49 protein-coding genes and 2 pseudogenes are annotated in these 57,671 nt (G+C 69.0%); 29 read left to right on the top strand and 22 right to left on the bottom strand.

All coding sequences use genetic code 11. From position 1 onward, the window contains the following. Positions 1-39: 39 nt before the first annotated feature. Both QJS31_RS03790 and QJS31_RS03785 read right to left on the bottom strand, forming a co-directional pair. Positions 40-267, bottom strand: coding sequence for a DUF3107 domain-containing protein (locus QJS31_RS03790; protein WP_282782505.1), 228 nt, complete (start codon positions 265-267; stop codon positions 40-42). Between the two features lie 268 nt (positions 268-535). After that, positions 536-1,438: a glycosyltransferase family 2 protein gene (locus tag QJS31_RS03785; RefSeq protein WP_282782493.1), complete on the bottom strand. Its 903-nt coding sequence runs from the start codon at positions 1,436-1,438 to the stop codon at positions 536-538. Positions 1,439-1,604: 166 nt separating this feature from the next. Between QJS31_RS03785 and QJS31_RS03780 the strand changes: the two genes are divergently transcribed. Beyond that, positions 1,605-2,471: a glycosyltransferase family A protein gene (locus QJS31_RS03780; RefSeq protein ID WP_306355930.1), complete on the top strand. Its 867-nt coding sequence runs from the start codon at positions 1,605-1,607 to the stop codon at positions 2,469-2,471. A gap of 13 nt (positions 2,472-2,484) precedes the next feature. On the opposite strand, the gene QJS31_RS03775 is transcribed toward QJS31_RS03780, so the two are convergent. Beyond that, the gene (locus tag QJS31_RS03775; RefSeq protein WP_282782497.1) at positions 2,485-3,180 is read right to left on the bottom strand and encodes a ferritin-like fold-containing protein; all 696 of its coding nucleotides are present in this window, start codon (positions 3,178-3,180) and stop codon (positions 2,485-2,487) included. A gap of 25 nt (positions 3,181-3,205) precedes the next feature. Continuing rightward, entirely contained in the window at positions 3,206-4,240 is a 1,035-nt protein-coding gene (locus QJS31_RS03770) for an alpha/beta fold hydrolase (protein WP_282782499.1), read from the bottom strand. 430 nt (positions 4,241-4,670) lie between these two features. On the opposite strand from QJS31_RS03770, the pseudogene QJS31_RS03765 reads away from it, so the two are divergent. The 6 genes and pseudogenes from QJS31_RS03765 to QJS31_RS03740 form a co-directional block, all read left to right on the top strand. Next, a pseudogene (locus QJS31_RS03765) lies at positions 4,671-6,293 on the top strand (DEAD/DEAH box helicase); the annotation flags it as partial. A 2,154-nt stretch (positions 6,294-8,447) separates the two neighbouring features. After that, positions 8,448-9,680, top strand: a complete 1,233-nt coding sequence (locus QJS31_RS03760; RefSeq protein WP_282785107.1) for a hypothetical protein — start codon at positions 8,448-8,450, stop codon at positions 9,678-9,680. A gap of 60 nt (positions 9,681-9,740) precedes the next feature. Beyond that, complete coding sequence (locus tag QJS31_RS03755) at positions 9,741-10,343, top strand: acid phosphatase (protein WP_306355929.1); 603 nt, start codon at positions 9,741-9,743, stop codon at positions 10,341-10,343. A 25-nt stretch (positions 10,344-10,368) separates the two neighbouring features. Further along, positions 10,369-10,842: a GNAT family N-acetyltransferase gene (locus tag QJS31_RS03750; protein WP_282785105.1), complete on the top strand. Its 474-nt coding sequence runs from the start codon at positions 10,369-10,371 to the stop codon at positions 10,840-10,842. Between the two features lie 170 nt (positions 10,843-11,012). After that, the gene (locus QJS31_RS03745) at positions 11,013-11,297 is read left to right on the top strand and encodes a YciI family protein (RefSeq protein ID WP_306355928.1); all 285 of its coding nucleotides are present in this window, start codon (positions 11,013-11,015) and stop codon (positions 11,295-11,297) included. 140 nt (positions 11,298-11,437) lie between these two features. After that, positions 11,438-12,970 (top strand): RNA polymerase sigma factor, encoded by a 1,533-nt coding sequence (locus tag QJS31_RS03740; RefSeq protein ID WP_306355927.1) that lies wholly within the window; start codon positions 11,438-11,440, stop codon positions 12,968-12,970. A gap of 146 nt (positions 12,971-13,116) precedes the next feature. Here QJS31_RS03740 and QJS31_RS03735 read toward each other — a convergent pair whose 3' ends face one another. After that, positions 13,117-13,548, bottom strand: a complete 432-nt coding sequence (locus QJS31_RS03735; protein ID WP_282785102.1) for a hypothetical protein — start codon at positions 13,546-13,548, stop codon at positions 13,117-13,119. Between the two features lie 83 nt (positions 13,549-13,631). Here QJS31_RS03735 and QJS31_RS03730 point away from each other — a divergent pair, with 83 nt between their 5' ends. Further along, on the top strand, positions 13,632-14,573 hold the full coding sequence (locus QJS31_RS03730) for a diacylglycerol kinase family protein (RefSeq protein WP_282785101.1): 942 nt from the start codon (positions 13,632-13,634) through the stop codon (positions 14,571-14,573). 258 nt (positions 14,574-14,831) lie between these two features. Continuing rightward, positions 14,832-15,086, top strand: a complete 255-nt coding sequence (locus QJS31_RS03725) for a WhiB family transcriptional regulator (protein ID WP_011211115.1) — start codon at positions 14,832-14,834, stop codon at positions 15,084-15,086. A 283-nt stretch (positions 15,087-15,369) separates the two neighbouring features. Here the strand turns inward: QJS31_RS03725 and QJS31_RS03720 are convergent, their stop codons facing one another. Continuing rightward, positions 15,370-16,884, bottom strand: a complete 1,515-nt coding sequence (locus tag QJS31_RS03720) for a sensor histidine kinase (RefSeq protein WP_039816657.1) — start codon at positions 16,882-16,884, stop codon at positions 15,370-15,372. Between the two features lie 81 nt (positions 16,885-16,965). Then, positions 16,966-17,181: a biotin/lipoyl-binding carrier protein gene (locus QJS31_RS03715; RefSeq protein ID WP_029931608.1), complete on the bottom strand. Its 216-nt coding sequence runs from the start codon at positions 17,179-17,181 to the stop codon at positions 16,966-16,968. A gap of 101 nt (positions 17,182-17,282) precedes the next feature. Here QJS31_RS03715 and QJS31_RS37290 point away from each other — a divergent pair, with 101 nt between their 5' ends. After that, entirely contained in the window at positions 17,283-17,357 is a 75-nt protein-coding gene (locus QJS31_RS37290) for a 50S ribosomal protein bL37 (protein WP_115061593.1), read from the top strand. A gap of 92 nt (positions 17,358-17,449) precedes the next feature. Here QJS31_RS37290 and rsrA read toward each other — a convergent pair whose 3' ends face one another. Both rsrA and QJS31_RS03705 read right to left on the bottom strand, forming a co-directional pair. Then, the gene (gene rsrA, locus QJS31_RS03710; RefSeq protein ID WP_282781008.1) at positions 17,450-17,719 is read right to left on the bottom strand and encodes a mycothiol system anti-sigma-R factor; all 270 of its coding nucleotides are present in this window, start codon (positions 17,717-17,719) and stop codon (positions 17,450-17,452) included. 8 nt (positions 17,720-17,727) lie between these two features. Beyond that, on the bottom strand, positions 17,728-18,453 hold the full coding sequence (locus QJS31_RS03705) for a sigma-70 family RNA polymerase sigma factor (RefSeq protein WP_282781011.1): 726 nt from the start codon (positions 18,451-18,453) through the stop codon (positions 17,728-17,730). Positions 18,454-18,745: 292 nt separating this feature from the next. Between QJS31_RS03705 and ybaK the strand changes: the two genes are divergently transcribed. From ybaK to QJS31_RS03685, 4 genes are all read left to right on the top strand, one after another. Further along, the gene (gene ybaK / locus QJS31_RS03700) at positions 18,746-19,237 is read left to right on the top strand and encodes a Cys-tRNA(Pro) deacylase (RefSeq protein ID WP_282780979.1); all 492 of its coding nucleotides are present in this window, start codon (positions 18,746-18,748) and stop codon (positions 19,235-19,237) included. A gap of 120 nt (positions 19,238-19,357) precedes the next feature. Then, positions 19,358-19,897, top strand: coding sequence for a MarR family winged helix-turn-helix transcriptional regulator (locus QJS31_RS03695; protein ID WP_282780981.1), 540 nt, complete (start codon positions 19,358-19,360; stop codon positions 19,895-19,897). Further along, entirely contained in the window at positions 19,894-21,591 is a 1,698-nt protein-coding gene (locus QJS31_RS03690) for an MDR family MFS transporter (protein ID WP_306355926.1), read from the top strand. The genes QJS31_RS03695 and QJS31_RS03690 overlap by 4 nt, the downstream gene beginning before the upstream one ends. A gap of 177 nt (positions 21,592-21,768) precedes the next feature. Continuing rightward, positions 21,769-22,080, top strand: coding sequence for a hypothetical protein (locus tag QJS31_RS03685; RefSeq protein ID WP_282780985.1), 312 nt, complete (start codon positions 21,769-21,771; stop codon positions 22,078-22,080). Positions 22,081-22,198: 118 nt separating this feature from the next. Here QJS31_RS03685 and QJS31_RS03680 read toward each other — a convergent pair whose 3' ends face one another. Beyond that, positions 22,199-22,960 (bottom strand): SOS response-associated peptidase, encoded by a 762-nt coding sequence (locus tag QJS31_RS03680; RefSeq protein WP_282780987.1) that lies wholly within the window; start codon positions 22,958-22,960, stop codon positions 22,199-22,201. Between the two features lie 210 nt (positions 22,961-23,170). Between QJS31_RS03680 and QJS31_RS03675 the strand changes: the two genes are divergently transcribed. The 3 genes from QJS31_RS03675 to rsgA all read left to right on the top strand — a co-directional run bounded on the left by QJS31_RS03675 (position 23,171) and on the right by rsgA (position 27,266). Next, complete coding sequence (locus tag QJS31_RS03675; RefSeq protein ID WP_282780989.1) at positions 23,171-24,679, top strand: aldehyde dehydrogenase family protein; 1,509 nt, start codon at positions 23,171-23,173, stop codon at positions 24,677-24,679. 302 nt (positions 24,680-24,981) lie between these two features. Beyond that, the gene (gene aroA / locus QJS31_RS03670) at positions 24,982-26,265 is read left to right on the top strand and encodes a 3-phosphoshikimate 1-carboxyvinyltransferase (protein WP_282780992.1); all 1,284 of its coding nucleotides are present in this window, start codon (positions 24,982-24,984) and stop codon (positions 26,263-26,265) included. Continuing rightward, the gene (gene rsgA, locus QJS31_RS03665) at positions 26,262-27,266 is read left to right on the top strand and encodes a ribosome small subunit-dependent GTPase A (RefSeq protein ID WP_282781013.1); all 1,005 of its coding nucleotides are present in this window, start codon (positions 26,262-26,264) and stop codon (positions 27,264-27,266) included. Before aroA ends, rsgA begins: the two co-directional genes overlap by 4 nt. Before the next feature lie 80 nt (positions 27,267-27,346). Here rsgA and QJS31_RS03660 read toward each other — a convergent pair whose 3' ends face one another. After that, positions 27,347-27,982, bottom strand: coding sequence for a TetR/AcrR family transcriptional regulator (locus QJS31_RS03660; RefSeq protein WP_282780994.1), 636 nt, complete (start codon positions 27,980-27,982; stop codon positions 27,347-27,349). Positions 27,983-28,032: 50 nt separating this feature from the next. Here QJS31_RS03660 and QJS31_RS03655 point away from each other — a divergent pair, with 50 nt between their 5' ends. The 3 genes from QJS31_RS03655 to QJS31_RS03645 all read left to right on the top strand — a co-directional run bounded on the left by QJS31_RS03655 (position 28,033) and on the right by QJS31_RS03645 (position 31,045). Beyond that, positions 28,033-29,574 (top strand): sulfatase-like hydrolase/transferase, encoded by a 1,542-nt coding sequence (locus QJS31_RS03655; RefSeq protein ID WP_282780996.1) that lies wholly within the window; start codon positions 28,033-28,035, stop codon positions 29,572-29,574. Positions 29,575-29,636: 62 nt separating this feature from the next. Beyond that, positions 29,637-30,455: a metalloregulator ArsR/SmtB family transcription factor gene (locus tag QJS31_RS03650; RefSeq protein ID WP_282780998.1), complete on the top strand. Its 819-nt coding sequence runs from the start codon at positions 29,637-29,639 to the stop codon at positions 30,453-30,455. Continuing rightward, entirely contained in the window at positions 30,452-31,045 is a 594-nt protein-coding gene (locus tag QJS31_RS03645; protein ID WP_282781000.1) for a dihydrofolate reductase family protein, read from the top strand. Before QJS31_RS03650 ends, QJS31_RS03645 begins: the two co-directional genes overlap by 4 nt. A gap of 10 nt (positions 31,046-31,055) precedes the next feature. Here the strand turns inward: QJS31_RS03645 and QJS31_RS03640 are convergent, their stop codons facing one another. Both QJS31_RS03640 and QJS31_RS03635 read right to left on the bottom strand, forming a co-directional pair. Further along, the gene (locus tag QJS31_RS03640; RefSeq protein ID WP_306355925.1) at positions 31,056-31,496 is read right to left on the bottom strand and encodes a hypothetical protein; all 441 of its coding nucleotides are present in this window, start codon (positions 31,494-31,496) and stop codon (positions 31,056-31,058) included. Positions 31,497-31,896: 400 nt separating this feature from the next. Continuing rightward, complete coding sequence (locus QJS31_RS03635; RefSeq protein WP_282781004.1) at positions 31,897-32,835, bottom strand: LysR family transcriptional regulator; 939 nt, start codon at positions 32,833-32,835, stop codon at positions 31,897-31,899. A 48-nt stretch (positions 32,836-32,883) separates the two neighbouring features. Here QJS31_RS03635 and QJS31_RS03630 point away from each other — a divergent pair, with 48 nt between their 5' ends. Further along, positions 32,884-34,143, top strand: a complete 1,260-nt coding sequence (locus QJS31_RS03630; protein WP_306355924.1) for an MFS transporter — start codon at positions 32,884-32,886, stop codon at positions 34,141-34,143. Between the two features lie 45 nt (positions 34,144-34,188). On the opposite strand, the gene QJS31_RS03625 is transcribed toward QJS31_RS03630, so the two are convergent. Beyond that, positions 34,189-35,598 (bottom strand): hypothetical protein, encoded by a 1,410-nt coding sequence (locus QJS31_RS03625; protein ID WP_282783065.1) that lies wholly within the window; start codon positions 35,596-35,598, stop codon positions 34,189-34,191. 335 nt (positions 35,599-35,933) lie between these two features. Further along, positions 35,934-38,762, bottom strand: coding sequence for a preprotein translocase subunit SecA (gene secA / locus QJS31_RS03620; RefSeq protein WP_282783066.1), 2,829 nt, complete (start codon positions 38,760-38,762; stop codon positions 35,934-35,936). Between the two features lie 448 nt (positions 38,763-39,210). On the opposite strand from secA, the gene QJS31_RS03615 reads away from it, so the two are divergent. From QJS31_RS03615 to QJS31_RS03585, 7 genes are all read left to right on the top strand, one after another. Further along, complete coding sequence (locus tag QJS31_RS03615; protein ID WP_282783068.1) at positions 39,211-40,632, top strand: wax ester/triacylglycerol synthase family O-acyltransferase; 1,422 nt, start codon at positions 39,211-39,213, stop codon at positions 40,630-40,632. After that, on the top strand, positions 40,616-41,347 hold the full coding sequence (locus QJS31_RS03610) for a hypothetical protein (RefSeq protein ID WP_372341504.1): 732 nt from the start codon (positions 40,616-40,618) through the stop codon (positions 41,345-41,347). The genes QJS31_RS03615 and QJS31_RS03610 overlap by 17 nt, the downstream gene beginning before the upstream one ends. Positions 41,348-41,618: 271 nt before the next feature. Further along, a complete protein-coding gene (locus QJS31_RS03605; protein ID WP_282783070.1) occupies positions 41,619-42,752 on the top strand; it encodes a ferredoxin reductase in 1,134 nt (377 codons plus the stop codon). Positions 42,753-42,958: 206 nt separating this feature from the next. Then, positions 42,959-44,380, top strand: coding sequence for a fatty acid desaturase (locus QJS31_RS03600; protein WP_306355923.1), 1,422 nt, complete (start codon positions 42,959-42,961; stop codon positions 44,378-44,380). Between the two features lie 95 nt (positions 44,381-44,475). Then, complete coding sequence (locus tag QJS31_RS03595) at positions 44,476-45,729, top strand: fatty acid desaturase (RefSeq protein ID WP_282783074.1); 1,254 nt, start codon at positions 44,476-44,478, stop codon at positions 45,727-45,729. 263 nt (positions 45,730-45,992) lie between these two features. Beyond that, positions 45,993-46,664, top strand: coding sequence for a 5,6-dimethylbenzimidazole synthase (bluB, locus tag QJS31_RS03590; RefSeq protein WP_306355922.1), 672 nt, complete (start codon positions 45,993-45,995; stop codon positions 46,662-46,664). Positions 46,665-46,778: 114 nt separating this feature from the next. Beyond that, positions 46,779-46,994, top strand: a complete 216-nt coding sequence (locus tag QJS31_RS03585) for a hypothetical protein (RefSeq protein WP_306355921.1) — start codon at positions 46,779-46,781, stop codon at positions 46,992-46,994. Positions 46,995-47,048: 54 nt separating this feature from the next. Here QJS31_RS03585 and QJS31_RS03580 read toward each other — a convergent pair whose 3' ends face one another. The 7 genes and pseudogenes from QJS31_RS03580 to QJS31_RS03550 form a co-directional block, all read right to left on the bottom strand. Continuing rightward, positions 47,049-48,341 carry an acetyl-CoA C-acyltransferase gene (locus tag QJS31_RS03580; RefSeq protein WP_306355920.1) on the bottom strand — a complete coding sequence of 431 codons (1,293 nt, stop codon included), beginning with the start codon at positions 48,339-48,341 and terminating at the stop codon, positions 47,049-47,051. 128 nt (positions 48,342-48,469) lie between these two features. Beyond that, complete coding sequence (gene hpf, locus QJS31_RS03575) at positions 48,470-49,108, bottom strand: ribosome hibernation-promoting factor, HPF/YfiA family (RefSeq protein WP_282779734.1); 639 nt, start codon at positions 49,106-49,108, stop codon at positions 48,470-48,472. A 267-nt stretch (positions 49,109-49,375) separates the two neighbouring features. After that, entirely contained in the window at positions 49,376-50,020 is a 645-nt protein-coding gene (locus QJS31_RS03570; protein ID WP_282779726.1) for a ComF family protein, read from the bottom strand. 436 nt (positions 50,021-50,456) lie between these two features. Continuing rightward, positions 50,457-52,271, bottom strand: a complete 1,815-nt coding sequence (gene lpqB, locus QJS31_RS03565) for an MtrAB system accessory lipoprotein LpqB (protein WP_282779724.1) — start codon at positions 52,269-52,271, stop codon at positions 50,457-50,459. Positions 52,272-53,353: 1,082 nt separating this feature from the next. Next, positions 53,354-54,949, bottom strand: a pseudogene (mtrB, locus tag QJS31_RS03560) (MtrAB system histidine kinase MtrB); the annotation flags it as partial. After that, entirely contained in the window at positions 54,946-55,623 is a 678-nt protein-coding gene (mtrA, locus tag QJS31_RS03555) for an MtrAB system response regulator MtrA (RefSeq protein ID WP_029931579.1), read from the bottom strand. The gene mtrA and the pseudogene mtrB, both read right to left, overlap by 4 nt. A gap of 79 nt (positions 55,624-55,702) precedes the next feature. Then, positions 55,703-56,350, bottom strand: coding sequence for a dTMP kinase (locus QJS31_RS03550; RefSeq protein ID WP_195121747.1), 648 nt, complete (start codon positions 56,348-56,350; stop codon positions 55,703-55,705). 102 nt (positions 56,351-56,452) lie between these two features. On the opposite strand from QJS31_RS03550, the gene QJS31_RS03545 reads away from it, so the two are divergent. Further along, positions 56,453-57,556: a glycerophosphodiester phosphodiesterase gene (locus QJS31_RS03545; RefSeq protein WP_306355919.1), complete on the top strand. Its 1,104-nt coding sequence runs from the start codon at positions 56,453-56,455 to the stop codon at positions 57,554-57,556. The last annotated feature ends 115 nt before the right edge of the window (positions 57,557-57,671 follow it).

Here is a 57,671-nt window from a genome sequence, read left to right as displayed (position 1 = left end):
GTTGAGCGATTCAACGGGGCACTCGTCGTTTCAGGGTTCTCACACGGCGGCGAAGCCGACACGGCCGCTGGTGGAGGTGCCGATCTCGACGTAGGCGACCTTCGCGGCCTGGATCAGGTACTTGCGGCCCTTCTCGTCGACCAGCGCGACCACACCGCCCTCGCCCTGCAGCGCACCGGTCACCAGCGCCTCGACCTCTTCGGGGGTCTGCGAGCTGGCGATCACCAGTTCACGCGGGCTATCCGAAATACCGATCTTGACCTCCACGGCCAACCTCCGAACGTAGTGTCCTGTGCTGTCTCCGATCAGGCTAATGCAGGCCGCGACGGGTCGGTCAGGGACCGCCCTGCGCTGTCAGCGAACAGTGCGCGCCCACCTCGGGAGACCGCTCGGCACGGACGACACCGCCCAGCATGGACGACACCGCTCGGCCGCGGCGGAGCCGCCCACCACGGGTTCCACTCGGCCGCGGCGGGTCCGCGCACCACGGGTTCCACTCGGCCGCGGCGGGTCCGCGCACCACGGCCGATCCCGCTCAGCCGGTATAAGTCCGGTAGCGCAGATTCGCGCGCAGCCGACCGACCAGACCGGCGGTGTGCATGATCCACAGCCCGGGCGGGACCAGACGGCGGGTGAACGGGTTCAGCGGATGGCACAGCACCGCCACCACAAGCGAGGTCAGGGCGGCGCGCATCGGAATCCGCGGACAGCCGAGGGGCCGGTGCTTGACGCACACCTCGGCGTAGCCGTATCCGTAGCCGACACACTGTCGCCACGCGGCCCGCCACTCCGTGCGCAGGCGGTAGGCGATCAGCGCGTCCGGCGCGTGCCCGAACGACAGCCCGGCCTGCTGCACCCGCCACGAGATGTCGACGTCGTCGCCACCGGTGATCAGAGCCTCGTCGTACCCGCCGATCTTCTCGAAGGCCGTGCGCCAGTAGGCCGTATTGTTCCCATTCGCGAATGGCAGCCAGTGGGTGGCGAAGCCCTCGGCGGGTGCGGGCACCGGCCGCCAGGTGGCGGACGCGCGGTCGTTGAGCGTATCCGACTCGATCGCCCCGCCCACCGCGTCGTACTCCGCGGCGGCCCGGACCAGTGCTCCGAGCCAATGGGGGTATACACGGTCGTCCTGGTCGATGAACACCAGGAAGTCGCCCGCGGCGACGGCCGCCGCGTTGTTGCGGGCGAACGGCGCACCCGGGGTGGCGGAGCTGTCGATATAGCGCACCGTGAGCCGTTCGTGCACCGGATGATTCGCGATGTGCGCGCGCAGGCCGTCGGTGGACCCGTTATCGCTGATCAGCACCTCGAACGGGCCGGAGTAGTCCTGCTCCGCCAGCCCGTTCAACTGTTCGTCGAGATCGGGCAGTCCGTTGTGAACCGGGATGATGATCGACACCAATTCTGGTGTGCGCGCGGTCGGTGGTGCATCGTTCATGAAATCCGCTCTCAGCGCTTCGGTCGCAGGTATGCACCACCCAACGGCGGTGCGACGCAATAATATTCGTCGAGCGCGAGGCCGGCCGGATTTCCCATTCCTGGGAATGCGGAATGGGGCGAAGACTGCGAGGATCGAGCGCCCAGTAGACACTTGGGATAGCGAAATGGACAGCCCGATGCCCCATCCCACTCCCCGACAGACGCTGTCGGTGGTCATTCCGGCCCTCAACGAGGCCACCTCGATCGCCCGGACGCTCGAACGCCTGCTGCCCCAAGCGGATATCGACGAGATAATCGTCGTCGACAACGGCAGCGACGACGCCACCGCCGAGATCGTGCACCGGATCGCCGAACACCACCCGAAACTCGCACTCGTGCACGAGCCGACCCGAGGTATCGCGGCGGCGCGCAACTGCGGCTTCGACAAGGCCCGCGGCGACGTGATCGCCCGCACCGACGCGGATACGCTGGTGGACCCGGATTGGGCCCGGACGATCCTCGATTTCCTCGCCGAACATTCCGAGACCGCCGCCGTCACCGGGCTGTGCACCTACCACGATTCGCCGATCGGATTCCTGCTGCGGTCGGGGCAGTGGCTGCTGTTGCGGCTCGGCGTGCTGGGTGGACAGGTGGGGAATCTGTACGGGCCGAATATGGCGATCCGACGGGACGCCTGGCACCAGGTCCGCGACGACACGCGCGTGCGCGTCGATGTGGTCGACGATCTGGATCTGGCGCTGTGCCTGGCCAAACGGGGGCTGCGCATCGACCAGCCGACCCGGCTGCGGGCGCGGACCTCCGCGCGCCGCAGACGCACCGGTCCCCTGCGCTGGTGGCGATATCAGCAACTCGGCCTGCGCACCATCTCCGAGCACGGGTTCATCGTGCGCCCGCTGCACCGATTCATGATCGTCACGGCGTGGCTGGGGCACACCGTGCAATGGCCGATCTACCGCTGGTGGGACTTCCGGCGACGGCGGTTCAGCCTGCGGCCCGGGTCGGAGCGGATCTCCCCGGTCGGCTCGCGCTGACCGCCGGTCGCGCTCAGCCCAATCCGAGTACGGTCATGCGCTCGGTGTGACTGTTCTGCATGCGCTCGAAGAGGGTTGCGATGCCGTTCAGGTCGCCGGTGGCGGTGAGCACGAGATCGGTGAGCTCGTCGCGCTGGGCCATGACGTACTGGGCCTGCGTGATGGCCTCGCCGAGCAGGCGACGGCCCCAGAGGGTGAGCCGGTCGCGCTCGGACCGGTTCTGGGCCACCGCGGTGCGGACCTCCTCCACCACGAACTCGGAATGGCTGGTCTCGGCGAGCACATCGCGGACCACCTCGGAGACCTCGGGAGCCAGCGCGTCGGCGATCTCGGTGTAGAAGTCGGCGGCGATGCCGTCACCCACGTAGAACTTGACCATCGACTCCAGCCAGGTGGAGGGGTCGGTGGAGGCGTGATACGCGTCCAGGGCGCGCACGAACGGGGCCATGGCGTCGAAGACGTCCACCCCACGCGCCGCGAGGGCCTGCTCCAGCGTTGTGAAGTGGTCCATCTCCGCGCCCGCCATCTTGGCGACGGCCACCTTGCCGCGCAGGGTCGGCGACAGCTTGGCCTCCTCGGCCAGACGGTAGAACGCGGAGATCTCGCCGTAGGCGAGCACCGCGAAGAGGTCGATCACCCCCGGATCGTCCGCGGCGACCTTTCCCGAAACCTCCGAAACACCCAGCGCGGCAGACGTGTCAGCTCCCATGCTCTACACCCTAGCTTCCGGCGCGTCAGGGCAGGTCGCGGAGGAACTTGTCGAGGTAGGTCCACGTGGTGTCGCGGGCGAGCAGGATGCCGAGGTGACTGCCGGGGGCCGTCTCGTAGCGCACCTCCGGCGAGCCGGTCAGGGTCTCGGTGCCGTGCCGCACGGCGGCGGCCGCGGTGATGGCGTCGTCGGGGCCGCCGACCAACAGCACCGGGACCGTGACATCGGCCAGCTCGATCCGGCGCTCACCCAGTCGCACCACGCCCTTGCCGATGTCGTTCGCCATCATGAAGCGCTTCCACAGCTGGTTGTAGAAGCGCGCCGGGTAGCCGGGCAGGGCGTTCTGGAAACGGTCGATGGTCTCCATGCGCGCCAGGGTGGCGGTGTCGGTGAGATTGCGGGCGATGAACCACGGACGCTTCACCTCGCGCTCCCACGCGGTGACGCGGTAAGCGATGCGGGTCAGCGGGGCGGGCACACCCCCGGCCAGGTGCACCGCGGCCACGGCGGCGCGGTCGCCGGTCACCTTGACGAGCTGGCGCAGCTGCGGCATGCCGACCATGTGGTCGTAGCTCAGCGGTGCGCCGACGGCGGTGGCGGACCGGATCGGCAGGGTCGGGTCCGCGGCGGCCGTCAGCAGTTCCAGCACCCCGCCGATGGACCAGCCCACCAGATCCACCGGTCGACCGCCCCGATCGGCCGAGACCCGGCGGATCGCCTCGGGCAGGATGTCGTCGATCCAGGTCTCGAAGCCCATGTCGCGGTCGGCGTATCCGATATCGCCGTAGTCGACCAGGTAGGGCGCGCGGCCGGAGTCGAGCAGGAAGCGCACCAGGCTCTGGTCCGGGCGCAGATCGAAGCAGAAGGCGGGCGCGGCCAGCGGCGGCACCAGCAGTACGGCCGGGGCGTCGGCGGCGGCGCCGTCGTAGCGGTGCAGCAGGCGGTGCGGCCGATCGTCGAGCACCGTCGACGGAGTGGGCTCGGGGGCTTCGATGCCCGCGCCGAAGGTCAGGGCCCACGCATTGCGCGCGGCGGTGGTCACGGTGTCTGCCAAACTCACCCGCTCAACTTCGCACATGCCGGTACAACGTGTATCACCTATGTGATGAACTCAACTGCCTAACGGCCGTACTCCACACGCTCGAAGATCGAATTATGCTGCGCCGCAGCACCTGCCACCGGGAATACGCGGACCTGGCGCATCGGTTGAAGCCGATAGGAACCATGCGGATACGGCAATAACCCGCGCAATTGCGGTGGCGGAAAAAGAGTGGACGACCGTATCACGCTACAATCTCCCCGGACAACGGAAATTTTCGCCCGACTCCGGTTTGCCCGCAGGCGTGAACCGCACGGGCAGGGGTCGCCGAAGTCCGAGAAAATGTGCGCGCACCGGATCCACGTCATCCCGAGCGCCGCGCCAGGTAGATGCCAGCAATCGGTCACCAACGACCGGCCTTGGGGTATCCCGCAGCGGCCGATGACAGCGAATGGATCAGTGGTCGTCGCGGGCCGCCCGGGCCCGCCCCACACCCTCGTGCGCGCGAGACGCGATATACGAGGAAGGCACGAACCTGAGCAAGATCACCGTAGAGCAGGAACCCGGCGTCGCCGACACCCTGCTGACAGCCGAACTGGACGACACCCACACCGCCCCGACTTTCGCGGAATTGGGCGTGCGCTCCGAAATCGTCCGCGCCCTCGACGAGATGGGCATCCAGCGGACATTCGCCATTCAGGAACTCACCCTGCCGCTGGCGCTGGCCGGTGAGGATCTCATCGGTCAGGCCCGCACCGGTATGGGCAAGACCTTCGGTTTCGGCGTGCCGCTGCTGCATCGCATCGCCACCACCGATTCCGGCACCACTCCCCTGGACGGCACCCCCCGTGCCCTGATCATCGTGCCGACGCGCGAACTGTGCGTCCAGGTCACCCAGGATCTGGAGAACGCCTCCAAGTACCTGCGCAATCAGAAGGGCCCGCTGAAGGTCACCTCGATCTACGGCGGCCGCCCCTACGAATCGCAGATCGCGGCGCTGCGCGACGGCGTCGACGTGGTCGTCGGCACCCCGGGCCGCCTGCAGGACCTCGCCGAACAGCAGCATCTGGTGCTCGGCAAGGTGGGCGTGCTGGTGCTGGACGAAGCCGACGAGATGCTCGACCTGGGCTTCCTGCCCGATATCGAGCGAATTCTGAACATGGTGCCGCAGCAGCGGCAGACCATGCTGTTCTCGGCCACCATGCCGGGGCCGATCATCACCCTGGCCCGCACCTTCCTGAACCGGCCCACCCATATCCGGGCCGAGGAAGCCAACGCCACCACCATCACCGAGCGCATCTCGCAGTTCGTCTACCGTGCGCACGCGCTGGACAAGAGCGAACTGGTCTCGCGCATCCTGCAGGCCGAGTCCCGCGGGGCCACCATGGTCTTCGCCCGCACCAAGCGCACCGCGCAGAAGGTGGCCGACGATCTGGCCGAGCGCGGGTTCGCGGTCGGCGCGGTGCACGGCGACCTGAACCAGGTGCAGCGCGAGAAGGCGTTGAAGAAGTTCCGCGAGGGCAAGATCGACGTGCTGGTCGCCACCGATGTGGCGGCGCGCGGCATCGATATCGACGATGTCACCCACGTGGTGAACTACCAGTGCCCGGAGGATGAGAAGACCTACGTGCACCGGATCGGCCGCACCGGCCGCGCGGGCCGCCACGGCGTCGCCATCACCCTGGTGGACTGGGATGAGCTGAACCGCTGGAGCGCCATCGATTCCGCGCTCCGACTCGGCATTCCCGAACCGGTGGAGACCTATTCGCGCTCCCCGCACCTCTACGCCGAACTCGGCATCCCCGAGGGCGTGACCGGTGTGATCCGCAAGCGCAAGCCCGAACGCGACGAGGACGCCGTGGTGGTGGAGCGCGAGGCGCGCGCCCCGCGCAAGCGCAACCGCCGTCGCACCCGGGGTGGGCAGCCGATGGACGATGCGGCGACCACCGGTTCCGACGCGACCACCGGATCCAGCGCCGACGGCGCGGGCGATGCGGAGGGCGACAAGCCCGGGCGTCGCCGTCGTCGCCGCCGGGGACGCGGCGGGTCCGACGAGGCAGCCGGTTCCGCGCGGACCACCGACGACGCGGCGAACACCGATGCCGCCGAAGCGATTTCGAGCGACAACGGATCGTCCGCGACCGAGTCCGATGAGGCGCGAGCGGACCGTCCCGGCCGCCGTCGCCGCCGTCGCCGCGGCGGTGCCGACCGCACCGACCGGGCCACCGGCACGGATACCGCCGACGCCTCCGCCCCGGTGAGCGCCGAAGGGGCGGCCGATCACCACGCCGACGCGGCCCAGGGTTCCGAGAACGCCGACTCCACGGTGCTCGCGGACGAGCCTCGTACCGCCCCGCACGGGAACACGGGCATCACCGCGCCGAACGCCGCGCTGACGGCTGCCTCCAAGCCCACCGCGGCCGAGGAAGGCGTCGCTCCGAAGCGCTCCCGTACACGGCGCACCAAGAGCACGGCCGCCGAATCGAGCGCGACCAACGGCGCAGCTGTCGCGGACGCCGCGAACACGGCCGCTGACGCCACCGTCCATGACGCCGAGAGTGCCTCGGCCGCAGCGGCTTCCGCGGCCGACGGTCAGAACGGCACGGTCATGCCGAGCGCTGACTCGACGGTCGTCCCGAACGCTGACCCGACGGTCACCCCGAACGCTGACGCAACGGTGACGAGGCCCAAGCGCACCCGTACCCGGCGCACCGCAGTCGATACCACCGGGGCCGGCGCGGACGCGGCTGTCCCGGCGGCCGAGGCGGCGACCGCAGCCGGTGCCGATGCGGCGGCGGCTGACATCGCCGCGGCTTCGCTTGGTCAAGCGGATTCCGCCGCAAAGGAATCGACCGCGACTTCGGCGGAGGGCGACACCGCGGCGGCAGCGCCGAAGCGCACCCGTCGCAAGGCCACGGCCGCAGCGGGCGCACCGACCCGGAACACTGCCGCCACCGCGGAAACGGATACAGCCGCACCCGCCGAGGCGGGCGCGGCGGCTGGAGCCGCTGCCGCGCAGGCCGGCGAGGCCGTGACGGCGGGCGATTCCGATACCGCGGCACCGCAGCGGACCCGTACCCCGCGGACCAAGGCTGCAACCGAAACCGGCACGGCCGCAACCGAACCGAGTTCGAATGGCACCGGCACGGAAGCTGAGCCGGAAGCCGGGGCACGCAAGCGCACCCGCCGCAAGTCCGCGGCCGACGCGAACGCCACGACGGCCCAGGGCTCCTCCGCCACCACGGGCACGAACACCGGCGCGGCCGACGTGAACGCGGCGGCCGTCTCCCCCGCAGGCTCCGCGACACCCGACGCGGGCACGGCGGCCGACGACACGACCGGCACGGTGGCTCCGAAGCGCGCACGGGCTCGTCGGACCAAGGCCGTAGCCGAGGCCGATTCCAGCGCAACCGAATCGGGCCGGAACGTCGAGAACGGATCGGACGCGGCGGGCACCGGTGCTGCGGGCGCAGTGGGCACCGCGACGAAGGGCGCGGCGGATGCTGCGGGCACGGACGCCGCGGAGGCGGCTGCGCCGAAGCGCACCCGCACGCGACGGACCAAGGCCGCGGCCGAAGCCGATTCCAGCGCAACCGAATCGAACCGGAGCGTCGAAGGGGGCTCGGACACGGCGGGTACCGGCGCTGCGGATGCAGCGGGCACGGGTGCAGCGGACGCGGCTGCGCCGAAGCGCACCCGCACGCGACGGACCAAGGCCGCGGCCGAAGCCGCCGCAACCGCATCGAACCGAACTGCCGACGGTGGATCGGACACGGCGGGCACCGGTGCGACGGGCGCTGCGGACGCAGCGGACTCCGCGGCGACAGGTGCTGCGGACGCAGCGGGCACCGATGCCGCGGAGGCGGCTGCGCCGAAGCGCACCCGCACGCGGCGGACCAAGGCGGCAGCCGAGGATGAAGCCGCCGCAACCGCATCGAACGCAACCGCATCGAGCCGGAGCGCCGACGACGCCTCGGACGCGACAACCGACGCGGCACCGAAACGCACCCGCGCTCGCCGCGCCAAGGCGGATACCGCCGCGGCCGATGCGGGTGCCACCGCGGGAGACACCACGTCCAACGGGTCGGCGGCCGGGATCGTGGAGGGGGCCGCGCCCGCGCAGCGGCGGCGTCGGCGGAAGGCGGAGGAGGGTGCGGTCGTGACGGCCGAGGCCGACACCGCTGTCGCCGCGACGGCCTAGTCGGGCGGATCGGATAGTCTCGCAGACGTGCTCGCACCAGAGCGGCGGACGCGCGCCGATATCGTCATCGCCGCCGCGATCGCCGCTCTGGTGGCGATCGCGGCGGTCGTGGTGTGGTGGACCAGCGACGCGCGGAGTACCGAATCGGTCACCGCGGACCGCACTCTCACCTCCCCGCCCACCCCGGATCACCTCCCCTCCGACCTGCGCGAACTCTGGCACGCCCCGGACGGGGCGGCACAGCGCGCGCTGACGGTCGGCGGGGTCGCGGTGACCGCCGACGGCAGCACCGTGACCGGCCGCGATCCGCGCACCGGCGAACAGGTGTGGATGTACCGCCGCGACCTGCCCCTGTGCGGGGTGGAGTCGCAGTTCGGCATGGTCGTGGCCACCTACCGCGACGATCGCGGGTGCAGCCAGACCACCCAGCTCTACGGTGAGACCGGGGCGCGGCAGACCGCCCGCTCCAGCTATATGGACGATCGCGTCGAACTGACGGTGGACGGCACCCATGTGCTGGCGCTCGGCCCGCGCCGGCTGGAGATGTGGCGCTCGGATCTGGTGCGCACCCTCGAGTACGGGTACGTCGACGCCCCGGTCAACCCGAACACGCAGCCCCGCAGCGGATGCCGATTCCTTTCCGCCGCTTCGAGTTCCAAGAATCTGGCGGTGCTGGAACGCTGCCCGGACGAGGACGCCGACCGGCTCACCGTGCAGAACTCGGCCCCCAAGGACGCCACTGTGCCGGATGTGCACAGCTCCCACGTGCTCACCGCGCCCGGCGGCGCGGACGAGAACGCCCGGGTGCTCGCGGTCTCCGACAGCCGGGTCGCGCTCTACCTACCCCGAAGCGGTTCCAGCGAACCACGATTGGCGCTGTACGACATCTCCGGCAACCCGGTCGCCAACTATCCGCTCCCGGCGGATCTCACCGACGGGGCGCGCACGGCCCGGATCGGCTCGACCGTCTACGCGTTCACCGGCAACAGCCTGATCGCCTTGAACTCCACCACGCTCGCACCGAGCTGGATTCTGGAAAGCGTGCTCGGCACCCCGGCGCTCATGTCGGGCCGCCTGCTGGTCCCGGTCGCCGACGGCCTCGCCGCCGTGGCCCCCGACACCGGTGCGACGAGTTCGCTGATTACCGTGCGGCGCAGCGACTATCACGGCGAACCGATCTCGGTGGCGGTGGTGGGGCCGACCGTGCTGGAGCGGCGCGGCGGACAGCTGTACGCCCTCGGCGGCGGGGACGCCCCGTAACGCACCACCGGCACGCCCGCGTCCCCCGCGCCCGAACGGTCGTCAGGCATGATCGGTTTCATGGCCGACAACGAACACCGCCTGGTCCTGCTGCGACACGGCGAGACCGAATGGTCACGGGCCCGCAAGCACACCGGCCGCACCGACCTGCCGCTGACCGCTGCCGGCGAAGCGCAGGCGCGCACGGCCGCCAAGATCCTGGAAGGGCTGGCGCTGCGCGACCCGCTGGTGATCAGCAGTCCCCGGCAGCGGGCCGTGCACACCGCCGAACTGGCCGGATTCCCCGCCGACCGCGTCGACGACGACCTGGCCGAATGGGATTACGGCGACTACGAGGGCATCACCACGCCGCAGATTCGGGAGCACGATCCGGATTGGACCATCTGGACCGGCACCGTTCCCGGTGGTGAGACGGCCCCGCAGGTGAGCGCGCGCGCCGACCGCGTGCTGGACCGGGTGGGGCCGGAGCTGCGCGACCAGGACGTGGTGCTGGTCGGCCACGGCCACTTCTCGCGCGCCCTCATCGCCCGCTGGCTGGACCTCGAGGTGCGGGAGGGCCGCCGGTTCTTCATGTCCACCGCCGGGGTGAGCGTGCTGGGCCACGATCACGACGCGCGTACGCTGCGGGCGCACAATCTGATCGCACATCTGGACGACCTGTAAAAGGGTTTTCTGTGAAAGGACTTGGATGATCCGCCGCGCCACGCCCGACGATATCCCCGCCCTCGTGGAACTGGTGTACGACCTGGCCGAATACGAGAAGGCGCGCGAGGAGTGCCACCTCACCGCCGAGCAACTGCGCACCGCGCTGTTCGGCCCCGCACCCGCGCTGTTCGCCCATGTGGCCGAGGGGCCGGAAGGCGTGGTCGGCTGCGCCATCTGGTTCCTGAACTTCTCCACCTGGCGGGGTGTGCACGGGATCTACCTGGAGGACCTGTACGTCAAGCCGGAGGCGCGCGGGCGCGGGCTGGGCCGGGCACTTCTGGTGGCGCTCGCGCGGGAGGCCGCCGCGCAGGGGTACGGGCGGGTGGACTGGTCGGTATTGACCTGGAATACGCCGTCCATCGAGTTCTACGAATCGCTGGGCGCGGTCGGCCAGAAGGAGTGGATCGGCTACCGGCTCGAGGGCGATGCGCTGACCGGACTGGCCGCCGAATCCTGAGAGATTCGCGATCCTGAGAGATTCGCGCCGACCCGTCGATTTCGCTTGCCCCCGCGCGTCGAAGAGGTGGATGGTCCGAACAGCGGACCGCACGACGCAGGAGGGACACCATGCCGAAGTACGTGGCACTCATCTTCGACGACGCGCGTTGGTAGAATCCGGAACCCAGCATGCTGGAGCCGGTGCTGCAGCAGCACTACGAGTTCGAGAAGCGCAACGGCGAGGCCGTGCTCGGCGGTGAGGCGCTGGCCTGGCACACCACCGCCACCAGTATCCGGCCCGACGGCAGCGGCGGCTTCCTGGTCACCGACGGCCCCTTCGTGGAGACCAAGGAGAACCTGGGCGGCTTCTACCTGCTCGAGGCCGCCGACCTGGACGCCGCCATCGAGATCGCCAAGCAGATCCCCATGCCGCCCGACTGCGGCGTGGAGGTCCGCCCGGTCCTCGACTACTGACCATGGCACCCGTCGACGCCGGGCGACCGGACCCGGGATCGGACGGCGGCGGGCATCGGCCCGGCCACGCGAGTCCACATGACCGGGACGGCACCGCGAATCTCAGCGGCGGAACGCGATCCGGACCAGGGGGTCGCCCGGTGGGCGTCGACACGGCCGTGGCCGCGGCGGTGGCGGATGCGCATCGGCGCGAGTGGGCGTTCGTGCTCGCGGCGACCTTGCGCGTCACCCGGGATCTGGATCTGGCCGAGGAGTGCGTGCAGGACGCGTACGCGCAGGCGCTGACGCGGTGGGCGGTCGACGGGGTACCCGCGAAACCGGGCGGCTGGCTGACCACCACCGCCCGGAACCGGGCGCTCGACCTGCTGCGCCGCCAATCCACGCTGCGGCGACGGCTGCCGCTGCTGGTGTCCGACGAGACCGGTGCGGACCCGGCCGACGCGGCGCTGGCGGTGGCGGAGATCCCCGACGACCGGCTGCGCCTCATCTGCACCTGCTGCCATCCGGCGTTGTCGATCGAGGCGCAGGTGGCGCTGACCCTGCGGCTGGTGTGCGGGCTCACCACCGCCGAGGTGGCGCGGGCCTTCCTGGTCAGCGAGCCGACCATGGCGGCCCGGATCACCCGGGCCAAGAAGAAGATCGCCGCGGCGCGCATCCCGTACCGGGTGCCCGCCCCCGCCGACCTGCCCGAACGCATCGACGCCGTGTTGACGGTCGTGCACCTGCTGTTCACCACAGGCCACACCGCACCGTCCGGGGACGCCCTGATCCGCCCCGACCTCGCCGACCGCGCCACCGACCTGGCCCGCATGCTCCGCCTGCTGCTGCCCGGCAACGCCGAGGTGACGGGCCTGCTCGCCCTCATCCTGCTCACCGACGCCCGCCGCGACACCCGGGTGGACGCATCCGGGGCCATGGTGCCGCTGGCCGACCAGGACCGCACCCGATGGGACCGCACCCGCATCGCCGAGGGCCTGGCCCTGGTCCGCGCGGCACTGTCGGGCTCGCCCCACGGGACCGGTCCCCGTACCCGCGACTCCCCCGATGACGCCCACCCTGAGCCCGGACCACCGCCCGCCCCCTCCGACAGACCACGACCGTTCGACACCACCCACCCCGACCACGCAGAATCCCCCACCGAACCGCACCCCGCACCACCCGACAGGCCACAACCGTCCGACACCACCCACCCCGACCACGCGGATCCCCCCACCGAACCGCACCCCGCACCCTCCGGCGGGGCGGTGGCCGGAGGCGGCAGCTCGCGCCACCGCGCCGGGTCGTATCCGACAGCGCCCGGCCGGTACGCGCTACAGGCCGCCATCGCCGCCGTACACGCCGAATCCCCCAGCCACGCGGCCACCGACTGGCACGACATCCTCGGCCTCTACGACATTCTGATCCAACGCTGGCCCTCCCCCGTGGTGGCGCTCAACCGCGCCGTCGCGCTCGGCATGGCCGAGGGCCCCGCGGCAGGACTCGCCGCCCTCGAACCCCTCACCGCGGAACCGCGATTGGCCGCCTACCCGTACCTGCCCGCGGCCCGCGCCCACTTCCTGGCCCAACTCGGCCGCACCGACGCGGCCCGCCTGGCCTACGAGGAGGCCATCCTGCTCGCCGACAACGCCCCGCAGCGCGGGTATCTCGCGGCCGAGCTGGCACGGCTGCGCTGAGCCCCGACGTCCGCACGGAGCACCGTCCCGCACAGCGGTGTGGAGCTCCCGGCGACGGCGGCTCGGGGTGATAGGCAAACTACTGGACAGGCGACCAAAAGCCGTCCGTGTGGCGATCAGGGGCCATTGCGGCCCATGCCGGAGCGCTACTTCGACAGGTCGTACCCGGCCGCCATCCAGCGCGTGGAGGCCGGGGCGAACAGGGCCACCAGGGCGGCGAGAGTGACCAGGGCCAGGGGAGCGCCGAGTTCGGGGCGGTCGGAGGTGAACATGTAGTAGGCGACGCCGAGCAGCAGTAACTGGGTGAGGACGGCGATGGCGCGGCCCCAGCGTTTGCCGCGCAGCAGGCCGACACCGGCCGCGAACACCGCACCGCCGACGATCGCGGCGTACGCGGCGGTCAGGTAGCTGTTGCCGGAGTTCTGCGCCGAGCCGTTGATGCCCGCCACCACCAGCGCAACCATGGCCACCAGGCCCGATGCGCCCTCCAGGGTCACCAGCGCGCCCGCCACGCGCACCGTCCTCGGCACGACGTCGGTCGCGCTCGCGTTCTCCGCACCGGAGTTCTGCTCAGCCACCCGCCCAGCCTATCGACCGGGATCAGCCCGGCACGAGGCATGCGGGCGGATCGCACATCGGTTCGCTCAGTAGGCTCCTCAGAGTGCGGACGCTGTTGATCGTGAACCCCAATGCCACCTCCACGACCCCCGAGACACGCGATCTGCTCGCCCACGCACTGGAGAGCCGCACCCAGCTGACCGTGGTACACACCGAGCACCGGGGGCATGCGGCGGAGTTGGCGCAGTGGGCCGCCGATATCGAGATGGACCTCATCGTGGTGCACGGCGGCGACGGCACGGTCAACGAGACGGTCAACGGATTCCTGCCGTTGCCGGGAGCCACCAACCAGCGCGAGCGGTTGCCACGTTTGGGGATCATTCCGGGCGGTTCCGCGAATGTCTTCGCCCGCGCCCTGGGGATCGATCCGGATCCGGTGCGCGCCACCAACCAGTTGATCGATCTGCTCAGCGTGGACAAGGACCGTCGCATCGGTCTCGGCGTCGCCGATGACCGCTGGTTCATTTTCAGCGCCGGTGTCGGACTCGACGCCGATGTCTGCGAGGCCATTGATGCCAAGCGCGCCAACGGACATGCCGCGACCCCGAGCCGCTATCTGCGAACCACCGTCAAACAGTTCTTCAAGGCCAAACGACGCGATCCCATGGTGCGCGTGGTGATTCCAGGTCACGAACCGGTCACGGAAGTGCATTACGCATTCGTGACCAATGCGAGCCCGTGGACCTACCTCGACAACACGCCGGTGCGGACCAACCCGGGCACCTCCTTCGAAACCGGTCTCGGGGTGTTTGCCATGCGCACCATGGCCCTGCTGCCCACCCTCCGCATCGCTCGACAGTTGCTGGCCCCCAATGGAAACCCCAAGGGGGACAAATTGTTTCGCGTGGACGACAGCCCGTCGGTGCGCGTCGAAGCGAGCGAGCCGATCGGTTTGCAAATCGACGGTGACTTCATCGGCCGACGCAACATGGTGAATTTCACAGCCGTACCCGATGTACTGGAAGTCGTCGCGCCGCAGCCGTAGTCGACCCGACACACCTGAGAAACATCGCCGTTGGGCTGCGAAAACCCGAACGAGCGAGTACAAATGATCAGGCAGACCCTCGATGTAGGGGTCTTACAGCGTGAGCTTCCCCACGGTGCACCACACATCTCTTGACATCTACGGTGTTCGTGAAAGCATTCACAAGCAACCGTGCGGAAACATTCGAGTCGCACAAGTGAACGGACCACAAACCCGAAGGGCAGCGTCATGCGCATGCCCTAGCAAAGGAGCAGAGGAATGGACTGGCGCCACAAGGCCATCTGTCGCGACGAGGACCCTGAGCTGTTTTTCCCGGTGGGTAACAGTGGTCCTGCGCTCGCGCAGATCGCCGATGCGAAGCTGGTCTGCGCGCGCTGCCCCGTTACCGCCGACTGCCTCTCCTGGGCTCTGAAGTCCGGGCAGGATGCCGGTGTCTGGGGCGGCATGAGCGAAGACGAGCGTCGCGCTCTGAAGCGTCGCAACGCGCGTACGCGCACCCGCACCGTCGTCTGATTCGGACGACCGGCGTCACCGCCGCAGCCCCCACGACGGCATAGACGCATTTCGGCCCGGCACCCTTCGGAGGTGCCGGGCTCATCCGCCTCTCCAGGACTTTTGCGCACGGCTGATAGCCGTTGACCATCCCACACGCGTGCCGGCGGTCGCCTGCCGAACCGATTTCGGGCGTTCGGCGATGAGTTACCCGTGTCGCAACGAAATCAGTTGTCACGATATCCATCGCAATTCGGCTGTCAGCCACTATGCGAATTCGTTTATGCGATATCGCACGTATTCTTCACCGCGCGGAGCGGCGGCCGAGGGGAACCCGCAGGACCGCGTCGGTGCCGACGTCCTTACCCGGATGCAGGCCGATGGAGCCGCCGAGCTCGGCCGTGACCAGTGTGCGGACGATTTGCAGGCCCAAGCGGTCGGAGCCCTCGAGGCTGAAGCCGTCCGGCAGGCCGCGGCCGTCGTCGCTGATGATCACGTCCAGCCAGCGCGCCGAACGCTCGGACCGAATCGTGACCACGCCGTCCTCCCCGGCGTCGAAGGCATGCTCGATGGCATTCTGCACCAGCTCGGTCAGCACCATGACCAGCGGTGTCGCCCGTTCGGCGGAGAACACGCCGAGCGATCCGGCGCGGCGCACCTTGATCCGCGCGGTGTGCACGGTGGCCACATCGGCCATGATCGGCAACAGCCGATCCACCACCTCGTCGAGATCGACCTCTTCATCCACCGACATGGACAGCATCTCGTGCACCGACGCGATGGAGGTCACCCGCCGCACCGACTCGGTGAGCGCCAACCGCGCCTCCTCGTTCTCGGTGCGGCGCGCCTGTAGTCGCAGCAGGGCCGCCACGGTCTGCAGATTGTTCTTCACCCGGTGGTGGATCTCGCGAATGGTGGCGTCCTTGGACAGCAGCGCCCGATCGCGCCGCTTCACCTCGGTGACATCGCGCACCAGCACCGCCGCCCCGGCGAGCTCCCCGTGCGGGCGCAGCACCAGGGTGCGCAGCAGTACGGTCGCGCCGCGCGCCTCGACTTCCATTCTGCGCCCGGCCTTTCCGGCCAGCGCCGCCTGGATGTCGCCCACCACCTCCTGCGCGTCGAAGGGGTCGGTGATGAGCGAGCGGGTGGTGAGCGCCAGATCCTGGCCGACCAGGTCGTTCTGCAAACCCATGCGGTGATAGGCCGAGAGCGCGTTGGGGCTGGCGTAGACGACGGTGCCCTCGGTGTCGAGCCGGATGAAGCCGTCGCCCGCGCGCGGGCTGGAGTGCGAGCCGGTGCGGTCCTCGAGCGTGGGGAAGGTGCCGTCGTTGACCATCTGGCACAGGTCGTCGGCGCACGACATGTACGCCACCTCGAGATTGGAGCGCATCTTGCGGCGCTGTACATCGGTGTCGCGGCCGAGCACGGCGATCACATCGTCGCCGACCCGCACCGGAATGGCCTCGCGGACGGCGTGCACCGGATGCGGGTGGTAGACGCCGGTGGCCTCGCTGTCGACGTCGACGCGCACGATATCGCCGCTGATCAGCGCGTCGAACACCTGATGGTGGTCATCGTGGGCGGCCAGGCCGCCGACCAGGTCCTCCGGGTGCACGGTGGGTGCGGTGGTCGGGCGGCACTGGGCGACGCATACCACATCCGCGCCGTCGGAGACCGGCCCGGCGCCGACCCAGAGCGTCAGGTCCGCGAACGACAGGTCGGCCAGCAATTGCCAGTCACCCACCACCCGCTGGAGATGATCGACGGCCGCACCCGGCAGATCCGTGTGCTCGGCCAGCAGCTCGCTCAGTGTCGACAATTTCAGCCACGCTCCTTCACCTGCGTCGGGAGTATGTTCCCACGCGGGCCCCGGGAAGGGATTGTCCGGGAAGGGGTTCGCTCAGGCGATGGTCGCGATGAGGTCGCCTTTCTGCAGCACCTGGCCGACCGTCACATCGATGGAGGCGACGGTGCCGTCGGACTCCACCACGACGGGGATCTCCATCTTCATGGACTCGAGCATGATGACCGGGTCGTTGACCTTCACCTTGTCGCCGACCGAGACCAGGATCTCCTGAACGGTCGACACCATCTCCGCGAGGACTTCCTCAGCCATGACACCCCTTGTCTCCGGTCGGCCTGTGATACCGCGGTACCGCTGCCGGTACAGCCAACCACACATGAAAGAATGGCCTTCAATCAGAAGGGAGACTACCGATGGGTAAGCGTGGACGTAAGAAGCGCAGCCGCCGCAAGAACGGCGCCAACCACGGCAAGCGGCCGAACGCCTGAGCCGGTAGGCTTGCGTTGAAAAGCATTGAGCGGCACAGTTTTCCAGCAGAGGAAAACGTGCCGCTCAGCTCTTTCCGGGGTCCGCGGGCGGGCTATTCGCCCGATTCGATCCGCCGCGTCTCCACCTGGGTGTAGGTCGTCCGGATCTCCATGGTGAGGCGCTGGCGCAGGGTGTCGGGGGCCTTGTCGCCGCCGCACTTGCGGTTGAGCAGGCTCTTGAGCTTCTCCTCCAGACCGTACTGTTCGATGCACGGGGAGCAGTGGTCCATATGGTGCTGGAGACGATCGCGGGTGGCCTGATCGCATTCGCCATCCAGGATCAGCCACACATCGGCGAGTACCGCCGAGCAGTCCAGGTCCATATCGTCGCTCACTGGGTTACCTCCTGACGCGCGCTACCCGATCGGTTGAATCCGCGTTCCCGCGCCACGTCGGCGAGCAGGCCCTTGAGTTGCTTGCGGCCGCGGTGCAGGCGGGACATCACGGTGCCGATCGGGGTACCCATGATCTCGGCGATTTCCTTGTAGGGGAAGCCCTCTACGTCCGCGTAGTAGACCGCCATCCGGAATTCCTCCGGAAGCTCCTGTAAAGCCCGCTTGATGTCGTCGTCCGGCAACGCCTCGAGCGCTTCCATCTCGGCCGAGCGCAGGCCCGTCGAGGTGTGCTCGGCGGTGGCGGCCAGCTGCCAGTCGGTGATCTCGTCGGTCGGATACTGCGCGGGCTGGCGCTGCTTCTTCCGATACGAGTTGATGTAGGTGTTGGTGAGGATGCGGTACAGCCAGGCACGCAGGTTGGTGCCCTCCCGGAAAGAGCGGAAACCCTGGTACGCCTTGGCGAAGGTCTCCTGCACCAGATCCTCGGCGTCGGCCGGATTGCGGGTCATGCGCAGGGCCGCGCCGTAGAGCTGGTCGAGCAGCGGGAGCGCGTCGCGCTCGAAGCGCGCGGCCAGATCGGCGTCGCTGGCGGTGCTGCGGACCGCGCCGGATTCCTCGTCGTTGTCGTCGGCGACCGCTGGGTCGTCGATGCCCTCGTTCATGGCCGTATCGTCATCGCCTGGGCGATCGACAGCCATTTCGTCGTCGCTCGTCACGCTCATCCCTTCGATCGCCGTAGCTTGTGAATCTACCGCGAGCGGGGTGAGCACCGCGAAACCGGCATCGGTCGCGGGGCGGGGAATGCGGATGAGCGGCACGGTCCCGGTCGAGCGGGCCTGCGCCGTCCGCGGGCGGGTGTCCACCAGAACGGTCACCTGGGCATCTCCTTCGCACACTCCGCCGACCGCGTGGTATCGGTCGCGCATGGCGTGCAACATGCCGGGTGGTCGCCGTGTTCCCGGGTGCGGAAAACCGGTGTCGCCGCCGGGGCGCGGCGTTCTAGGCTGACCGGCTATGGCCGCCGCTTCCACTCCCGCGATCCGCGCCCTGGTGCAGGCGCAGGTCGAGCACCGGGTGCACTCCTACCACCACGATCCGCGCAGCGATTCCTACGGCGCGGAGGCGGTGGCGGCGTTGGCCGAGGAGTTGGGCGTGCGCGCCGAGCAGATCTTCAAGACCCTGGTGATCGAGGTGGGCGCGGGTCTGGCGGTGGCGGTGCTGCCCGTGCCGAACACGCTGTCGCTGAAGGCGGTGGCCGCGGCGCTGGGCGGCGGTAAGGCCACCATGGCCGACAAGGCCAAGGCCGAGCGCACCACCGGCTATGTACTGGGCGGCATCTCGCCGCTGGGGCAGAAGAAGCGGCTGCCGACCGTGCTCGACAAGTCGGCGCTGATATGGGATCGGGTGCTGTGCAGCGCCGGTAAGCGCGGGCTGGAGATCGAGGTCGCACCGGAGGATCTGGTGCGCCTGACGGGAGCGGTCACCGCGTCCGTCACCGCGGGCTGACCCTTCCCCGTCGAACCGCCCGCGCCGGGTGGGCATGGATCTTCGCGCATATTTGTTTTCTACAACTAGTTGTCTGATACAAATAGTTGTACAGCCCAAGCAAAGGAGGTGTGCCGAAACATGTCCGCATCCCCGGCTCCCGGCGTCCACGCGCCGTCAGCCGATATCCCCGAGGCGCTCATCGACGATGTCGCCCGGCAGCTCATCCGCCTGCACCGCCTGCGCGACCGCACCAACGCCCAGATCGCCGCGGCCAGCGACGGCGAGGTCGAACCGGCCGCCTTCGCCATCCTGTTCCAGCTGATCTGTGCGGGGCCGATGCGCTCGGGCGCGCTGGCCGAAACGCTCTACTCCGACGCCTCCACCGTCAGCCGACAGGTCGCCAACCTGGTCAAGCGCGGCTTCCTGGAACGCCGCGCCGACCCCACCGACGGACGCGTCAGCGTGCTGTCGGTCACCGACGCCGGACACGCGGCCGCGGCCGAGATCCGCGCCCGGCGCAACCAGTCGCTGCGGCTCATGCTGGCCGACTGGACCAGCGCCGACCGCGAGACCTTCGCCGCCCTGCTGCGGCGCTTCGTGGACGACTACGAGACCACCCGCAGCGCCCTGCTCACCAGCCTTTATCCGAACTCCCAAGCGGCAGAGAGACATCCGTGACAGCCACCACCGATACACCGAACTCCGCGGGTTTCACCCACAGACAGATCCTCACCATCGTCAGCGGACTCATGCTCGGCATGCTGCTGGGTGCGCTGGACCAGACCATCGTCTCCACCTCCATCCGCACCATCGCCGATGACCTGCAGGGGTATTCGCTCCAGGCGTGGGTGACCACCGCCTACCTGATCACCGCCACGCTGGCCACCCCGCTCTACGGCAAGCTCTCGGACATGTACGGGCGCAAGCCCTTCTACCTGGCCGCCATCACCCTGTTCATCGCGGGCTCGCTCATGTGCACCCTCGCCCAGTCGATGTACCAGCTCGCGGCGGCGCGGGCATTCCAGGGCCTGGGTGCGGGCGGGCTGATGTCGCTGGCGCTCACCATCCTCGGCGATATCGTCAGCCCCCGGGAACGCGCCCGCTACCAGGGCTACTTCCTGGCCGTCTTCGGCACCTCCAGCGTGGTGGGGCCGGTGCTGGGCGGCCTGATCTCCGGACAGAACGAGATCTTCGGCATCACCGGCTGGCGCTGGGTGTTCCTGGTGAACGTGCCGATCGGCCTGGTGGCGCTGGCCGTGGTGTCGCGGGTGCTGCGACTGCCCAAGGTGGAACGGTCCAAGGTGCCGGTCGACTGGTTCGGCGTGCTCATGCTCGCCATCGGCATCGTGCCGCTGCTGGTGGTGGCCGAGCAGGGCCGCGAATGGGGTTGGAGCAGCGGGGGTTCCCTGGCCTGCTACCTCATCGGCGCACTCGGCATCCTGGGCTTCATCGCGGTGGAGGCCCGGCAGGGCGATGCCGCGCTGATTCCGCTGCGCACCTTCAAGAACTCCACCTTCGCATTGGGTGTGGTGATCTCGTTCGTGGTCGGCATGGCCATGTTCGGCGGCATCACCCTGCTGCCGCAGTACCTCCAGGTGGTGCAGGGCTCGAGTCCGACGCTGGCGGGCATGCAGATGCTGCCCTTGGTGCTCGGCATGATGACGGCCTCGATCATCTCCGGCCAGCTCATCTCGCGCACCGGGCGCTACCGCTGGTTCCCGCCCATCGGCGCGGTGCTGCTGACGCTGGGCATGTTCCTGCTGCACCTCGTCTCGGCCGATACCGAGCTGTGGGTGGTCATGGTCTTCATGGCCATCACCGGTCTGGGCCTCGGCAATCTCATGCAGCCGCTGATGCTGGCCCTGCAGAACGCGCTGCCGCCGAAGGATATGGGCGTCTCCACCGCGGCGGCGACCTTCTTCCGGCAGATCGGCGGCACGCTCGGCGTGGCGGTCTTCCTGTCCATTCTGTTCTCGCAACTCACCCCGAACATCTCCGATGAGCTGCGGGCGGCGTCGGCGCGGCCGGAATTCCAGGCCGCGGTGATGGCCGGTGCGCGCAGCGACAATCCGGCCGACCGGGCGCTGGCCACCGGGCTGGCCCGGCAGGATCACTCGGCGGCGGGTGAGGTCATGCAGGACAGCTCGATCATCCAGCAGCTGGATCCGACCCTGGCCGCACCGTTCAAGGCCGGATTCGCCGACGCCATGGACACCGTGTTCCTGGTGGCCGCCGGGGTGTCGGTGATCGCGCTGCTGCTGGTGGCGTTCTGGAAGGAGGTGCCGCTGCGCACGGCGGGCGGCATCCAGGCGCGCACCGAGGACGAACGGGCCGAGGCGGAGGTCGCGGCGGCGGCGAAGACCATCGCCTAGTCGTGGCCGAGTCCATGGTGTCAGCCGGGTCCATGGTGTCAGCCGAGTCCGGGGCGTAATACGACGCGTCCGGCGCGGATCCTCGGGTTCGCGCCGGATGTGTGCGTTACTTGAGGACGCGCTCGCAGTTCCGCAGTTCACCGACAACAGTCGTTCGACCCGAGGATGTGATGCGGTATGTCCCCCCGTCAGCGTGTACGCACCGTCGGGATCGCCGTCTGTGGCGCGGCGGTCCTCATCGTGGGTCCCGGATTGGCGACCGCCGCCACCGCGCATGCGGCGCCCGGGCTGGTGCTGACCGCCCCGGCGAATCCGAACTACCCGCTCGGCAGCGATCCCGGCCCGTCCGGGGAGCCGAAGAAGGACAAGAACATCGAGAAGGCCGAGAACCTGGGCGGCGGCTTGGCCACCAAGGTCATCGACACCATCGCGGGCGTGGCCAAATGCGGCATCTCCTTCGCGCTGGACTCGGTCAAGTGCAAAGTCTGAGCTGTGTCTGATTTGCCTCCGCTTCGCTCCCCCGCTCCACTCGGTCCAGAATCGAGCCGGGCCGCGAACACCCCGTGCCAGTCGTGAACAGCGGCGGGCACTCTTGTTACACGCTCGGTTACATCAGGCTGATCTGGCCTGCCTGTTCGCCGACCTTGCCCAGCAGTTCCGGGCCGTTGTTCTTGACACTGTTCACCAGCATCGGCACCGGGCGCGCGATAATGTCCGCGATGTCTTGCGGGGCAGGCGTTTCCAGGAGTTCCGCGGGGGCCGGATGGTCCGGGTCCAGCCAGGCGTCCCAGTGCTCGCGCGGCATGGGCAGCGGCATGCGGTCGTGGATCTCGGTGAGGTCGCCGACCGCGTCGGTGGTCAGGATGGTGCAGGAGAGCAGTGGTTCGGAATCCCGCACCTCGCGGTCGCGCCAGACCGACCACAGGCCCGCCATGTAGAGCCGCTCACCGTCGGCACGCGACATGAAGAAGGGCCGCTTCACGGCCTTGCCCTGCTCGTCCACGTCGGTGACCCACTCGTACCAGCCGTCCATGGGCACCAGGCAGCGGCGCTTCTTCACCGCGTCGCGGAACGAGGCGGTGGTGGCGGCCTTGTCGGCACGGGCGTTGAACAGCGGCTTGCCCTTGGCGGGCACGCCCGGCTCGGCGGCCTTGGTCCACGGCGGGATCAGGCCCCAGCGCATCATCCGGACGCGTAGCCGGGCGGCTTCCTCCGGATGCTCGCGGTCGTGCCGCTCCACCACCGTGACCACCTGATTCGTGGGGGCCACGTTGTAGTTGGGGGTCCCGGTGTCGTCGGTTTCGTCGATGGCGTCGAGCTCGACGGCCAGCGACGCCGGATTCGTCGTAGTCGCGTACCTACCGCACATGTGGACCATGCTGCCATCGGACACCGACAACCGCCCGGTTCGCGGCCCGGCTCGGTTCTGGACCGAGCGGAGGGAGGGAAGACCCGAGCTTGCAGGGCCGCGAACACGCCGGAGCGGGGCGGAGGCAAATTCCAAACTGATGGCAATTGACTTCAGTTGGCGGGTGTGAGACGTTCTCCCCATCACATTCTCACCAAGGGATCGCCGCACATGTCTACCACCGAAACCGCCGTCACCGAGCGGGACGAATCACTGACATCCGTCAACCCGGCCACCGGCGAAACGCTGGCCACGTACCGGATCGACGATGAGGACGCCGTGCGGGCTGCGGTCGCCAAGGCCCGTACCGCCGCCGCCACCTGGGGCGCGCTCTCCTACGACGAGCGCAAGAAGCACCTGCTGCGCTGGACCAGCAAGCTGGTCGAGAAGTCCGATGCGTTGTGCGAGCTCATCCACGCCGAGAACGGCAAGCCGCGCGACGACGCCTTCCTCGAACTCATGCTGGCGCTGGAGCACATCTCCTGGGCGGCCAAGAACGCCGAGAAGGTGCTCAAGGCCAAGAAGGTCTCCCCCGGCGCGCTGATGGCGAACTTCGCCGCGCATCTGGAACAGCGCCCGCTCGGCGTGATCGGTGTCATCGGCCCGTGGAACTACCCGGTCTACACCCCGAACGGCTCCATCGCGTACGCGCTGGCGGCCGGAAACGCGGTGGTGTTCAAGCCGAGTGAGTTCTCCACCGGCATCGGCAATTTCTTCGCCGCCGCCTTCGCCGAGGCCAATCCGGAACTGCCGGACGGTGTTTTCACCACGGTCAACGGCTTCGGCGCGACGGGTGCGGCCCTGGTGCGGGCCGGAGTCGACAAGATCGCCTTCACCGGTTCCACCGCCACCGGCAAGAAGATCATGGCCGCGGCGGCCGAAACGCTGACCCCGGTGCTGCTGGAGTGCGGCGGCAAGGACGCGGTGATCGTGGCCGCCGACGCCGACATCAAGGCCGCCGCCGACGCGGTGGCCTGGGGCGCGACCGCCAACAGCGGCCAGACCTGCGCCGGTGTCGAGCGCGTGTACGTGGACAAGTCCGTCGCCGACGAGTTCGTCGCCGAGGTGAAGCGCATTCTCACCGATATCAAGCCCGGCTCCGACGACAAGGCGTCCTACGGGCCGATGACCATGCCGGCGCAGGTCGACATCGTGCGCCGCCATATCGAGGACGCGCTGAAGAACGGCGGCAAGGCCGTGCTCGGCGGGCCGGAGTCGGTGCAGGGTCCCTACATCGCCCCGGTCGTCATCGTGGACGCCGACGAATCCTCCGACGCCGTGTGCGAGGAGACCTTCGGCCCGACCGTCACCATCAAGACGGTCAACGGCGTCGACGAGGCCATCAAGCTCGCCAACAACAACAAGTACGGCCTGGGCTCGGCGGTCTACTCAAAGAAGCAGGGCCTCGAGATCGCCCGCCGCCTCTCCGTGGGCTGCACCTCGGTGAACTCGGTGCTCGGCTTCGCCGCCATCGCCGCCCTGCCCTTCGGCGGCGTCGGCGATTCGGGCATCGGCCGCATCCACGGCGCGCCCGGCATGCTGGAATTCACCCGCCCGCACTCCATCGCGGTGCAGCGCTTCACGATTCCCGGCATGGCCCTGCTCTCCTACAGTCGCACCGACCGCACCATGAAGCTCCTCCGCAAGCTGGTCCCCTTCCTCCACGGCCGCCACAAGTAGAGCCCGGCACCGACAACCGAGTCCGGTCCCCGTGCGGGACCGGACTCGCCGGGTATCCGCAGGACGGCGACCGCCCCATCACTCCCCGCGACAACTGGTCTCGCAACGTTCGGGGCAACGCACCGGGTGCGCCCGGAGTCGAACCACCACCCCAACCCCCGGTCCGCGTCCACAACCGCCGACGACGCTCCGTCGTGCGCCGAATACGCGGAGAGGCGGAGAAGCTCTCCGCCGCGTGCCGAGTACGCCGCGTGCCGAGTACTCGGAGAGTCGGACGGTGGCGGTAGTGAGAGTATTGGTGGGTGACTTTCTGGCCCGCGCCCCATGTCGATGTCCCCGTACACGCGACCGTGACCCTGCCCGGATCGAAATCCATCACCAATCGCGCCCTGATCCTCGCCGCGCTGGCGGATCGGCCGTCCACCATCACCGGCGCGCTGCGCAGCCGGGACACCAACCTCATGATCGACGCGCTGCGGGCCCTGGGCGTGGCGGTCGAAGGGGATGCCGACACGCTGGCGGTGACGCCCGCCGCCGAGCTCGGCGCCGCGACGGTGGACTGCGGACTGGCGGGGACGATCATGCGGTTCCTGCCGCCGGTGGCGGCGCTGGCGCGCGGCGACGTGGCCTTCGACGGGGACGAGCAGGCCCGGGTCCGGCCGCTGGGGACGATCCTGGACGCGCTGCGCACGCTGGGTGTCGATATCGACGGCAGCGCACTGCCTTTCGTGGTGCACGGCACCGGGGCGCTGCGCGGCGGCCCGGTCACCATCGACGCGTCGGGTTCCTCGCAGTTCGTCTCGGGGCTGCTGCTGTCGGCGGCGCGGTTCGAGCAGGGCATCACGGTGAACCACCAGGGTGCGCCGCTGCCGTCCATGCCGCATATCGAGATGACGGTGCAGATGCTGCGGCAGGCCGATGTGCGGGTGGACGCGCCCGAGGATCCGCGCCGACCGCAGACCTGGACGGTGTGGCCCGGACCGATTCGCGCGGTGGACTGGGAGGTGGAGCCGGATCTGTCCAATGCCACCCCGTTCCTGGCGGCGGCCGCGGTGACCGGCGGCGAGGTGAGCATTCCGCACTGGCCGCGGCTCACCACCCAGCCGGGTGACGTGATCCGCGAGATTCTGGTGCGGATGGGGGCGGAGGCCCGCTTCTACGACAGCACCCTGATCGTGCGCGGCCCGGATCGGCTGGCGGGCATCGATATCGACCTGCACGATGTAGGCGAGCTGACCCCGACGGTGGCGGCGCTGGCCGCGCTGGCGGATTCGTCGTCGCGGCTGCGCGGCATCGCGCATCTGCGCGGCCACGAGACCGACCGGCTCGCGGCGCTGTCGACCGAGATCAACCGGCTCGGCGGCAAGGTCACCGAGACCGAGGACGGCCTGATCATCGATCCGACCCCGCTCTCCGGCGGCATCTGGCATTCCTATGCCGATCACCGGATGGCCACGGCCGGAGCGATTCTCGGCCTGGCGGTGCCCGGCATCGAGATCGAGGACATCGGCACCACCGCCAAGACCCTGCCGAACTTCGTGCCCCTCTGGGAGGGCATGCTGGCCGATTCGGGAGTGGTCCGCTGAGGCGGCGCGAGTACGACGAATCCGATGTCCGGGTGCGCCCGGGCAGGGGTTCCCGTCCCCGCACCAAGACGCGGCCCCGGCATCTGGACGCCGCACCGGCCATGGTCGTCTCGGTCGACCGCGGCCGGTGGGGCTGTGTCCTGGACGGCGATCCGGACCGACCCATCGTGGCCATGCGCGCCCGCGAACTCGGGCGCACCCCGATCGTGGTCGGCGATCAGGTGGAGGTGGTCGGCGATCTCTCCGGCAAACCGGACACCCTGGCACGCATCGTGCGGGTGGCCGACCGCTCGACGGTGCTGCGCCGCACCGCCGACGACACCGATCCGTTCGAGCGCGTCGTGGTGGCCAATGCCGAACAGCTGTTCATCGTGGTGGCACTGGCCGATCCGCCGCCCCGCACCGGATTCGTGGAACGCGCCATGGTGGCCGCGTTTGTCGGTGGGCTGCAACCGATTCTGTGCCTCACCAAACACGATCTGGTGGCCGAATCCGAATTCGCCTCGGCCTTCCGGGATCTGGATCTCGCCATCGTCTACGGCGGCATCGAGGATCCGGTCGAACCGGTGCGGGAGCTGCTGCACGACAAGCTCACCGCCTTCATCGGCCATTCCGGCGTGGGGAAGTCCACGCTGGTGAATCGCCTTGTCCCCGACGCGGATCGGGCCACGGGCGAGGTGTCCGGGGTGGGCAAGGGCCGCCACACCTCCACCCAGTCGGTGGCGCTACCGCTGCCCGACGGGGGCTGGGTCGTCGACACCCCGGGTGTGCGCTCCTTCGGCCTGGCCCACATCACGCCCGACGATGTGATCAAGGCGTTCTCGGATCTCTCCGAGGCCATCGAGGACTGCCCGCGCGGCTGCACCCACCTCGGCCCGCCCGCCGATCCGGAATGCGCCCTGGATCAACTGCCCGGCACGGAGCGCCGGGTGGCCGCCATCCGGCTGCTGCTCACCGCGCTCAACTCCAACGATCCCTGGTTCCGCGGTCAGTCCGGCTGAATCGGTCGGGCGAGCCGAATCGAACACAGGTGCTGTCGGTCGCGCGTGCTGTCGAGCGCGCGTGCTGTCGAGCGCGGATGCTATCGGTCGCGAGTCGTTTCGATACCGGCGAGCAGCCAGCGCAGCGCCTGGGTGAAGGTCTCGTCGGATACCGAGGCGGGGTCCAGCCGCCGCTGTTGCACCAACCCGCGGAACAGGGCGAAGACAATGGTGGCGAGCATATCGGCGGGTACCGCGTCCTGGAGGCCGCGCGCGCCGAGTTCGCCGGTCAGCAGGGCGGTCAGCCCGTCGAGCGGGCGGCGCAGCCGGGCGGCGAGGGCGTCCATGGCATCCGGATTGCGGATGGCGTAGAGCCAGAACTCGGCCTGCAAGGGGGCCCAGTCGCGGTCCTTGTCGGCCACGTCGACCAGCAGCTTCCCCAGGGCGGCAAGCGGATTCGTATCGTCGCCGTCGGCGAGCAGGTGCGCGGCCTGCTGGACGCGGCCCCCGGCGCGGCTGGAGAGCAGTTCGGTGAAGAGTTTGTCCTTGCTGCCGAAGTTCGAATAGACCGCGCCGATCGAATAGCCCGCCGTCTCGGCGATCTCCTCCACGGACGCTCCCGCGAAACCCTTGCGCGCGAACACCTGTTCCGCCGCGTCGAGCAGTAGTTCTCGGGTGCGGGCCTTGGCGTCCGCGCGGCTCAGGCGCTTCCGTGCTACGTTGGCGTCGTCATTCACATAGTGAACGCTATTCGAGTAGCAGTGGCTATTCAAGCAAGGAATGCGCCATGTCCGCACACAGCTCCGAACCGTCCGTGACCACCAACCGGCTGGATCGCCGCCGCATGCTCGCCATGCTGGCCGCCGCCCCTGCCGCGGTGCCGATACTGCGGGGCGCGCTCGCACCCGCGGCGCAGGCGGCACCGCCGGACCGGCCCAACATCCTGGTGGTCATGACCGACCAGGAACGAGCGGATGTGGTTCTACCCCAGGGGTTCACGCTGCCCGCCAGCGACCGGCTGACAGCCCGGGGCGTGCGATTCGCCATGCACCACACCCCCACCGCTCCGTGCTCGCCCGCGCGCTCGGCCGTCTTCACCGGACTGCACGCCCCGGCGAGCGGCGTCAAAGACAATGTGCAGGGTAGCGAGGATCTGCTGGGTGCCGTGCTCGGCGCGGTGCAGACCTGGAATCCCGATCTCGACACCGCCATCCCCACCCTCGGCACCCTACTCCGAGATGCCGGCTACCACACCGCGTACATCGGCAAATGGCATCTCTCCGGCTCCGTGGGACCGGAGCCGACGGCCTTGGCCGCGTACGGTTTCGACGAGGCCATCGACATCCTGGACGGTGGCGGCCCGAACGCGGGCCTGCACGAGGATCCGGTGGTCGTCGCGCACGCCACCGACTGGCTGCACCGGCACGGCGGCGACAGCACGCCCTGGCTGTGCGTGGTGAGCATGGTGAATCCGCACGACATGATGTTCTGCCCGCGCTTCTACCGCCTCGAGGACGTGCCGGACCACGGCGCGGAGGTGCCGCCCAATTTCGAATCCGACCTCTCCACCAAACCGCGCGTACAGAGCACCTGGCGCACACTCAACGACGTGGTGGGCGGGGTGATGCCGACCGAGGTGGACTCCCCCGCCGCCCGGCTGCAGTGGCGGCGATGGGGTAACTGGTACCTCGAATTGCTGCGCCGCACCGACGAATTGACCGGACGGGTGCTCGACGCCCTGGACGGGGCCGGGTCCGCGGCCGACACCGTGGTGGTGCGGGTGGCCGACCACGGCGAGCTCGGCGGCGCACACGGGCTGCGCCAGAAGGGCGCGATGATCTACCGCGAGAACAACCGCGTACCACTGGTCATCGCCGATCCGCGTCGTTCCGCCACGCACGGCAGCACCACGCAGGCGCTGTCCTCCCATGTCGATCTGGTGCCGACGCTGGCGGCGCTGGCCGGAATCGGCGGCGCGGCAACGGGACCCGGCCACGATCTGTCCCCGCTGCTGGCCGATCCGTCCGGTACCGTGCGCGAGGCACTGCTGCTCACCTCGGACGCGAAATCCAGTGGCGGACAACCACCCGGCAGCAGGTACTGCCTGCGCGGCACGGTGACGCCGCGCTACAGCTTCGCCCGCTACTCCACCCCCGAGCGGATCGACGGCCCGCGCGGCGAATTCGAGTACGAGCTCTACGACCGCGTGACCGATCCGCTGGAGCTGCGCAATCTCGCTCACGGCGGCGGCGCTTCCGCACTGGTCGAGGAAATGAACGATCTCGTGGACTCGCTCATCGCCCGGGAGCTGCGTCGGCACACGCCCTGACGAACCCCGAGGAAAAAGATATTCCTTGACAAGAATATTCTCTCCAGTGAATACTTCAGGGCATGGATCGGATCGCATCGGTACTCGGGGACGCGGCCCGCTGGCGCATGGTCGAACTCCTGGCCGAGCGGCCGCGATCCGTCGGTGAGCTGGCTCAGCTGACCGGTCTGCGGCAGCCGCAGACCACCAAACACCTGCAAACCCTCGCCCGGGCGGGTCTCGTCACGGTGTTCCCGCTCGGGCAGCGGCGCGTCTACGCGCTGGAGACATCGCCGCTGCACGACCTGGCACAGCGGCTGCGGGAACTGGCCGATACCGCGGCGGCGCATGCCGACGAACGCGACGCACTGGCGCACTACCGCGCCGCGATCGATACGGAAACCCGTGCCGCGCAGCGGGATCGGTGGGCCGACGGGCGCGACTTCCGCTTCGAACGCACCCTGGCCGCGCCCCGCGACCTGGTCTGGCGGTACTGGACCGACGCGGCGCTGCTCGGCTCCTGGTGGTCGCCGCCGTCCTTGCGCGTCGCCGCATGCGTGCTCGACGCGGAGCCGGGCGGCCGCGTCGTCCTCGACTACCGCGATGCCGAGGGCACGCACTACCGCTCCGCGGGCCGGGTCGAGGCCGCGACCGCGCCCGAGCACCTCGTCTTCGACCTGTCCGTCCTGGACGCGAGCGGAGCCGTCTCCTTCACCGGCCACTACGACCTGACGCTGACCGAGGTCGCGGACGGCACCCGCCTGCGGCTCCACCTCACCCTCACCGATACGGCCGTCGCAGCCGCCCCCTACGTAGCCGGGATCGAAACCGGCTGGAACCAGGTGCTCGGCAGGCTCGCCGACACCATCGCCACTCAACCCACGCAGGAAGTACAGCCATGAGCACTCGCACCGTCACCGCCAACATCAGCCTGACCCTCGACGGACGCTACAACGGCCCCGGCGGCCCCGGCGATCTGAGCGCGATCGTCCCCTACGCGGGCACCGACGTCTCCCGCGACCAGATGTCGCGCATGTGCGAGAACGCCACCACGGCGGTGCTCGGACGGGGCAGCGCCGAGGGCTTCCTGGGCTATTGGCCCTCGGTCGCCGCCGCCGAGAACGCCGATCCGCGCGACCGCGGCTACGCCAAATGGCTGGTCGACACCGACAAGGTCGTCCTCTCCAGCACGCTGGGCGAAGCGCCGTGGGAACGCACCCGCGTGCGGAACGCCCCGACCGCCGACGTAATCGCGGAACTGAAGGCCGAAGGCACCGGCGACATTCTCGTCAACACCAGCCCGAGCGTGATCAAGCCGCTGCTCACCGCGGACCTGCTCGACCGGCTGTACCTGGTGATCTGCCCGGAGATCGCCGGGGGCGGGCAGCGGCTGTTCGAGGACGGACTGCCGTCGTCGAAGTGGGCGCTGACCTTCCAGGAGACCGGCGAATCGGGTGTCATGGCGGTGGTCTACGACCGCGTGCGCGACTAGGACTCCCGCCTCACTTCGTGATGTATCGGAGCGTCGATTCCCCACCGACCGTCGCCGTCGTGGTGCCGCGCGGCCGCAGCGCCGCGGCGACGAGATAGCCGCCTCCTGCCACCGCGAGTGCCCAGTACAGGTTCGCCCCCTCGAAGAAGAGTGCGGCCGAGGCAATCACCGCGAGCCACGCGCCGAGAGTGAACTGCGGCATGTCGTGGTAGGCGACTCCACCAGCGAGATAGATCATCCCGACGACGAGTCCGGAACCGCTGGGCCACAACAGTGTTTGCACCTGATCGGGGTCCATCACAGCACTCAGGGCTGTGATGAGAAGATACAGCGCGACGAAACCGATCAGCCACGAAGCGGCCAGCATGTAGCCGACGACAGCTTCGCGGCCACGAGCACCACGCTGCGCCCGGATCATGACCACCACCGTGATGATCGAGGCGGTCGACATTCCCGCGATCAGGAGTACCGGGCCGGTGGCGGCAGGTATCCCCAGCATGGGATCGTCACCGTGGGTCAGCGCGTACGCACCGTACCCGAGTAACCAGGCGAGTCCGAAACCCACATACGAGGCTCTATTGTTCGGGACGGCACTCGCGGCGTTCATTGCGCGTGGACTGGTCGGGCTCATGTCGGATCCTCCTTGACGACAGGAGAAGTAGAACCTGGCCACGCCTTCGGATTCCATGGGTTGAGAGTCAACTCACCCCGGCGCAGGCCGGACCCGTAGGCGCAAAGCCGTACCGCTACAGCGGATATCGCGCTCGTCACAGGATAGCCCGGTCGCTGAAGCGGTAGGGTCGGTCGGATCGGAAGCCGTATCGACGGTGGGCGGGGATGGTCCGGCAAGCTCATGTCCGCGACCTCGCCACCGCAGAGGCCGCACTCGCAGTGTCGTCCGCCGGGGCCGTGGCGGCCAGTGCCTGCGAGAAGGCTTGCAGGCGTGCCGTTTCGCGGTCGCGGTGCCAGATCAGGCCGAGCCGGGACGGCGGCAGGCCGGTGACCGGGACGAAGCGGACGGGACGGCGGCCGTGGTACTCGGCCGTGGGATCGCACAGCAGCAGCGCGCCGCGCCCGGCCGCCACCAGGGCCAAGCCCTCCTCGAGGGTGCCGACCGTCGGCCCCGCGGGAATCGGACGGCCGGTCGGCGTGGTGGCCGGGGCCTGTGCCGCACGCCAGTACTCCGGGGCCGGGCCGCGCACGCCGATCAACGCGGTTGCGGCCAGGTCCTCGGCCGTGACGCGGGAGCGGCGGGCGAAGCGGTGGCCGCTGGGCACCGCCACCGACACCGGCTGCGGGGAGAACACCCGCGCCAGCACGATATCGGGCTCGCGCACCGGAAGCAGGACCACCGCGGCATCGACCTGGTGCCGGTGCACCGCGCCGAAGGGGTCCGACAGCGCGATCTCGGTGAGCTCGATGGCGCAGTCCGGATAGCGAGTGGTGAACAGCGCGATGGCGCTGGTCAGATGCTCGTTGCTCGCGCCCTGGAAGCCGAGGCGCACCGTACCCGATACGCCGCGGGCGGCGGCGCGGACGGTGTCGAGGGCGGTGTGCAGGGCCGTGTACGCGGGCCGCAGCTCGGCCAGGAACGCGACGCCCAGCGGTGTCAGCCGCACCCGGCGGCTGGTGCGTTCCACCAGGGTGGCCCCGACCCGCTGCTCGAGCGAACGCAGCAGTTGGCTCACCCGGCTCTGCGACAGGTAGAGCCGCTCCCCGGCGCGGCCGAAGTGCAATTCGTCGGCCAGGGCCAGGAATGCCTCGAGTTCACGAATGTCCAGGCTGCCCATACGTCCTCCGACACACACCGACGGTTCATTAGCCCGGCTCATGGAACCATGAGGACTCCGCCGTTGTTCCCGGCCGTCGCGGGCAGTTGGCTGGACTCCATGGAACATGTCGAGGAAGTCGCGAATACGGCTGTACCCCAGCGGCATTCAGCAGGACCCCGACGGTGGGCCGGGGTGACGGCACTGGCCGGGGGCACCTTCACGGTGGTCACCTCGGAGATGCTGCCGGTGGGACTGCTGACGCCGATGAGCGAGGCGCTGCGCATCAGCACCGGCACCGCCGGACTGTCGCTGACCGTGACCGGGCTGGTCGCCGCCATCTCGGCGCCGCTGCTGACCGCGTGGGGCGGACGGTTCGATCGGCGCACCATGCTGGCGGTGCTCATGACGGTGGTACTGCTGGGCAATCTGGGCACCGCGTGGGCCCCGGGCCCGGTCGCGCTGATCGTGGCACGCGTGCTGGTGGGCATCGGCATGGGCGGGGTCTGGGCGATCGCGGCGGGGCTGGCCGTGCGCCTGGTGCCGCCCCGCTCGGTGGGTACGGCCACCGCGCTGGTGTTCAGCGGTGTCGCGGTGGCCTCGGTGCTGGGCGTCCCGGCGGGGACGTTCATCGGCGCGGTGGCGGGGTGGCGGGCGGCCTTCGCGGTGGTCGCGGCCTTGGCGCTGCTGGTCGGTGCGGCCATGCTGGTCTGCCTGCCGAATCTGCGCGCCGAACAGGCGGTTTCGCTGCGCACCGCACTGGGTCGCGCGCGAATTCCGCGAGTGCGTACCGGATTGGTCGTGATCGCCTTCCTGGTGACCGGACATTTCGCGGCCTACACCTATATCCGTCCGGTGCTGGAGAGCCGGGCGCACGCGGGCGCGAGCCTGGTGTCGACGCTGCTGCTGGTCTACGGGATCACCGGCGTACTGGGCAATTTCGCCGCGGGCGCGCTGGCGGCCAGGTCCCCGCGCCGTACTCTGATGGTCATCGCCGCGACACTCGGAGCCACCGTGCTGTCGCTGCCGGTGGTGGGTGCGGCGTTGCCCGCCGCGGTGCTGCTGGTGGCCGTCTGGGGACTGGCGTACGGCGGCGTCTCGGTGAGCGCCCAGCTGTGGTTGGCGGCCGCGGATCCCACGGCGCGGGAGAGCGTATCGGCCTTGTTCGTCGCGGTGTTCAATGCGGCCATCGCGGCGGGCGCGCTGCTCGGCGGGCTGGTGACGGATCGTCTCGGCGTGGCGTCGGCCATGCTTGTGGGCGGTTTGTTCGGATTCGCCGCACTGCTCGCGGCGGCAACGGGCCACGCCCCGGCGAGTCCTCGACCCTGAAGGCGACCGCGATGTTGCGAGCCGCGACGGCATACCGGTTGGGGATCATGTCGATTCCGTCCTTCGGCGCGGTCTGAGACCGACGAGCACGAGCACGAAGAACCCCACCGCCACCCAGGCGAACCAGTCGCCGAAGCGCGCGTAGACGGTGCGCTCGGCGGTCAGCGGAATGTCGGCGAGAACGGATGCCGTCGTGGTGATATCCGTTCTCGCCGAAGCCAACACGCGTCCGCGAGAATCGCTCGCGACGAGTTCACCCAGTTGCGCGGCGCGCGCGACCCCCATACCCGACTCGACGCCGCGGATAACCGCCATGCGGCTGTGCAGCCAGTGATCGTCGGTGAAATCCAGGGCCGGAACCAGCAACAGCGTGGCTCCGAGGCGACGGTTCTCCCGGACCAGTCGGGGTCGGTCCAGATCGAAACACACCGCCAGCGCCCAGGGTTCACCGGGAACGAGCCGGAAGTCGTCGCCCGCCGCCAATTCGTCCTCGAGCCCCGGAACGAGGTGGTGCTTGGCGTAGACCACACCGGACGGAAAGTCGATGGCGGCGTTGACGCTCCGGCCCGCGCGAGTGAGGATCAGACCCGCGATGATGTGGATCTCGCGGCGCACTGCCACCTCGGTCAGTGGATCGGACAGCCGCGACAGGGTGGATTCGTCGGCGCGCCATGCCTTCTCGGGCAGCACCACCGCACGGGCACCTCGATCAGCGAGCGACTCGACCTCCGCGATCACCCGGGCCACCATATCCTGGCCCTCCGGAGAGTCGATCGGAACGTAAGCGGGCGGTTGGGATACGGCCACCAATCCCACCCGCACGGTTTCGCCCCCGGGGTCGGCAGCGAGCCGCCACGCGCCGAAACCGGCAACGGCGACCGCTAGCACACCGCTCACCGCGGTGAGCCGAATACGCTGCGGCCGACCCACATTCGCCACTACCGCCAGCGCCGAAGGCGCGAGCAGGATGAGAAAGGTCAGTCCCCAGACGCCGGTCACCGCCGCCGTCTGCACCACCGGCGGCACCTCGGCCTGGGTGTAGGCGATACTCCACCACGCGCCGAACGGGCCGAGCAGCGACAACACGAATTCCAGCGCCACCCACCCGGCGGGGACCACGATGACCGCCGACCAGGCGCGACCGCGCCGCAGGCACACCGACATCAAGGCGACCAGCGCACCGAACCACAGCGCCGAACCGCCGAGCAGAGCGGCCGTCACCGGCACCGGTTGCGCCACCGTCCCGGTCAGATACGGCCACAGCCACAGCGCGCCACCCAGCCACGCGCACGCACCCGAGAGGAAGGCGAACGGCGCGGAAAGGCTCGGCGCGACCAGCAATACCGGCAGCGGCGCCAGAAACGCCACCCCCGGCACCGGATGCAGTCCGGTGCCGACCTGCCACAGCACCGTCGACAGCAGGGCCGCGACCCCGGCGATCGCCACTTTTCTCACGCGGTGACCCCTCTCCCCCGGCACGAGAACGCCGAGCGGTCACCATCGTCCGCGACACCCCTGCGGGACCGCCTCACACTCCGGTACGGGTGCGGACTCGTCCTCGAGTATCAGGCCGAGGCGATCGGCTCGTGGGTAGTAGGAGCGGGCGCAGAGTGCGAGCACCCCGGAACACGACCAGGTCTGGAATCAGCGACAGCATCCCGACACAGTGACACTGCCCCCGACACAGCGACACTGCCCCCGACACAGCGACAGCGCCCCGAAACAGCGACAGCGCCCCGAAACAGCGATGGCGCCCGAGCCGGAACTCGGACGCCATCATCGTGCGGATATCAGCGGCGGCGCTTGGACTTCGGGGCCTTGTCGTGCTTGCTCGCGGACCGGGCGGCCTCGCGGCGTTCCCGACGGGTGCCGGTGGCGGTCGGCGCGCCACCGTATTCCTCGGCATCGCTGTGGACGGCGGCGCGGCCGCCCTCGTCCGGGCCGGAGTAGCTCAGTGCGCGAGAACCGGCGGAGTCGTCGATTCCCTTGGCGCGCAGGGCCGCCGGTGCGCCGTTGGCGGCCGGCTGCTCGACCGGCTGCGGGCGGGAGCCGACCGGCGATTGGAGGCCCGCGGCCACGTTCACACCGGCGGGCTGCGGCGCCTGCACCTCGACCTGGAGGTTGAACAGGAAGCCGACCGACTCCTCCTTCAGACCGTCGAGCATGGCGGTGAACATGTCGAAGCCCTCGCGCTGGTACTCGACCAGCGGATCGCGCTGGGCCATGGCGCGCAGACCGATGCCCTCCTTGAGGTAGTCCATCTCGTAGAGGTGTTCGCGCCACTTGCGGTCCAGCACGCTCAGCAGCACCTGGCGTTCCAGATTGCGCATGCTGCCCTCGCCCGCGAGGCCGTCGATCTCGGCTTCGCGCTTCTCGTAGGCGGTGTGCGCGTCGTCGAGGATGGCATCCAGCAGTTCGTCACGGTCGAGGTCGCCGACCTCGCCGTCCTCGGATTCGCCGGTCAGGTCGCGGTAGTCGATGCTGATGGGGTACAGCGTCTTCAGCGCGGTCCAGAGCTTGTCCAGATCCCAGTCCTCGACATAGCCCTCGGCGGTGGCCGCGTTCACGTAGTCGGTGATGACGTCGGTGATCATCTCCTGCACCTGGCCCTCCATATCCTCACCCTCGAGGATGCGGGCCCGCTCGGCGTAGATCACCGTGCGCTGCTGGTTCATGACCTCGTCGTACTTGAGGACGTTCTTGCGGATCTCGAAGTTCTGCTGCTCGACCTGGGTCTGCGCCGACTTGATGGCCCGCGAGACCATCTTGGCCTCGATCGGCACGTCGTCGGGCAGGTTGAGCCGGGTCATGATCGACTCCAGCGCCGCGCCGTTGAAGCGCCGCATGAGCTCGTCGCCCAGCGACAGGTAGAAACGGGACTCACCCGGGTCGCCCTGACGGCCGGAGCGGCCGCGCAGCTGGTTGTCGATGCGACGCGACTCGTGGCGCTCGGTGCCGAGCACGTACAACCCGCCGGCCTCGCGCACCGCCTCGGCATCCGCCTCGGTCTGCTGCTTGACCCGTTCGAGCGTGCCGTGCCAGGCGGCCTCGTACTCGTCCGGCGTCTCCACCGGGTCCAGGCCCTGCTTGCGCAGCAGGATGTCGGCGATGATGTCCGGGTTGCCGCCGAGCACGATATCGGTACCGCGACCGGCCATATTGGTGGCGACGGTGACCGCACCCGGCCGACCGGCCTCGGCGATGATGGTGGCTTCCTGCTCGTGGAACTTGGCATTGAGCACGTTGTGCGGAATGCCGCGCTTGGTCAGCAGCTTGGACAGGTACTCCGAGCGCTCCACCGAGGTGGTGCCGACCAGTACCGGCTGACCGGCCTCGTGCTTCTCGGCGATGTCGTCGGCGACCGCGGCGTACTTGGACTCCTCGGTCTTGTAGATGAGGTCGGCCTGATCCTTGCGGACCATCGGCTTGTTGGTGGGGATGGGCACCACGCCGAGGTTGTAGATCTGGTGCAGCTCGGCCGCCTCGGTCTCGGCGGTACCGGTCATGCCGGAGAGCTTGTCGTAGAGGCGGAAGTAGTTCTGCAGCGTGATCGTCGCGAGGGTCTGGTTCTCGGGCTGGATCTCCACGCCCTCCTTGGCCTCGATGGCCTGGTGCATGCCCTCGTTGTAGCGGCGGCCCACCAGGATGCGGCCGGTGAACTCGTCGACGATGATCACTTCGCCGTTGCGGACGATGTAGTCCTTGTCCTTGGTGTACAGCTCCTTGGCCTTGATGGCGTTGTTCAGGTAGCTGACCAGCGGCGAGTTGGCCGCCTCGTACAGGTTGTCGATGCCGAGCTGATCCTCGACGAATTCGACGCCCGCCTCGTGCACGCCGATGGTGCGCTTCTTGATGTCGACCTCGTAGTGCAGGTCCTTCTTGAGCAGCGGGGCGATGCGGGCGAACTCCGCGTACCACTTCGAGGAGGCGTCGGCCGGACCCGAGATGATGAGTGGGGTGCGCGCCTCGTCGATGAGGATGGAGTCGACCTCGTCGACCACGGCGAAGTTGTGCCCGCGCTGGACCAGATCGTCCAGCGAGTGGGTCATGTTGTCGCGCAGGTAGTCGAAGCCGAACTCGTTGTTGGTGCCGTAGGTGATGTCCGCGGCGTAGGCCGCGCGGCGCTCGGCCGGGGTCATGCCCGACAGGATCACGCCGACCTCGAGGCCGAGGAAGCGGTGCACGCGGCCCATCCACTCGGCGTCGCGCCGGGCCAGGTAGTCGTTGACCGTGACCACGTGCACGCCGCCGCCGCTGAGCGCGTTGAGGTAGGCGGGCAGCACACAGGTGAGGGTCTTGCCCTCACCGGTCTTCATCTCGGCGATATTGCCGATGTGCAGGGCCGCGCCACCCATGATCTGCACCTTGTAGTGCTTCTGGTTGAGCACGCGCCAGGACGCCTCGCGGGCCACGGCGAACGCCTCCAACAGCAGTTCGTCGAGGGTTTCCCCGTCGGCGTAGCGCTGTTTGAACTCGTCGGTCTTGGCGCGCAGCTCGGCGTCGCTGAGGGCCTCGAACTCCTCGTCGAGGGCGATGACCTCGTCCGCCAGATGCGACAGCCGCTTGACCGTGCGACCCTCACCAATCCGTAGCAACCTCGAAAGTGTCAGCGCAGGCACGGGCTCAGTCAGTCCTCTGGTAGGTGTGTCGGTCTTGATTCCCCGGAGGGTTTCGGGCCGCGCGGATGCACGGCCAAACCCCATGGTAATGCTGTCCCGATCGTATGCGCTGAAGTGCGCGAGCGGGTGACCGGGCGGCGGTCCGGGCGCCCGCCGGAGTTCGCCGGAGGCCGATTTCCCGAGCTCAGCTACCCCTCAGCGAATCGCTTTGGCGCAGAACCTGTTTCACCGGCCTTGGCGTAGGATGGTGAGCGTCCGTCGCGTGGGTGCCCGGTTTCGCGCACTCGAGAGGGGTTTCGGCGACGGCGACGGCGCAGGGGCCGGGCATCGACGCCCGATATTCCCCAGTGATCCGGATCGCTTGCGCACAGAACCGGCACGCATACCGCCGACCGGAGCGGCAGGATGAGTGCGGGTCGGCAGGGAAAAGCAGGGAGTAGCGGGCAGCGTGATCACCAGACTGACGCCGCAGGACGCGTCGTTCTACCGGCTCGAATCGAGTAGCAACCCGATGCACATCGGCTCACTCGCGATTCTGCGAAATCCCGGCTCCACCGGGAACTCCGGTAAGCGGCCGCTGGATTACGACCGGCTCGTCGAACTGGTGGAGGCCCGCCTGCCGCTGGTGCCCCGCTACCGGCGCAAGGTCCGCGAGATCCCGTTCGCGCTGGGCCGTCCGGTCTGGGTGGACGACGCCGGGTTCGACATCACCTACCACATCCGCCGCTCGGCGCTGCCGGAACCCGGGACCGACGCGCAGTTGCACGACCTGGTCGCCCGGCTGGCCTCGCATCCACTCGACCACACCCGGCCGCTGTGGGAGATGTACCTGGTCGAGGGGCTGGCCGGGGGCCGCTGCGCGGTGTTCACCAAAACGCATTCGGCGCTGGTGGACGGTGACGCCGCCCTGGAGATCGGGCATGTGATCCTGGACTCCTCCGCCGCGCCCCGCGAACTCGCCGACGACGCTTGGACCCCGCATCGCGAACCCGCCGACCTGGAACTGCTGATCGGCGCGATCCTGCACCTGGCGACCCAGCCGCGGGAGGCGTTCGAGGTCATCCGCCACCAGGGCGCGGAGGCGTTCGCCTTCGTCGACGCCACCGGCAAGGCGGTGAAGAAGATGGTGTCCATGGTGCGCGCCGCGGCGGTCGGATTCGCCGACAGCCCGCTCAATACCCGCACCTCGCGCAATCGGCGGTTCGAGGTGGCGCGCACAGATCTGGAGGACTACCGCAAGATCCGCCGCAGATTCGACTGCTCCATCAACGACGTGATCCTCTCGGTGGTCACCGGCGCGCTGCGCAACTGGCTGCTCTCGCGCGGCGAGGTGCTCACCGAATCCTCGGCGCTGCGGGCCGTGGTGCCGATGAGCGTGTACTCCGAGGGACCCGACGGACAGCTGAAACCGGCCGGTCGGGTGACCTCGTTGCTGGTGGATCTGCCGGTCGGCGAACCGAATCCGGTCATCCGGCTCTCGCACCTCAAGCACGCCACCGAGGTGCACACCAAGCATCAGCACGGCGTGCGCGCGCGGACCCTGGTGCACATGGCCGGATTCGCCCCGGCGAGCCTGCATGCCATGAGCGTGCGGGCAGCGAGTACGTTCGCAGAACACACGTTCAATCTGGTGATCACCAACGCGCCGGGTCCGCAGCGGCCGATGTACATCGGCGGCGCGCGGATGCTGGAGATGTATCCGGTATCGCCACTGCTGCGCTATCAGGCGCTGAGCATCGGGATCACGTCCTACGACGGGCGCGTGTTCTTCGGGCTCAATGCCGATCGCGACGCGATGGCCGATATCGCGGTGCTGACCGCGTCGGTGCACGAGTCGATGGAGGAGATGCTCGGTGCCTGCGTCCAGTGAGTCGTCCCACCGCGCCGTATCCGGGAAGCTACGGGTCTACGTGCCCGTCACCGTGGCCATGCTGCGGGAGCTGGTGACCGAGCGGGAGCTGCGGGCGGTGAACGACACCGCCTTCGCGGTCACCCCCGCCCTGCGCGAGGCGTACGCCTCCGGCGATGACGAGGAGCTGGCGGAGGTCGCCATGGGCGAGGCCGCACGGGCCTCGCTGCGGCTGCTCGCCGACGACCGGGCCGCGGACGAACTGCACGGCGCCGGGGATGCCGGTGACGCGGTCGGCGGGTCCGGCGGCACGGACGATGCCGGTGATGTCGCGGACCGGACGGACGACGCCGGCGGCGCGGCGGACACCGACGGCAGCGATGACGCCGACGCTGTGCTGGATCCGGCGACCGCCGACGGCCCCGCCCCGGCCGACGTCTCACACCGCCCCGTCTACCGCCGTGCCGTCGTCGCCGCCGATGTGGAGGGCGCGACCCTGCGCCCGGACCTCGATGACGCGGTGGTGCGGCTGAGCGGCCCCATCACCTGGAACCGCGTCGCCTCCGTGCATCTGGACCTGGTGGAGGCCGAACCCGCCGTGGCCAAGGCGGTGGATGTCATCGACGCCGCCGATATGGGCGATCCGGACGCCGAATTCGTGCTCGGCGACGCCGAGGACCACCAACTGGCCTGGTACGCCACCCAGGAACTGCCGTTCCTGCTGGATTTGCTGTAGCCGGAATTCTCCGGGGGCGATGGGGATCGGGGGCTCAGCCCCGTACCCCCCCGGCGAAATGGCCGCGCCCGGGCCCATGCTCCCTCTTCCCTCGGCGACGACGGCACCGTAACCTACGATGCCGTAACCTTGGCGGCGGAGGCGTGCGGATGCGCGCCGATTGCGCCGCGGCGGTGGCAACGAGGTCGGCCGCGGGAGAAGCACAGCGCGCGAGCAGCGCACACGATGACGAGGAAGAGCGTCCGCGATCATGGGTTTGAAAGTTGGGGGTATGCGAGGGCTGCGGGAGTGGCTGGAGGCTCCGGTCGCCGAACACGGTCCGGCGGGGCGCACCCGGATGGAGGCGCTGCGCGGGGCCGCGGCCCGCATCACCACGCCGCTGCTGCCGGACGACTACCTGCACCTGGTGAATCCGCTGTGGTCGGCGCGGGAGCTGCGCGGGCGCATCGTGGAGGTGCGCAAGGAGACCGCCGATTCGGCCACGCTGGTGATCAAGCCGGGCTGGGGTTTCGACTTCAAGTTCGAGCCGGGCCAGTACATCGGCATCGGCGTCCTGGTGAACGGCCGCTGGCACTGGCGCTCGTACTCGCTGACCTGTCCCCCGGATTGGACCGATCCGGGCCATCGGTCCAAGCGGCTCATCTCCATCGCGGTCAAGGCCATGCCGGAGGGTTTCCTCTCCAGCCACCTGGTGTCGGGCGTTCCGGTCGGCAGCGTGGTGCGGCTGGCCGCGCCGCAGGGCGGCTTCGTGCTGCCCGAGCCGCCGCCCGCCAAGGTGCTTTTCCTCACGGCGGGCTCGGGCATCACTCCGGTCATGGCCATGCTGCGCACCATGGACCGTCGCGGGGTGGTGCCGGATGTGGTGCACGTGCACTCCGCCCGCACCCCCGACGATGTGATGTTCGGCGAGGAACTGCGCGAATTGCACGAGCGGCACCCGAGTTTCACCGCCGACCTGCATTTCACCGGTGAGCACGGCAAGCTCGACCTGGCCGAACTGGACCGGCGCGTCCCGGACTGGCGCGAACGCGACACCTGGGCCTGCGGCCCGGCCGCCATGCTGGACGCCGCCGAAAAGCATTGGGCCGCCGCCGGTATCCCGGAGCGCCTGCATGTGGAGCGCTTCGAGATCGAACGCTCGGCGGTCGGCGAGGGCGGTACCGTCACCTTCGCCAAGACCGGCCGCAGCGTGGAGATCGACGGGGCGACCAGTCTGCTCCAGGCCGGTGAGGGCGCGGGCGTGCGCATGCCGTTCGGCTGCCGGATGGGCATCTGCCAGACCTGCGTGGTGACCATTACCGATGGTCACGTGCGAGATCTGCGCAACGGCAACGAACATCGCGCCGGTGACAAGGTGCAGACCTGCATCTCCGCCGCCGCGGGCGACTGCACCCTGGATGTGTGACGGCGGTCCGACCGAGCACCGGACACCCGAGAACAGCTACCCTCGAAGCAGATATCTCCCTAACTCACCGACTTCCCCCTGGTTCGCGGACCGTCTCGATTCTGGACCGTCCGGAGCGGGGCGCGAAGCGGAGGAGCGGAGGGAGGGAAGAACCGAGACCTCCTGGGCCGTGAACCCGCCGGAGCGAAGCGGAGGCAGAAAACACAGTGGCCATCACCGACATCAAGGCTTTCGCCCATCTGACGGAAGCCGATATCGAGACCCTGGGCCAAGAGCTCGACGCCATTCGTCGTGAGGTCGAGCTCTCGCTCGGCGAGCGCGACGCCAAGTACATCCGCCGGACGATCGCGGCCCAGCGGGCGCTGGAGGCCGCCGGGCGCGCCACGCTGTTCTTCTCCAAGAAGCGTTGGGCCTGGATCACCGGCACCGCCCTGCTCTCGGTCGCCAAGATCATCGAGAACATGGAACTCGGGCACAACATCAGCCACGGGCAGTGGGATTGGATGAACGACCCGGAGATCCACTCCACTACCTGGGAGTGGGATATGACGGCGACGTCGGCGCAGTGGAAGGCCGCGCACAACTACTCCCACCACACCTACACCAATATCGTGGATATGGACCACGACGTGGGCTTCGGCATTCTGCGCATGACCCGCGACGAGGAATGGCGACCGCGCAATCTCGCCCAGCCGGTGGGGAATCTGGTGCTGGCGGCGTTGTTCGAGTGGGGTATCGCCCTGCACGATCTGTCGATTGTCAAGGAGCATCTGGGGACCGATCCCAAGCAGGTGCTGTCGGAGCCGAACAAGGAGTTCTTCAAGAAGGCGGGCCGTCAGGTCGCCAAGGACTTCGTCATCTTCCCGGCGCTCACCGGTCCGGCATGGAAGCAGACGCTGAAGGCGAATGCCACCGCGAATCTGGTGCGCAATCTCTGGGCATACGCGGTGATCTTCTGCGGCCATTTCCCGGACGGGGCCGAGAAGTTCACTCAGGAGCAGTTCGAGAACGAGACGCAGGGCGAGTGGTACCTGCGGCAGATGCTGGGCAGCGCCAATTTCGAGGCGGGTCCGGTGATGGCGTTCATGAGCGGCAATCTGAGCTTCCAGATCGAGCATCACCTGTTCCCGGACATTCCGAGCAATCGGTACCACCAGGTGTCGATGAAGGTGCGCGAACTGTGCGACAAGTACGACCTGCCCTACACCACCGGTTCGCTGGGTAAGCAGTATCTGCTGGCCTTCCGGACGATTCACAAACTCGCGCTGCCGGACCGATTCCTCAAGCGCACCGCCGACGACGCACCGGAGACCTCGTCCGAGCGCAAGTTCGCGGGCATCACGCTGCCATCACTGCCATCGATGCCGTCGATGCCGAGTGATGAGTGGCTGGTCGAACATCACTGGCCCGTCGACCCGGTCACCGGTAAGCGCCAGGGCCTGCGGTCGGCCATGGCCGAGGCCAAGGTCGCGCTGAAGGAGAAGGCGCGACACGAGAAGGAAGTGCTGCGCGAAGCCAAGGCGGCGCTGAAGGAGAAGGCGCACCAGGAAAAGGAAGCACTGCGGGAGAAGGCGCGCAACAGTGAGCGCGGCCGGTCACTGTCGCGTTTGCTGCGACGGAGCAAATAACACACCGAGATCTCGAAAGCAATGCGTTCTTCGACACGGTAGGGATTCATTCGTAGGCAACCTACGGGACCGTAACCTACGGTAGTGTAACCACCATGGCGATCTCGGATGTCAAGGAATACGCACATCTCACCCCCGAGGATGTCGAAGCCATCGGCGCGGAACTGGACGCGATTCGCCGCGAGATCGAATCGTCTCGTGGCGAACGCGACGCCAAGTACATCCGCAATGTGATCCGGTTGCAGCGCGGCCTCGAAATCAGCGGCCGCGCGGTGCTGTTCGCGAGCCTCTTCCCGCCCGCCTGGTTCGCGGGTGTGGCCCTGCTGTCCACGGCCAAGATCATCGAGAATATGGAGATCGGCCACAATGTGATGCACGGCCAGTGGGATTGGATGAACGATCCGGAAATCCACTCCACCAGCTGGGAATGGGACAATGTCGGCCCGGCCGAGCACTGGAAGATCACCCACAACTTCCTGCACCACAAGTACACCAATGTGCTGGGCATGGACGACGACATCGGCTACGGACTGCTGCGCGTCACCCGCGATCAGCGCTGGTCGCCGTTCTACCTGGGGCAGCCGGTGTACAACCTGTTGTTGCAGATGTTCTTCGAATACGGCGTGGCGATCCAGCATCTGGAACTGGGCAAGGTCGCGAAGAAGAAGTGGGAGCCGGGCAGCCCCGAGCGCATCCAGTTCGAGCAGGACCGCAAACTAGTGCTGAAGAAGATCGCCAAGCAGGCGGGCAAGGATTACCTGCTGTTCCCGCTGCTCACCGGTCCGGCGTTCTTCGGCACCCTCACCGCGAACTTCACCGCCAATGTGATCCGCAATGTGTGGACCAACGCCGTGATCTTCTGCGGCCACTTCCCGGACGGCGCGGAGAAATTCACCCGCCGCGACGTGGAGACCGAGAACCAGGCCGAGTGGTACCTGCGGCAGATGCTGGGCAGCGCCAATATCTCCGGCGGACGGCTCATGCACTTCATGACCGGCAACCTCTCGCACCAGATCGAGCACCACCTCTTCCCGGACCTGCCCTCCAACCGACTGGCGTCCATCGCCGTGCGGGTGCGAGCCATGTGCGACAAGTACGACCTGCCCTACACCACCGGTTCGCTGCCGGTGCAGTACGCCAAGTCGTGGCGCACCATCATGAAGCTCTCGCTGCCCAACAAGTACCTGCGCCACACCACCGACGACGCCCCGGAGACCAAGTCGGAGAAGGCATTCGGCGGCACGCCGACGGTCGACCCGGCGACCGGCCGCCGCCGCGGGCTGCGCACCGCCCTCACCGAGGGCCGCCGCCGCATCACCCGCCGCAGGGAACCGGCCCCGGTCGGCTGAGTAGTACGAGCGCGCCGCGTTCGCCAAGTCGCTCGGCAGCGTTCCGGATCGGATTCCGACGCCCCCTGCCTGATCTCGGCAGGGGGCGTTCGCGGTGGTGGGACACGTGGGCACGGATCACCGCGGGAGCCCGAGCCGGGCCGCGGCGATCGGGCGTGCGGCGATCGGGCGTGCGGCGACCGGGCGGCGGAGGCCAGGCGGCGGAGGCCAGGCGGCGGAGGTCGGGCGCGTTGCCCGGCAAACCGCCTGGTTCACTGGTGGGCGTGTGTGCTGAAGGTCCGCTTGCCCCCGCCGAATACCCGAGCGTCTACGACGTGATCCGCCTGCGTCGGGATGTGCGCGCGGAGTTCACCGGTGAGGTGGTCGACGACGCGACCCTGCTGCGCATTCTGGATGCCGCGCATCGCGCGCCCAGTGTCGGCAATTCCATGCCCTGGGATTTCGTGGTGGTGCGCGATGCGAACACACTGCGTGCCTTCGCCGCCCACGTGGCCGACAAGCGGCGCGCCTTTCACGCCTCCTTGCCGGAGGAACGGGCGCGGACCTTCGACCCGATCAAGATCGAGGGCATTGTCGAGTCCGGCACCGGCATCGTGGTCACCCACGACCAGTCGCGCGGCGGCACCCATGTCCTGGGCCGCGCCACCGTCCCCGAAACCGGTCTGTACTCCACGATTCTCGCAATCCAGAACCTGTGGCTCGCCGCCACCGCCGAGAGGGTCGGCGTGGGCTGGGTGAGCTTCTACGACACCCCGTACCTCGCCGACCTCATCGGCGTCCCCGACGGGGTCAAGCCCGTGGCCTGGCTGTGTGTGGGACCGGTACGCGAATTCCAGCAGGTTCCGGATCTGGAACGGTTCGGCTGGCGCGACCGTCGCCCACTGGAGGCGGCCGTGCACTGGGAGCGCTTCACCGACCGCGCGGAGCGAACCTGAGCGTCCAGCGCCCCGAAAACTCCTGCCTCGGAACACAACCGGCGCATAGCTAGCGCGATCGGCACCACCCGGCAGCAGCCGGACGGAGATCAGCGAGACCTGAGGGAAGTTCTCATGAAGCGATTTGCCGTCACGACCGCGATGGCCGCCGCGCTACTGGCGGCCGCACCCGTCGCCCAAGCCGACGCCGACAACGCAGACGTCCGGCCCGTGGTCGGCTCGAACTGCATTCCGGTCTACGGGTTCAGCGCGACGGCCTGCCAGCCGGGCACGCTCCTGGACTGGCTGAAGTTCCTCGCCACGGGATCGGCGGGTATGTCGTCCCACTGATACCGGCGGTCCGGGGTCGACCCTGATCGACCCCGGCGCGGAAGGACTACCGGCTCAGACCCTTTCCAGCACCGCCGACGCACCGATGCCGCCCGCCGCGCAGATGCCGAGCAGGGCGGTGGACTTGCCGGTGCGGGCCAGCTCGTTGGCCATGGTGGTGACCATGCGGGCGCCGGTCGCGCCGAAGGGGTGGCCGAGGGAGACCGAGCCGCCGTGCACGTTCAGGGTGGCCGGGTCGATCTCACCGACGGCGGTGTCGCGGTCCAGGCGGGTCTTGGCCCAGTCGGTGCTGGCCAGGGCCGAGACCACGGACAGGGTCTGGGCCGCGAACGCCTCGTGGATGTCCACCAGGTCGACGTCGGACAGCGCTACTCCAGCCTTGTCCAGGGCGCGCGGCATGGAGATGGCCGGGCCGATGAGCACCTGATCGCGCGGGTCCACGCTGACGTAGCTCCAGGAACGGAAGGCGGCGAGGGGTTCGAAGCCGAGTTCGCGGGCCTTGTCCTCGCTCATCAGCAGCACCGCGGACGCGCCGTCGGTGAGCGGGCTGGCATTGCCCGCCGTGACGGTGCCGTCCTTCGCGAAAACCGGTGCGAGGGTGGCGAGCTTCTCGACACTGGTGCCGGGGCGGACCAGCCCGTCGCGGGTGACCGTCTTGCCCTCTGGCGTGGTCACCGACAGCACCTCGCTGTCGAAACGCCCGGAGTCGATGGCCGCGGCGGCCCGGTGGTGCGAGCGGACGGCGAACTCGTCCTGCGCGGCACGGGTGATGCCGTGGATGCGCGCCATCTTCTCGGCGGACTCCCCCATCACCTCGCCGGTGGTGCGCTCCTGGATCTTGGGGCGGCGCGGCACGATGTCGACGAACGGGGCGAGCTGCGCGACCGCCGCGAGATAGTCCTTCGGCTTGGGTTTGCCCAAGGCCAGCGGGGCGGCGGCGTGCACCACCTTCTGCGGCAGCTTGACCTCGGCGTTGCTGGTGGAATCGGAGCCGCCCGCGATCATGATGTCGTACTCGCCGCGCTCGATGGCGGCCGCGGCGGAGGTGACGGCCTGCAATCCCGAGGCACAGGCGCGGGTCACCGTGTAGCCCTCGCAGCCGGGGTCGAGTTCCAGGTCCAGGGCGATCTCGCGGGCGATGTTCGGCGCGGCGCCGGGCAGGATCACCCCGCCCCACACGATGGCCTGCACGGCCGCCTTGGGCAGCCCGGTGCGCGCCAGCAGTCCGCGGACCGCGGTATCGGCCAGATCGATGGAATCCATCCGGGTGTAATCGGAAAACGCCCTGACGAACGGCGTCCGAGCCCCGGAGACGATGACAGCACGGCGAGCACCCTTGGTAGCCATGGGATTTCCTTTCCAGCGAATCCTGTGACCACCAACTTACTGGAAAGTAAGAAGAAAGGCGATACAGCATGTATCAGCAAGCGGCCGGGGCGCTGCGCCCCGGCCGGTAGCGGGTGGAAAACGCCGTTCTACTCAGCGAGCCGGATCAGGCCGTAGTCGAAGGCGTGGCGACGATAGACGACCGACGGTTGGTCGGACTCCTTGTCGTGGAAGAGGAAGAAGTCGTGGCCGACGAGCTCCATCTGGTAGAGGGCGTCGTCGACGGACATCGGAATCGCGGGGTGTGTCTTGGTGCGCACGATATGGCCGGGTCCCGCATACTCTTGGCCCTCGTCCACCGCCTCGGCGGCATGGTCGTGAGGCTTCGCGGCACCGTTCCCGTTCGACGAGGCGAACAGGGAATCATCGATGAGTCCGGCCGTGGCCTCCGCGACCGAAATGGGGGTCTTCTCCCCGTGATGGACGCGACGGCGGTCCTTCAATTTGCGCAATCGGCTCTCGAGCTTCGCGACGACCGACTCGAGGGCGGCGTAGAAACTGTCGGCACAGGCCTCCGCCCGCACCACCGGGCCCTTGCCACGCGCGGTGATCTCCACCCGCTGGCAGCTCTTGCGTTGACGACGGTTGCGTTCGTGGAACAGCTCCACGTCGAAGAGGAAAATCGACGGGTCGAAGCGTTCCAAACGGGAAAGCTTGTCCGCGACGTGAATTCGGAAATGGTCGGGAACCTCGACATTGCGTCCCTTGACCACCACATCCGCTTTCATGCCCTTGGGGGCATCGTCGGGGACAGGGGCTTCCAGCACCGCAGTGTCTGCGTCTTTCACTGAAGGTCGTGAAGAAGTCGTCACGCGTACCTCCCGGATCTGGCCGCACAATCCGCTCGTGCGGCGGGATTGAAACGTGTGCCGATCGAAGACTCGCTCGGCACGTGATGTCCGAGGCGCCACCTCCAAACTCTCGGTTCGGGTGTCTGATCGCGACGCTAGTACGCCAGCGATCGTTCCGCCAGTGTTCACGCTAATTTCTGTCAGTCAAGCTCGACAGGTCACGAACACGGCTCGGACCGGCACGCCCGCGCCGATCAGCGCGCGCACCGATTCGCGGGCGGTAACCCCGGTGGTCAACACGTCATCCATGAGCACTACCTCGGCATTTGCCGGAATCGGCACCGTGTGTCGGGACGGTCGGGCGGCGATGATCCGGCCGCGCAGGTTGTGCTCCCGATCGCCGGGCGACAGGCCGACCGAATCCCGCACACCCGGCCGCGTCCGCAACAGCCGCGCCATCCGGCAATCCGGCAGCCAACTCGCTGCGACGAGCGCCGTGCGCACCACCGGATCGCCCCCGCGCCGACGGGCGGCGGATCGGCGACTGGGCGCGGGCACCAGCACCAGCGGCCGTGTGTGGTCGCGCAACCGATCCAGTCCCCTGGCCACCGCCAATCCCAGCGGTTCGGCCAGCTCCCGGCGGCACTGCTCCTTGACGGCCAGCACCGCGCGCCGCGCCGGACCGGCATAGGGCGCCAGCGCCCAGCACGGCACCCCGGGATCGGCGCGGGGACGCGCCCGCACCGGTGGACCCGCCAGTGTCACGGCACACTCCGCACACCAGCCGACCCCACCCGCGCCGCATCCGCAGCACGTCCGCGGCAGCACCAGATCGAGCAGCTCCCCCATGCCCCCAGTGTCACCCGCCAGAGCCTTGCCCACCGGCGTTTTCACGCCCGAACGCCACGTTTGCCCGTCTAGCGGGGTGACACCGGTCGTCGCTCCCGACGCCGCAAGCGAGTCGGGCTGGGTCTCCGCTCGCCCTGCGGTTGGGGGCGGCAGGCGCACGCCGGGGATGAATCGGTCGCCACCACACCGCCGAAGCCACGGCGAGCCGTTGCCCCGGGTTCTCGGGAGGGCCCCACCCACCGTAATGGTGCGGCAGTGCCCGAATCCACGAAAGGCCCGCCCCGGCCGCAAGACTCCCTGCCGACCCGGTCGCAATGCCGCGGCCCTGCCCTGTCGCTCGTCGCGACCGGACCACTCCTGTCGCGCGTCGCGACCGGACCACTCCTGTCGCTCGTCGCGGGCGGGCGACTCCTGTCGCGCGTCGCGGCGGGGCGATTCAGCCGGGCAGTACCGGAATGGCGTTCGCGCCCAGGCCCGGCACCACGCGCCAATAGCGTTCGCCGCCTTCGGCACTGCTGGTGAGCTCCATGACGTCGCGGGCGTCGGCCACGTACTGGCGGTCAGAGGACGCGGCCACCACGCGCAGCGGCGGGGTCAGGTTCTGACTCGTGACCGAGTTCAGGCCGGAACCGTCGATCGGCACGCGGACGATGGGATCGACCGTGCCCTCGCGGGCGATCATGATGCTGTCCATCTCGGTGTTCTGGGTGTACCAGTCCAGCGAGACCGCGGCGGTGCTCAACTCGGGCGCGATGGGCAGCGGCGCGGTCAGCGCGTAGCGGCCCTCGGGGCGCGGCTCCACCACGGCCAGATACACCTTGCCGCCCGCGATGAGGGCGGCGCGCACACCCGACGGGGAGATGCGCAGATCGGTAATGGGCAGGCGCGGGGTGAGCGCGCCGGTGGCGCTCGCCACCGGCGCGATCAGCGCGGAGATATCCACGTCCTGCACCGACACGTTTCCGCTGGCCCGGTCGTGCACGGCCCGGATGACCCGCTCCCCGTCCACCACAGCCCACGCCGAGGTGCCATCGGAGGTCCAGGACGGTCGGGTGATCAGGCCGCCCGTCGCCACCGGGAAGCCGGTGCCGTCATAGGTGCCGATGATCAGGGTGCGGCCCGGTTCCGGTTCGGGGCGACCGGAATCCGCGACCGCCGCGACCAACTGCCCGTCCGGCGACAGCCCCACCGATTGCAGGGTGCGGGTGGTACCGAAGAAGCCCGGCGCGGGCACGATCCCGTTGTCGGTGACCCGCACCAGCGAGCCGTCCCGCACCGCGTGCAGCCCAATGCGGTTGCGCGCCGCCTCGGACGGGCTCAGCGCTTCGACGTCCTGGCGGGTCCAGCCATTGAGGGCGTACCGCTCATCCAGGGGTTTTCCATCGGCGAGCAGCATGAACGGCCCGAAGATCTCGGCCTCCGACAGGGTGAGCACCACCTGTGCGGCCAGCACTTCCTTGGATCGCGCGTCCAGCCCTGCCGCGCCGGAGAAGTCGATGAGCACGCCGCCCGCGCCGACGCCCACGGCTTCCGGCTCGCCATTGGCCTTGGTGACCGGTCCGCGCAGACTGACCGGGCCGGACAGCACGTTCTTCACCGCGGGAGTGAGCGCGGGCTGCGGGCCCTCGGCGAGCAGACCCAGCAGTTTCTGCGTGAGCTGTTCCTTGGGCGCGGCGATCCAGCGCAGGTCGGGCACCATGACCGTCCCGTCCTGATTGCTGAAGTACAGCGCGTGCCGCCGGTAGGACTTGTTGAAGGCGCTGCGCTCGATCAGGACGCCGGTGGGCAGGTCGTCGATGCGCCATTCACCGTCGATCTTGACCAGTTTGACCTTGTCCTCGAGGGTGCCGTCGGCGACCCGGTAGGAGCCGTCGGCCTCGAGTTCGCCGATCTTGCGGGTGCGGATGACGTAGGTGGCGGTGTCCTCGGTGCGGGACTCCCGCAGCGTGTCCGGCTTCTCGATGATGGTGGTGCCCTCGGCGTCGTCCCAGTTGACCGCCGCCGCCGGGGTCAGGAACTGGCGCGCCGCCTGATGCCGGTTGGCCGGATCGGCGGTGGCCTGCACGAAGTCCTGCAACAGCGCCTCGGGCTCGCGCCCGACGATGGGCGGCGCCGGTTCGGTGCTGGTCGGCTGCCGGTCGAGGGTGCCGAGCGCCTGCGGGGCCGAGGAGTCCGGCAGCTGGGCACAGCCGACCATGCCCGACAGCGAACCGACCAGCACGGCCAGCAGCCCGATTCTGCGCAATCTCATGCTTTCCCGTCCCCTGACTCGGTGAGCACGCTGTCATCGGGACCGTCCGACCCCGAGCCGACCGCGCCCGCGGGCCGCTGGCGATCGGAATCGGCACCGGGATCACGACCGTGCGCGCGCCGGGACGCGGGGATATCCGGGTCGGCACCCGCCGCCGGGTCGGCGGGTCCGCCCGCCGATCCCCACGGGAACACGGCGCCCGCCGGGGCCGCATCCGCACGCGCGTCCGACGCGCCCCCGGCCGCCCCGTCGGCATCGTCCGACGCACCGAACGATCCGCGCGACGCACCGTCCGAATCGGATCCGCTATCCGATTCGGGCCGCCCGTCGGATGAACCGAACCGAGCACCCGCTGCGTGCGCCTGCCCCGCATCCGGACCGGGCGAAGTACCCGGCCCCTCCGGCCGAGCCTCGGACCAACCCGGCCCGTCCTCGGGTAAATCCGACGCCCGCTCGGCCGAACCAGCCGAGTCCCCGGACGCATCCGATCCGATCTCGGATGCACCGGACGAATCCGCCGACGAACCAGCGGAATCCGGCAGCGCGCGCGCACCGGGCCGGGTCGCCGACGAGCCGGACTCGCCACCCGGGGAATCCGACGCGTCCGAGGTATCCACGTCGATCTCCGAGAGCGCCTCGGAACCCGCGTGGTTCGTGCGGTGCTGATCCGGCGGAGCGCTCGTCGACGAGGTGGCCATGGAGTTCGGCGGAGTGGTCGTCGGGAGACCGGTGGTGGCCGCTGGCGTCGCCGACGAGCCGGTGGCCTCATCCGGGAGGCTTCCCGGCATATCCGGCCGAGGACCCGGCTCCTCCCGTCGAGCACCCGACGCGTTGGACTCGGGTCCCGGCGCGCCGGTGGCTGCCGTGGCCGGATCCGGTGGGGTGGTGGGGCTTTCCGGCGGAGCCACCTGTTCTGTGCCGAGGTGAGGGAAGGAATCGGTGCGGTAGGCGGATTCGTCGGCCACCCGGGTCATGGGGCGGGTGGGGACGTCGGGGCCCGCGGAGACGAATCCGGCGGCCTCGGTGAGGTTTCCGACCTCCGGGGGCGGGGGTTCGGCGGGCGGGCCGCCGCGGCGCTTGGGCGGTTCCAGGGGTAGCGGGCTGGCGCCGAGCTTGCGGCCGCGCACCAGGGGCAGGGTCAGGCGGAAGCTGGCTCCGACGCCGGTCTCGCCCCACGCCTCCAGCTTGCCGTCGTGCAGATTGGCGTCCTCGACGCTGATCGACAGGCCCAAACCCGTTCCGCCGGAACGCCGCACCCGCGAGGGGTCCGAGCGCCAGAACCGGTTGAAGACCATCTTCTCCTCACCGGGCCGCAGGCCGACGCCCTGATCGCGCACCACGAACGCCACCGAGTTGGCGTCGGCGTCCCCGCGCACCCGCATGAGCACCGGTTTGCCCTCGCTGTGGTCGATGGCATTGGCCAGCAGATTGCGCAGCACGCGTTCCACGCGGCGCGGATCCACCTCGGCGACAAGCGGTTCCTCGGGCATGTCCACCACCAGCTCGACGCCGGTCTCCTTGGCCAGATGCCGCACCGTGGACACCGCCGCCCGCGCGCACATGCGCACATCCAGCGATTCCACCTGGAGTTCGGCCACACCCGCGTCGTGACGGCTGATCTCGAGCAGATCGTTGAGCAGTCCCTCGAAGCGGTCGAGTTCGTTGACGAGCAGTTCGGCCGAGCGGGCCAGCGCCGGATCGAGGTCGTCGCTGGAGCCGTGGATGAGGTCGGCGGCCATGCGCACCGTGGTGAGCGGGGTGCGCAGCTCGTGGCTGACGTCGGAGGTGAAGCGGCGCTGGAGGTTTCCGAACTCCTCGAGCTGCGTGATCTGGTTGGAGAGGCTTTCCGCCATCTCGTTGAAGGCCATGGCCAGGCGCGCCATATCGTCCTCGCCCCGCACGAGCATGCGCTCCTTGAGGCGGCCGTCGGCGAAGCGGCTGGCGATGCGCGCGGCGGATCGGATGGGCAGCACCACCTGTCGCGTCACCAGCGCGGTGATGGCGGCCAGCAGCACGAGTAGCACCACGCCGCCGATGAGCATGGTGCCGCGCATCAGCGACAGGCTGCGTTCCTCGCTGCTGAGCGGGAAGACGAGATAGATTTCGAGCGAATCGATCTCGGCGGAGGGACTGCCGATGATGAGCGCCGAGCCGCGGCGGCCCTCCGAGTCGGTGATGGTCGCGAACTGGTAGCTCACCTGATTCGATTGCACGAAATGCCGGAGTTCCGGCGGGATCTCCTGAATCGGCCCCGCGGTGAGTTCGCGGTGATTGTCGCCGTACATGGCGAGCGCGGAATCGTAACTGCCCGCCGCGCCGCCACTTCCGCCGCTGGTACTGCTCCCCGCGGACAAGGCGCGGCGGGCATCGTCCAGCCGCACCAGCGGGGTACTCGAATCATGCACACCCGAGAGGGTGGATTGCACCGTATTGCGCGCGCGGCTCATCTCCTCGACGGCCGCGTTGATCTTCGCGTCCAGCAGTCTGTCGGTGATCTGGGAGGTGAGCACGACGCCCAAGATCGTGATCACGATCAGCGACAGGGTGAGTGTGGACACGACGACGCGCAATTGCAGCGAACGCCGCCAGATGTGGCCCAGTTGCTCTCCGAGATTGCGAAACCAGGCCACCACCGCTGCCAGCCACCGCTCGACGCGGTTTCTGGAGCCAGCGATCACGGCGGTCCGGCCTTGTAACCCACGCCTCGTACGGTGAGCACGATCTCAGGGTTCTCGGGATCCTTCTCCACCTTGGCGCGCAACCGCTGCACGTGCACATTGACCAGGCGGGTATCGGCGGCGTGCCGGTAACCCCAGACCTGTTCCAGGAGCACTTCACGGGTGAACACCTGACGCGGCTTGCGGGCCAGCGCCACCAGCAGATCGAACTCCAAGGGAGTCAGCGAGATCTGCTGTCCGCCGCGGGTCACCTTGTGCGCGGGCACGTCGATGACGATATCGGCGATGGAGAGCAGTTCCTGCGGCTCTTCCTCGGTGCGGCGCAGGCGGGCCCGCACCCGAGCGACCAGTTCTTTGGGCTTGAACGGCTTGACGATGTAATCGTCAGCCCCCGACTCCAAACCCAGGACGACGTCGACCGTATCGGTCTTCGCCGTCAGCATCACGATGGGCACGCCCGAATCCGCGCGCAGCACCCGGCACACGTCGATGCCGTTCATGCCGGGCAGCATGAGATCCAGCAACACCAGATCCGGACGTAATTCCCGGACCGCGGTGAGCGCCTGCGTGCCGTCGCCCACGACATGGGGATCGAACCCCTCGCCGCGCAAGACGATCGTGAGCATCTCGGCGAGCGCCATATCGTCGTCGACGACCAGAATCTTCGGCTTCATAAGTACTATGTTGTCACCCTTCCGGCTCTGTTCGGGTCGCCTCGCCGACAGTCGTGATTACTCCGGCGCACATCCAACCCTATCCAGCAACAATTTCCGCGAGACGCGCGGCAAGCGTTGCCGGATCGTCACCGCTCCGATGCACCCACCATGGTCCGCGCCACTGCGTTTCGGCGAGTTCGGAATAGACCTTAGCGGTGCGACGCTGTAGTCCACCGTCTTTTTCGTAGGCGTCCAGCGCCCGCGCCGTGTCCGCTTCGCCGCGTTTGCGCGCGCGTTCCTCGGCCACCTCGGTCGGCACCGACAGCAGGACCTGCAGATCCGGGACCGGAAGTTCGAAACGGCCGAACTCCAAATCCTCGATCCAGCGGGCGATTTCACCCCGGGAATCCTGCTCCCGCCGGGCGGCCGAATAGGCCACATTGGAGGCGACGTAGCGGTCGAGCAGCACGATATCGTTGTCGACCAACAGCTTCGACAATTCGTCGCGGGCATCGGCCCGGTCGAGGGCGAACAGCAGCGCCATGGCGTGTACGGAGGCGGCGACGTCGCCGTGGCCACCACGCAGCGACTCGGCCGCGAGGTCGGCGTGCACGCTGCGGCCGTAGCGCGGAAAGGCCAGCGTCGCCACCCGCAGGCCACGCGCCCGCAGCGCGGTCACGACGGCATCGGTGAGCGTGCGCTTGCCAGCGCCGTCCAGACCCTCCACCGCAACCAACGCTCCCATGGCCGCGAGAGTACCGAATGCCGGCGACAACGGTGCGGGTGACCGGACAACTCACCGCCGCGACCACTTGAAATAGCTACGTGATTGCTACCATCCCCGGTCATGACCTCCCTCCACGCCAGGGCCACGACGACACGGACGGTCGCCGCCCTCGGCGTCGCGGTGGCCGCCCTAGCGCTGACCGCCTGCGGTTCCGACGACCCCGACTCCACCGCGCCGACCACCTCCGCGGCGAGCGCCGCGGCCGACCCGAATCGCCCCTTCGACCTGCAGGCGCATCGCGGCGGCCGCGGGCTGACCATCGAGGAGTCGCTGCCCGGCTTCGCCAAGGCCATCGAATTGGGCGTCAGCACACTGGAACTCGATATCGTGCTCACCCGGGACAAGGTGCCGCTCATCTGGCACGACCCCGAGATCGAGGACGAGAAGTGCTCCGACACCGCCCCCGCCACCCCGGACGACCCGCAGTACCCGTACGTCGGCAAGCTGGTGCACGACCTCACCTACACCCAGATCCAGACCCTGGACTGCGGTAAGCGGCTGGCGGACTTCCCCACCGCCCAGGAGCTGCCGGGCAATCGCATCGCCACCCTGCCCGAGCTGTTCGACCTGGTGAAGACCTATCCGGGCGCGTTCGAGGGGCTGCGCTACAACATCGAGACCAAGATCGAGGCGGAGGACCGCGACGAATCGGCCACCCCCGAGGAATTCGTCGACGTCATCCTGGCCGCCGTGGACGCGGCGGGCGCGACCGACAAGGTGGAGATCCAGAGCTTCGACTGGCGCAGCCTGCCGCTGGTGAAGGCGAAGAACCCGGCCGTGCCCACCGTCGCCCTGTACGACGACTCCACGTTCACGGCGGGCAGCGCGTGGCTGGGGCCGATCCGCTACGAGGACTACCGCGACGATCCGCTCGCCGCCGTCAAGGCCCTCGGCGCGGATATCGCCTCCCCCAGCTACGTCAACCCCTGGGACAGCGACGCGAAGCTCGGTGACGCCGGTTTCACCCTCGTCACCGACAGCGCGTACGTCCGCCGGGCACACGAACTGGGCCTGCGGGTGGTCCCCTGGACGGTCAACGACAAGGCGACCCTGGCGGCGGTGATCGACCAGGGCGTCGACGGCGTCATCACCGACTACCCCGACCGGGCGCGCGAGGTGATGCGGGAGAAGGGCATGCCGCTGCCCGCGAGCTACACCCGGTAGCACCGGCCTACGCGAGCGGCCCGAAAACCCGGTTCGGCCGGTCATCGGATCGATGACCGGCCGAACCGTCGTTCTACCCCGGGGTTTCGCGCCGCGGCGCGAAACCCGCCACGGC

The organism is Nocardia sp. CC213A (genome assembly GCF_030766805.1).
GTDB lineage: Bacteria > Actinomycetota > Actinomycetes > Mycobacteriales > Mycobacteriaceae > Nocardia > Nocardia otitidiscaviarum.
Note: the sequence above shows the minus strand (reverse complement) of the source record. Positions and strands in the feature narration are given on the sequence as shown.

Bases quoted from the DNA above. Each gene is read 5' to 3' on its own strand.
- QJS31_RS03570 (WP_282779726.1), bottom strand. From the start codon at position 50,020: ATGGGGGAGCTGCTCGATCTGGTGCTGCCGCGGACGTGCTGCGGATGC.
- rsrA (WP_282781008.1), bottom strand. From the start codon at position 17,719: ATGGACCTGGACTGCTCGGCGGTACTCGCCGATGTGTGGCTGATCCTG.
- QJS31_RS03650 (WP_282780998.1), top strand. From the start codon at position 29,637: ATGGATCGGATCGCATCGGTACTCGGGGACGCGGCCCGCTGGCGCATG.
- QJS31_RS03745 (WP_306355928.1), top strand. From the start codon at position 11,013: ATGCTGGAGCCGGTGCTGCAGCAGCACTACGAGTTCGAGAAGCGCAAC.
- lpqB (WP_282779724.1), bottom strand. From the start codon at position 52,271: ATGAGATTGCGCAGAATCGGGCTGCTGGCCGTGCTGGTCGGTTCGCTG.
- QJS31_RS03595 (WP_282783074.1), top strand. From the start codon at position 44,476: ATGGCGATCTCGGATGTCAAGGAATACGCACATCTCACCCCCGAGGAT.
- QJS31_RS03585 (WP_306355921.1), top strand. From the start codon at position 46,779: ATGAAGCGATTTGCCGTCACGACCGCGATGGCCGCCGCGCTACTGGCG.
- QJS31_RS03725 (WP_011211115.1), top strand. From the start codon at position 14,832: ATGGACTGGCGCCACAAGGCCATCTGTCGCGACGAGGACCCTGAGCTG.
- QJS31_RS03755 (WP_306355929.1), top strand. From the start codon at position 9,741: ATGGCCGACAACGAACACCGCCTGGTCCTGCTGCGACACGGCGAGACC.
- QJS31_RS03675 (WP_282780989.1), top strand. From the start codon at position 23,171: ATGTCTACCACCGAAACCGCCGTCACCGAGCGGGACGAATCACTGACA.
- QJS31_RS03715 (WP_029931608.1), bottom strand. From the start codon at position 17,181: ATGGCTGAGGAAGTCCTCGCGGAGATGGTGTCGACCGTTCAGGAGATC.
- QJS31_RS03655 (WP_282780996.1), top strand. From the start codon at position 28,033: ATGTCCGCACACAGCTCCGAACCGTCCGTGACCACCAACCGGCTGGAT.
- QJS31_RS03705 (WP_282781011.1), bottom strand. From the start codon at position 18,453: ATGAGCGTGACGAGCGACGACGAAATGGCTGTCGATCGCCCAGGCGAT.
- QJS31_RS03685 (WP_282780985.1), top strand. From the start codon at position 21,769: ATGTCCCCCCGTCAGCGTGTACGCACCGTCGGGATCGCCGTCTGTGGC.
- QJS31_RS03775 (WP_282782497.1), bottom strand. From the start codon at position 3,180: ATGGGAGCTGACACGTCTGCCGCGCTGGGTGTTTCGGAGGTTTCGGGA.
- QJS31_RS03580 (WP_306355920.1), bottom strand. From the start codon at position 48,341: ATGGCTACCAAGGGTGCTCGCCGTGCTGTCATCGTCTCCGGGGCTCGG.
- mtrA (WP_029931579.1), bottom strand. From the start codon at position 55,623: ATGAAGCCGAAGATTCTGGTCGTCGACGACGATATGGCGCTCGCCGAG.
- QJS31_RS03640 (WP_306355925.1), bottom strand. From the start codon at position 31,496: ATGTCGACCGCCTCGATCATCACGGTGGTGGTCATGATCCGGGCGCAG.
- ybaK (WP_282780979.1), top strand. From the start codon at position 18,746: ATGGCCGCCGCTTCCACTCCCGCGATCCGCGCCCTGGTGCAGGCGCAG.
- QJS31_RS03780 (WP_306355930.1), top strand. From the start codon at position 1,605: ATGGACAGCCCGATGCCCCATCCCACTCCCCGACAGACGCTGTCGGTG.
- QJS31_RS03605 (WP_282783070.1), top strand. From the start codon at position 41,619: ATGCGAGGGCTGCGGGAGTGGCTGGAGGCTCCGGTCGCCGAACACGGT.
- QJS31_RS03545 (WP_306355919.1), top strand. From the start codon at position 56,453: ATGACCTCCCTCCACGCCAGGGCCACGACGACACGGACGGTCGCCGCC.
- QJS31_RS03680 (WP_282780987.1), bottom strand. From the start codon at position 22,960: ATGTGCGGTAGGTACGCGACTACGACGAATCCGGCGTCGCTGGCCGTC.
- QJS31_RS03750 (WP_282785105.1), top strand. From the start codon at position 10,369: ATGATCCGCCGCGCCACGCCCGACGATATCCCCGCCCTCGTGGAACTG.
- QJS31_RS03785 (WP_282782493.1), bottom strand. From the start codon at position 1,438: ATGAACGATGCACCACCGACCGCGCGCACACCAGAATTGGTGTCGATC.
- hpf (WP_282779734.1), bottom strand. From the start codon at position 49,108: ATGAAAGCGGATGTGGTGGTCAAGGGACGCAATGTCGAGGTTCCCGAC.
- QJS31_RS03635 (WP_282781004.1), bottom strand. From the start codon at position 32,835: ATGGGCAGCCTGGACATTCGTGAACTCGAGGCATTCCTGGCCCTGGCC.
- QJS31_RS03695 (WP_282780981.1), top strand. From the start codon at position 19,358: ATGTCCGCATCCCCGGCTCCCGGCGTCCACGCGCCGTCAGCCGATATC.
- QJS31_RS03645 (WP_282781000.1), top strand. From the start codon at position 30,452: ATGAGCACTCGCACCGTCACCGCCAACATCAGCCTGACCCTCGACGGA.
- QJS31_RS03630 (WP_306355924.1), top strand. From the start codon at position 32,884: ATGAGGACTCCGCCGTTGTTCCCGGCCGTCGCGGGCAGTTGGCTGGAC.
- QJS31_RS03550 (WP_195121747.1), bottom strand. From the start codon at position 56,350: ATGGGAGCGTTGGTTGCGGTGGAGGGTCTGGACGGCGCTGGCAAGCGC.